46 protein-coding genes and 1 tRNA gene (1 of these 47 only partly in view) are annotated in these 51,842 nt (G+C 43.0%); 17 read left to right on the top strand and 30 right to left on the bottom strand.

Annotated features, from left to right (window positions below; genetic code table 11):
* Nucleotides 1–27 precede the first annotated feature (27 nt).
* Nucleotides 28–270: a DUF3493 domain-containing protein gene (locus PseudUWO310_RS03920; RefSeq protein WP_142599169.1), complete on the bottom strand. Its 243-nt coding sequence runs from the start codon at nt 268–270 to the stop codon at nt 28–30.
* Nucleotides 271–466: 196 nt separating this feature from the next.
* Here PseudUWO310_RS03920 and PseudUWO310_RS03915 point away from each other — a divergent pair, with 196 nt between their 5' ends.
* Nucleotides 467–2,203, top strand: coding sequence for an iron uptake porin (locus PseudUWO310_RS03915; protein ID WP_142599168.1), 1,737 nt, complete (start codon nt 467–469; stop codon nt 2,201–2,203).
* A 267-nt stretch (nt 2,204–2,470) separates the two neighbouring features.
* Here PseudUWO310_RS03915 and pgl read toward each other — a convergent pair whose 3' ends face one another.
* On the bottom strand, nt 2,471–3,175 hold the full coding sequence (gene pgl / locus PseudUWO310_RS03910; protein ID WP_142599165.1) for a 6-phosphogluconolactonase: 705 nt from the start codon (nt 3,173–3,175) through the stop codon (nt 2,471–2,473).
* Nucleotides 3,176–3,346: 171 nt separating this feature from the next.
* Between pgl and PseudUWO310_RS03905 the strand changes: the two genes are divergently transcribed.
* Both PseudUWO310_RS03905 and asnS read left to right on the top strand, forming a co-directional pair.
* On the top strand, nt 3,347–3,556 hold the full coding sequence (locus tag PseudUWO310_RS03905) for a hypothetical protein (RefSeq protein ID WP_009625862.1): 210 nt from the start codon (nt 3,347–3,349) through the stop codon (nt 3,554–3,556).
* Nucleotides 3,557–3,992: 436 nt separating this feature from the next.
* Nucleotides 3,993–5,393: an asparagine--tRNA ligase gene (gene asnS, locus PseudUWO310_RS03900; RefSeq protein ID WP_142599163.1), complete on the top strand. Its 1,401-nt coding sequence runs from the start codon at nt 3,993–3,995 to the stop codon at nt 5,391–5,393.
* On the opposite strand, the gene guaD is transcribed toward asnS, so the two are convergent.
* Entirely contained in the window at nt 5,390–6,724 is a 1,335-nt protein-coding gene (gene guaD, locus PseudUWO310_RS03895) for a guanine deaminase (RefSeq protein ID WP_142599161.1), read from the bottom strand. The genes asnS and guaD overlap by 4 nt on opposite strands.
* A 463-nt stretch (nt 6,725–7,187) precedes the next feature.
* Nucleotides 7,188–7,811: a ribonuclease H-like domain-containing protein gene (locus PseudUWO310_RS03890; protein WP_190315897.1), complete on the bottom strand. Its 624-nt coding sequence runs from the start codon at nt 7,809–7,811 to the stop codon at nt 7,188–7,190.
* A 922-nt stretch (nt 7,812–8,733) separates the two neighbouring features.
* Between PseudUWO310_RS03890 and PseudUWO310_RS03885 the strand changes: the two genes are divergently transcribed.
* Nucleotides 8,734–10,086: a hypothetical protein gene (locus PseudUWO310_RS03885; RefSeq protein WP_142599159.1), complete on the top strand. Its 1,353-nt coding sequence runs from the start codon at nt 8,734–8,736 to the stop codon at nt 10,084–10,086.
* On the opposite strand, the gene PseudUWO310_RS03880 is transcribed toward PseudUWO310_RS03885, so the two are convergent.
* The 6 genes from PseudUWO310_RS03880 to PseudUWO310_RS03855 form a co-directional block, all read right to left on the bottom strand.
* On the bottom strand, nt 10,078–11,121 hold the full coding sequence (locus tag PseudUWO310_RS03880; RefSeq protein ID WP_142599188.1) for a YheT family hydrolase: 1,044 nt from the start codon (nt 11,119–11,121) through the stop codon (nt 10,078–10,080). The genes PseudUWO310_RS03885 and PseudUWO310_RS03880 overlap by 9 nt on opposite strands.
* 329 nt (nt 11,122–11,450) lie before the next feature.
* Nucleotides 11,451–11,537 (bottom strand) — tRNA-Ser (locus tag PseudUWO310_RS03875).
* 181 nt (nt 11,538–11,718) lie between these two features.
* The gene (locus PseudUWO310_RS03870; RefSeq protein ID WP_142599157.1) at nt 11,719–12,687 is read right to left on the bottom strand and encodes a GDP-L-fucose synthase family protein; all 969 of its coding nucleotides are present in this window, start codon (nt 12,685–12,687) and stop codon (nt 11,719–11,721) included.
* Between the two features lie 59 nt (nt 12,688–12,746).
* The gene (gene gmd, locus PseudUWO310_RS03865) at nt 12,747–13,817 is read right to left on the bottom strand and encodes a GDP-mannose 4,6-dehydratase (protein WP_142599155.1); all 1,071 of its coding nucleotides are present in this window, start codon (nt 13,815–13,817) and stop codon (nt 12,747–12,749) included.
* A gap of 78 nt (nt 13,818–13,895) precedes the next feature.
* A complete protein-coding gene (locus PseudUWO310_RS03860) occupies nt 13,896–15,617 on the bottom strand; it encodes an EAL domain-containing response regulator (protein ID WP_142599152.1) in 1,722 nt (573 codons plus the stop codon).
* 20 nt (nt 15,618–15,637) lie between these two features.
* Nucleotides 15,638–18,475, bottom strand: a complete 2,838-nt coding sequence (locus tag PseudUWO310_RS03855; RefSeq protein WP_142599150.1) for a PAS domain S-box protein — start codon at nt 18,473–18,475, stop codon at nt 15,638–15,640.
* Between the two features lie 226 nt (nt 18,476–18,701).
* On the opposite strand from PseudUWO310_RS03855, the gene PseudUWO310_RS03850 reads away from it, so the two are divergent.
* Nucleotides 18,702–18,896 (top strand): heavy-metal-associated domain-containing protein, encoded by a 195-nt coding sequence (locus PseudUWO310_RS03850; RefSeq protein ID WP_142599148.1) that lies wholly within the window; start codon nt 18,702–18,704, stop codon nt 18,894–18,896.
* 109 nt (nt 18,897–19,005) lie between these two features.
* Here the strand turns inward: PseudUWO310_RS03850 and moaC are convergent, their stop codons facing one another.
* Nucleotides 19,006–19,518 (bottom strand): cyclic pyranopterin monophosphate synthase MoaC, encoded by a 513-nt coding sequence (moaC, locus tag PseudUWO310_RS03845; protein ID WP_009628446.1) that lies wholly within the window; start codon nt 19,516–19,518, stop codon nt 19,006–19,008.
* 336 nt (nt 19,519–19,854) lie between these two features.
* On the opposite strand from moaC, the gene tsaE reads away from it, so the two are divergent.
* Nucleotides 19,855–20,424 (top strand): tRNA (adenosine(37)-N6)-threonylcarbamoyltransferase complex ATPase subunit type 1 TsaE, encoded by a 570-nt coding sequence (tsaE, locus tag PseudUWO310_RS03840; protein ID WP_142599145.1) that lies wholly within the window; start codon nt 19,855–19,857, stop codon nt 20,422–20,424.
* Nucleotides 20,425–20,524: 100 nt separating this feature from the next.
* Here the strand turns inward: tsaE and tatA are convergent, their stop codons facing one another.
* Entirely contained in the window at nt 20,525–20,749 is a 225-nt protein-coding gene (tatA, locus tag PseudUWO310_RS03835; RefSeq protein WP_317845545.1) for a twin-arginine translocase TatA/TatE family subunit, read from the bottom strand.
* A gap of 53 nt (nt 20,750–20,802) precedes the next feature.
* Here tatA and PseudUWO310_RS03830 point away from each other — a divergent pair, with 53 nt between their 5' ends.
* Together PseudUWO310_RS03830 and cbiB are read left to right on the top strand one after the other, a co-directional pair.
* Complete coding sequence (locus PseudUWO310_RS03830) at nt 20,803–21,324, top strand: hypothetical protein (RefSeq protein ID WP_142599143.1); 522 nt, start codon at nt 20,803–20,805, stop codon at nt 21,322–21,324.
* A gap of 165 nt (nt 21,325–21,489) precedes the next feature.
* Nucleotides 21,490–22,560: an adenosylcobinamide-phosphate synthase CbiB gene (gene cbiB / locus PseudUWO310_RS03825; protein ID WP_142599141.1), complete on the top strand. Its 1,071-nt coding sequence runs from the start codon at nt 21,490–21,492 to the stop codon at nt 22,558–22,560.
* A 39-nt stretch (nt 22,561–22,599) separates the two neighbouring features.
* Here the strand turns inward: cbiB and PseudUWO310_RS03820 are convergent, their stop codons facing one another.
* The 5 genes from PseudUWO310_RS03820 to PseudUWO310_RS03800 all read right to left on the bottom strand — a co-directional run bounded on the left by PseudUWO310_RS03820 (nt 22,600) and on the right by PseudUWO310_RS03800 (nt 28,466).
* Nucleotides 22,600–23,733, bottom strand: a complete 1,134-nt coding sequence (locus PseudUWO310_RS03820) for a tetratricopeptide repeat protein (RefSeq protein WP_142599140.1) — start codon at nt 23,731–23,733, stop codon at nt 22,600–22,602.
* A 458-nt stretch (nt 23,734–24,191) separates the two neighbouring features.
* Nucleotides 24,192–24,959 carry a hypothetical protein gene (locus PseudUWO310_RS03815; RefSeq protein ID WP_009626203.1) on the bottom strand — a complete coding sequence of 256 codons (768 nt, stop codon included), beginning with the start codon at nt 24,957–24,959 and terminating at the stop codon, nt 24,192–24,194.
* Nucleotides 24,960–25,235: 276 nt separating this feature from the next.
* Complete coding sequence (locus PseudUWO310_RS03810; protein ID WP_142599138.1) at nt 25,236–26,468, bottom strand: HhoA/HhoB/HtrA family serine endopeptidase; 1,233 nt, start codon at nt 26,466–26,468, stop codon at nt 25,236–25,238.
* Between the two features lie 830 nt (nt 26,469–27,298).
* Entirely contained in the window at nt 27,299–27,787 is a 489-nt protein-coding gene (locus PseudUWO310_RS03805) for a zf-HC2 domain-containing protein (RefSeq protein ID WP_142599136.1), read from the bottom strand.
* Between the two features lie 19 nt (nt 27,788–27,806).
* Nucleotides 27,807–28,466: a sigma-70 family RNA polymerase sigma factor gene (locus PseudUWO310_RS03800; protein ID WP_142599133.1), complete on the bottom strand. Its 660-nt coding sequence runs from the start codon at nt 28,464–28,466 to the stop codon at nt 27,807–27,809.
* A 288-nt stretch (nt 28,467–28,754) separates the two neighbouring features.
* On the opposite strand from PseudUWO310_RS03800, the gene PseudUWO310_RS22730 reads away from it, so the two are divergent.
* Nucleotides 28,755–28,916 carry a hypothetical protein gene (locus PseudUWO310_RS22730; protein WP_190315895.1) on the top strand — a complete coding sequence of 54 codons (162 nt, stop codon included), beginning with the start codon at nt 28,755–28,757 and terminating at the stop codon, nt 28,914–28,916.
* Nucleotides 28,917–28,962: 46 nt separating this feature from the next.
* Nucleotides 28,963–29,406 carry an RrF2 family transcriptional regulator gene (locus tag PseudUWO310_RS03795; RefSeq protein WP_142599131.1) on the top strand — a complete coding sequence of 148 codons (444 nt, stop codon included), beginning with the start codon at nt 28,963–28,965 and terminating at the stop codon, nt 29,404–29,406.
* A gap of 73 nt (nt 29,407–29,479) precedes the next feature.
* Here PseudUWO310_RS03795 and ribH read toward each other — a convergent pair whose 3' ends face one another.
* The 3 genes from ribH to PseudUWO310_RS03780 form a co-directional block, all read right to left on the bottom strand.
* Nucleotides 29,480–29,962 (bottom strand): 6,7-dimethyl-8-ribityllumazine synthase, encoded by a 483-nt coding sequence (gene ribH, locus PseudUWO310_RS03790; protein WP_009626197.1) that lies wholly within the window; start codon nt 29,960–29,962, stop codon nt 29,480–29,482.
* A gap of 308 nt (nt 29,963–30,270) precedes the next feature.
* On the bottom strand, nt 30,271–30,459 hold the full coding sequence (gene psbZ, locus PseudUWO310_RS03785) for a photosystem II reaction center protein PsbZ (RefSeq protein WP_072143510.1): 189 nt from the start codon (nt 30,457–30,459) through the stop codon (nt 30,271–30,273).
* A gap of 353 nt (nt 30,460–30,812) precedes the next feature.
* Nucleotides 30,813–32,144 (bottom strand): histidine phosphatase family protein, encoded by a 1,332-nt coding sequence (locus PseudUWO310_RS03780; RefSeq protein ID WP_142599129.1) that lies wholly within the window; start codon nt 32,142–32,144, stop codon nt 30,813–30,815.
* Between the two features lie 788 nt (nt 32,145–32,932).
* Here PseudUWO310_RS03780 and PseudUWO310_RS03775 point away from each other — a divergent pair.
* A complete protein-coding gene (locus PseudUWO310_RS03775; protein WP_142599127.1) occupies nt 32,933–35,206 on the top strand; it encodes an Rne/Rng family ribonuclease in 2,274 nt (757 codons plus the stop codon).
* A 199-nt stretch (nt 35,207–35,405) separates the two neighbouring features.
* Here PseudUWO310_RS03775 and PseudUWO310_RS03770 read toward each other — a convergent pair whose 3' ends face one another.
* Nucleotides 35,406–37,160: a serine/threonine protein kinase gene (locus PseudUWO310_RS03770; protein ID WP_142599124.1), complete on the bottom strand. Its 1,755-nt coding sequence runs from the start codon at nt 37,158–37,160 to the stop codon at nt 35,406–35,408.
* Nucleotides 37,161–37,357: 197 nt separating this feature from the next.
* Between PseudUWO310_RS03770 and petC the strand changes: the two genes are divergently transcribed.
* Together petC and PseudUWO310_RS03760 are read left to right on the top strand one after the other, a co-directional pair.
* Nucleotides 37,358–37,897, top strand: a complete 540-nt coding sequence (gene petC, locus PseudUWO310_RS03765) for a cytochrome b6-f complex iron-sulfur subunit (RefSeq protein ID WP_009626191.1) — start codon at nt 37,358–37,360, stop codon at nt 37,895–37,897.
* 109 nt (nt 37,898–38,006) lie between these two features.
* Nucleotides 38,007–38,990 (top strand): apocytochrome f, encoded by a 984-nt coding sequence (locus tag PseudUWO310_RS03760; RefSeq protein WP_142599122.1) that lies wholly within the window; start codon nt 38,007–38,009, stop codon nt 38,988–38,990.
* 210 nt (nt 38,991–39,200) lie between these two features.
* Here PseudUWO310_RS03760 and frr read toward each other — a convergent pair whose 3' ends face one another.
* The 4 genes from frr to PseudUWO310_RS03740 all read right to left on the bottom strand — a co-directional run bounded on the left by frr (nt 39,201) and on the right by PseudUWO310_RS03740 (nt 42,772).
* Nucleotides 39,201–39,749: a ribosome recycling factor gene (gene frr, locus PseudUWO310_RS03755; RefSeq protein WP_040688205.1), complete on the bottom strand. Its 549-nt coding sequence runs from the start codon at nt 39,747–39,749 to the stop codon at nt 39,201–39,203.
* Entirely contained in the window at nt 39,736–40,548 is an 813-nt protein-coding gene (pyrH, locus tag PseudUWO310_RS03750; RefSeq protein ID WP_223805518.1) for a UMP kinase, read from the bottom strand. Before pyrH ends, frr begins: the two co-directional genes overlap by 14 nt.
* A gap of 122 nt (nt 40,549–40,670) precedes the next feature.
* Nucleotides 40,671–41,567, bottom strand: coding sequence for a pentapeptide repeat-containing protein (locus PseudUWO310_RS03745; RefSeq protein ID WP_142599120.1), 897 nt, complete (start codon nt 41,565–41,567; stop codon nt 40,671–40,673).
* Nucleotides 41,568–41,569: 2 nt separating this feature from the next.
* Nucleotides 41,570–42,772, bottom strand: coding sequence for a pentapeptide repeat-containing protein (locus PseudUWO310_RS03740; protein ID WP_142599118.1), 1,203 nt, complete (start codon nt 42,770–42,772; stop codon nt 41,570–41,572).
* Nucleotides 42,773–43,231: 459 nt separating this feature from the next.
* Here PseudUWO310_RS03740 and cobA point away from each other — a divergent pair, with 459 nt between their 5' ends.
* Both cobA and PseudUWO310_RS03730 read left to right on the top strand, forming a co-directional pair.
* On the top strand, nt 43,232–44,020 hold the full coding sequence (cobA, locus tag PseudUWO310_RS03735; RefSeq protein WP_223805517.1) for a uroporphyrinogen-III C-methyltransferase: 789 nt from the start codon (nt 43,232–43,234) through the stop codon (nt 44,018–44,020).
* A gap of 54 nt (nt 44,021–44,074) precedes the next feature.
* Nucleotides 44,075–44,452, top strand: a complete 378-nt coding sequence (locus tag PseudUWO310_RS03730; protein WP_055074166.1) for a DUF86 domain-containing protein — start codon at nt 44,075–44,077, stop codon at nt 44,450–44,452.
* 34 nt (nt 44,453–44,486) lie between these two features.
* Here the strand turns inward: PseudUWO310_RS03730 and PseudUWO310_RS03725 are convergent, their stop codons facing one another.
* Nucleotides 44,487–45,302 (bottom strand): DUF429 domain-containing protein, encoded by an 816-nt coding sequence (locus PseudUWO310_RS03725; RefSeq protein WP_142599116.1) that lies wholly within the window; start codon nt 45,300–45,302, stop codon nt 44,487–44,489.
* 66 nt (nt 45,303–45,368) lie between these two features.
* Nucleotides 45,369–47,135, bottom strand: coding sequence for a serine/threonine-protein kinase (locus tag PseudUWO310_RS23200; RefSeq protein WP_223805516.1), 1,767 nt, complete (start codon nt 47,133–47,135; stop codon nt 45,369–45,371).
* 249 nt (nt 47,136–47,384) lie between these two features.
* On the opposite strand from PseudUWO310_RS23200, the gene PseudUWO310_RS03715 reads away from it, so the two are divergent.
* Together PseudUWO310_RS03715 and prmA are read left to right on the top strand one after the other, a co-directional pair.
* Nucleotides 47,385–47,786 (top strand): DUF4346 domain-containing protein, encoded by a 402-nt coding sequence (locus tag PseudUWO310_RS03715; RefSeq protein WP_009627154.1) that lies wholly within the window; start codon nt 47,385–47,387, stop codon nt 47,784–47,786.
* 110 nt (nt 47,787–47,896) lie between these two features.
* Complete coding sequence (gene prmA / locus PseudUWO310_RS03710; RefSeq protein ID WP_142599114.1) at nt 47,897–48,823, top strand: 50S ribosomal protein L11 methyltransferase; 927 nt, start codon at nt 47,897–47,899, stop codon at nt 48,821–48,823.
* Between the two features lie 228 nt (nt 48,824–49,051).
* Here the strand turns inward: prmA and PseudUWO310_RS03705 are convergent, their stop codons facing one another.
* The 3 genes in view from PseudUWO310_RS03705 to PseudUWO310_RS03695 are tightly spaced (at most 25 nt apart) and all read right to left on the bottom strand, a layout consistent with a single transcriptional unit that may run on beyond the window.
* Nucleotides 49,052–50,083: a diguanylate cyclase gene (locus PseudUWO310_RS03705; protein WP_142599182.1), complete on the bottom strand. Its 1,032-nt coding sequence runs from the start codon at nt 50,081–50,083 to the stop codon at nt 49,052–49,054.
* A 25-nt stretch (nt 50,084–50,108) separates the two neighbouring features.
* A complete protein-coding gene (locus PseudUWO310_RS03700) occupies nt 50,109–51,119 on the bottom strand; it encodes a chemotaxis response regulator protein-glutamate methylesterase (RefSeq protein WP_190315894.1) in 1,011 nt (336 codons plus the stop codon).
* Between the two features lie 6 nt (nt 51,120–51,125).
* On the bottom strand, nt 51,126–51,842 hold the end of the coding sequence (locus PseudUWO310_RS03695) for a response regulator (protein WP_190315893.1). The gene runs 2,241 nt beyond the window's last position; only the last 717 of its 2,958 coding nucleotides appear in the window; the start codon falls outside the window, past its right edge — the gene reads right to left on this strand; its stop codon occupies nt 51,126–51,128.

Raw genomic sequence — 51,842 nt, 5'->3', positions numbered from 1 at the left:
CTTCTAGTTTTTTTTAATTATGCTGAACTACTTACTTCGATCGATGCGATAAAGCCATACCATCAAGGCTAGTACCCCAATTTGCAAGGCAAAGCTGCCCAAATTTGCTTCTAGTTCTCCCTTTCCTGCAATTAATCTTGCCAAAAAAACAACCGCACCAATAAACCCTGAACCAGCAAAGGCGGCATAAATAAATATACGGAGACCTCGGTAAGGAGATTTGGCTTCGCGCCGTAAACGCTCGTATTGCTGTGGATCTAGTTTTGACATAATTTTGATTGTAAAATTATTTTCAGTATTTTCTATTTTCAGTAAGTACGTGGGCTTAATTAAATATAAAACCCTAAAACCTGCGGCGCACGCGCAGCGTGCACCGCAGGTTTTAGATCTGTATTTTAATTATGCTGAGGTACTTATTTTCTATTTTCAGTATTTATCAGTTTAGGTTTAGGGACTTCAATCAAAAATGTTGCTTAATAATTTTTGGCTCAAGGTTTGCGGTGTTTCGGTATTGAGTCTAGCGATCGCAATGCCTGTTATGGCAGAGAGCAAAGATGCACAGCAGCTACTCGATACCATGCAAAATGACTCTCTCGTAAAATCTCAAGAACTCCAGAGTAATGAGCTCGCTCAAGTTAATGCGATATCGCAGTTAAGCGATGTACGTCCTACGGACTGGGCTTTCACGGCTTTACAATCCCTAGTGGAGCGCTATGGCTGTATTGCTGGCTATAGCGATCGCAGCTTTCGCGGAAAGCAAGCCCTCAGTCGCTACGAGTTTGCGGCTGGGCTCAACGCTTGCTTGGACAAAATCAATGAAATTATTGCCGCAGGATTAGCTGATAAAGTTAGCAAACAGGACTTAGCAACCCTTCAAAAGCTGCAAGAGGAATTTGCTGCCGAACTAGCTACTCTGCGGGGTCGAGTTGATAGCTTAGAGGCGAAAACCACTAAACTCGAAGCCCAACAATTTTCCACTACTACCAAGCTTTCGGGCGAGGCTATCTTGGCGGTAAGCGGCGTTTCTACGGGACGGGACTCGATCGCTAGCCCCTTCGGAGGCACTGCGCCTGCTAAGCAAAATATCGTTTTTCAAAACCGCGTCCGTTTGAACTTTTTGACAAGTTTTACAGGGAGCGATCGCTTGCGCACGAGGTTGCAGATGGGAAATGCTCAACCTTTATTAACCACTTCTAATGCCGTTGCGCCTGCAAGTCTCTTGGCTAGTAATGATGGACGCTTGGGCTTTGATGACTCGACCTTAGCTACTAATAACAATTCCATTTTCCTCGAAGCTTTAGACTACAGCTTTTCCCTAGGCGATCGCATGAGGGTCACCGTATTTGCCAATGGCGGCAATCATTTTTACTATGCGGATACGATCAATCCCTATCTCGATGCCCAAGGCGGGGGAAATGGTGCTTTGTCTCGATTTGGCGAACGCAATTCCATCTATGGCATCAATGGTAATGGCGCGGGAATTGGACTAAATTACAAAATCAGCGACGCTTTCAAACTCGATCTTGGGTATTTGGCAAATACTGCTAATTTACCCACGGGCACAACGGGGAGTGGATTAACGGGAGGCAATTATTCCGCTCTCGCACAGTTAGTATTCCAGCCATCCGAGCAATTTAAAGCGGGACTTACCTATGTGCTTGCCTACAATGGCACAAGTGCGGGTCAGTCAGGATTTCGCTATGGTGGTGCGGGTCAGGCTACAGGCAGCTTTTTAGGAAATTTAATCGCAGGGGCAAGATTGATCCCCACCGATGCGACTAGTACCATTCCTAGTACTCCCGTTTCGAGCAATTCCTACGGCGCACAGATTTCCTATCGCTTCAGTCCCAATTTTGTGGTCGGTGGCTGGGCTGGCTATACCTCAGCAAGATTATTTAGCTTAGGAGATGCCGATATTTGGAACTATGCGATTTCTTTCGCTTTCCCCAATCTTGGGAAAGAAGGGAATTTATTAGGAATTGTGGCGGGTGTGGAACCAACCCTTAGAGGTATAAGAACCTATGCGGGTAATTCCTTGCCTCTGTCTAATAGTGAAGTCTGGCATCTTGAGGCTTTTTACAAATATCAAGTCACTAACAATCTGTCCATAACCCCAGGATTTATCTGGATCCTTAACCCTAATCAAGTTTCCGATAATGGCAATCTATTTATCGGTACGATCAGAACTACTTTTTCCTTCTAATACCAAGTTAAGAAATGGCGTAGCCATTTCTTAACTTCAAAACCCTTTAGGGACACCCCAAAAGCTGAGTGGCGGCGCAGAGCGCCGCCACTCAGCTTTGGTTTATGTCCTATAGCTGCCGCCAGTTTTGTTAGGAAAAAATCAAAACCCCAAAGAGAGTTGCCGCGCTTCGCGCGGCAACTCTCTTTGGGGTTTTATGTCCTGATACAGTTGGTGGCAGCTATGATACCAATTCACAAAATGGCGTAGCCATTTTGTGAATTGGTACTATACCTTAGCGGTGCGATCGCATAGCCAAATCGTATTTCCCGTAATCAATCTGGAAGGATAGAGATTTACATCACCTTTGGGCGCTAACACCGCCGTTAAAGCCTTTGCCTTGGCTGCTCCATCAACCATAAAAACAATTTCTTTAGCTTGATTGATCAGGGGCGCAGTCATGGTAATTCTTGGCTGTCCATCTTTTTCGCCGACAGTTACAAGGCGATCGCTAACTTTAAGCGCCTTAGTGTGGGGAAATAAAGAAGCTGTATGTCCGTCATCCCCCATGCCCAATAGAATTAGATCGAACTGAGGAATTTCCCCTGATGCAACCCCAAAAAATTCTTGAATATGCTGCTCGTATTGATTAGCGGCGATCGCGGGATCGGTGGGATCGGTGGGGATCGCATGAATATTAGATGCAGGAATGGCGACCAGATCCAACCATGCCTTACGGGTCATGCCTTCATTACTCTGGGGATCGCTGACGGGTACATAGCGCTCATCTCCCCAAAAGACATGGACTTTTGACCATTCCCATTCCTTCGTCGCCAATAGCTCGTAGAGGACGCGAGGAGTACTGCCTCCAGCGGCAACAATCGTAAATCTGCCATTTTTAGCGATCGCCTCATTGTAAGCAAGTTGACATAACAACAAGGCTCTCGATGCAATCTCAGCACGATTATTCCAAATTTCTACCTGTCTAGCCATAAAAAATACCTCTGTCTGGGAATGCGATGGAGAAGAAACTAGCGATCGTTTAGCAATCAATCTTGAGGGAGGTGTCTTTTATTTCATTTTGTGTGATTCTTAACATAAATAAGTAGCAAATGTACTAACCTATAAAATGTTAGAACAATATTAAGGTTACGGAAAACAGACATGACACCTGCTATCATACGCCTCTTCTGGGACTCAGTTAGCCAAGCCCAGCCGAATTTGCTCCTAAATCTTGATGATGATGGACTAATGAGTTGGTTAGTCGATCAAGTACAGCAGCGCTCATCCCTTGATTCTCATCAACAAAACGATCTCAGTAACTATATCAGCCATCGTTTGCCTTTAATCCGTGAAATGGCCTATGAGAGTTAGAGCGTTCCTACCTTTTAGCTTTTTACACATCGTTTCAATCTTTATTTAGATTTTTGTTTTTATTTTTGTTTTTATTTTTTGTTTTTATTTCTAGTTTTATTGGGGATTTTGACGGCTCTGCATATCAATTTTGTAACGGTTAAGCCTTGTAACTGTTAAATCTTGTAACTGTTCAAATTTGTAACTGTTAAACTTACAAGCTTAATAATTGAATTGCTGAGGCGGTAAGTATCTTAGTCCAAGTATTTTGGTACAAGTATTTTGGTACAAGTATTTTAGTATAGGTATTTTGGGGATTCTTCTGAAGGGGCGCGTATAAGGTTTCTGCCGAGGTCATTCTTTAAAATGTTAGGATAGCTGCCTATGAGCAATGCGATCGCTGATTTCATCGCTCTACAGACTACTCACAGTTATTTCTAGCGATTATTTCTAGCATATGGCATCTGCAAGAATTGTTGACTTATTGCGTAAGGGTCAAGTTAACGACTCGTATCTTGTACGCGGTTGGGTAAGGACAAAGCGAGAAGGTAAGGGAATAGCCTTCTTAGAATTAAATGATGGCTCATCGCTTCAGGGTTTACAAATTGTTTTACCCCAAGAGCTCGATGGCTATGAAACCCTAGTCAAGCAAATAACTACGGGGACATCCATTGAGGTATCTGGGATTCTGGTCGAGTCGATGGGCAAGGGGCAGAGGGTGGAAATGCAGGCAACAGCGATCGCTGTTTTTGGCACGGCTGATCCCGAAACCTATCCTTTACAAAAAAAACGTCATTCGATCGAATTTCTCCGTACGATCGCCCACTTACGCCCCCGTACCAATATGTTTGGCGCAGTGTTTCGCGTCCGCAATGCCTGTGCCTTTGCTATTCATCAATTTTTCCAAGAACGGGGATTTTTGTGGGTACATACGCCCATCGTTACGGCTAGCGACTGTGAAGGGGCGGGTGAAATGTTTGGGGTGACCACCTTGGATTTAAATAAGGTGGCGGCAACGGGAAAACCCGTTGATTTTTCGCAGGACTTTTTTGGTAAGCCCGCCTTTCTGACCGTCAGCGGACAGCTAGAGGCGGAAATTATGGCGACCGCCTTTTCTAATGTCTATACCTTTGGTCCCACGTTCCGCGCAGAAAACTCCAATACCTCACGCCACCTTGCCGAATTTTGGATGATTGAACCTGAGATGGCTTTTTGCGATCTAGAGGGAGATGCGGATCTGGCGGAAGATTTTCTCAAATATATTTTTAACTATGTGTTAGCCACCTGTCCCGAAGATATGGAATTTTTCCAAGAACGGGTAAACGATCGCGTCATGGTCAATGCGCGGAAGATCGTCGATGAAAAGTTTGAGCGCATTACCTATACGGAAGCGATCGCCATTCTGGAAAATTGCAGTAAAACCTTTGAGTATCCAGTCCAATGGGGATTAGATCTGCAATCGGAACATGAACGATTTCTAGCGGAAGAGCATTTTCAGAAGCCTGTGATTGTTATGGATTATCCCCTTGGCATTAAAGCCTTCTATATGCGGGTGAACGAGGGAACGGCAAGCGATCGGCAAACGGTGCGAGCTATGGATATCCTCGCCCCTGGCGTGGGGGAAATTATCGGTGGCTCCCAGCGTGAAGAGCGTCTTGATGTATTGGAAGCAAGAATTCGCAATGTCGGGCTCAATCCTGAAGACTATTGGTGGTATCTGGATTTACGTCGTTATGGAACCGTGCCGCACGCTGGGTTTGGTCTAGGTTTCGAGCGCTTAGTCCAATTCATCACAGGTATGGGCAATATTCGCGATGTAATTCCCTTTCCCCGTTTTCCCCAGAATGCCGAATTTTAAGCTTTGTGTGCTAAGTCGCCCATGATGTAGGTGGCCGCGATCGCCCGATCGTCACCCATGACGATCGTGGCAAATAGTTGATCGGATATTTCCGCTAAGGTGGGAGGGAGAGCCGCATCGGAACGTTGGTTTCTTAGTTCCATAATCGGGGTTGAGCGCGGATTGAGTACGACAAAATCGGCTTCTTTCCCAATCTCAAAATTTCCCAATTTATCCTCCAGACATAAAGCTCTAGCTCCACCCAAGGTCGCGAGAAACAAAGCTTGAAAGGATGATAGCTTTTGCGATCGCAACTGGGCAACTTGATAGGCGGCGCAAGCAGTGCGTAAAATCGAAAAACTCGTACCAGCCCCCACATCAGTACCCAGCCCGACTTTGACGGGGTTTTCTCGCGACTTAGCCTTTTCTAATTTGAAAAGCCCACTGCCCAAAAACAAATTAGAAGTCGGACAAAAAGCGATCGCGGAATTTGCCTCGGCTAATCTGGCAAATTCCTGATCAGTCAGTTGGACACCATGGGCAAAGATCGATCTTTCGCCTACTAAACCTGCGCGATCGTACACATCTAGATAGCCTTTATGATCGGGAAATACTGCTGCCACAGCCGCCACTTCTTTCACATTTTCTGAAAGATGGGTATGTAGATACACATCGGGAAATTCGGTCAGCAATTTACCTGCATTGGTTAACTGTTCTGGGGTGGAGGTAATGGCAAATCTTGGGGTGACCGCATAGAGAAGGCGATCGCGCTTATGCCATTTCTCAATTAACTGTTTAGATTCGCGATAGGAGGAGTCGGCGGTATCGGTTAAAAAATCAGGAGCATGACGATCCATCATCACTTTCCCCGCAATCATCCGCAAATTGAGCCGTTGTGCTTCCTCAAAAAATGCCTCGGTTGACTGGGGAAATACGGACGTAAATACTAAGGCAGTGGTAGTTCCATTTCGCAATAGCTCCTTGAGAAAGAGCGCGGCAATTTCCGATGCATAGTGGCGATCGGCAAACTTTGCTTCCGTGGGAAAGGTGTAGGTACTCAGCCATTCCAATAATTGCTGACCATAGGAAGCAATCATCTCCATCTGAGGAAAATGAATATGGGTATCGATAAAACCTGAAACAATTATGTGATCGGGATAATGCGTAATGGGGAGATCCGCGTACCGCGATCGCAAATCATTATAATCCCCTAATTCCTTCACTTTACCATGCTCGACTACGAGCAAACCATCAGGAAAATATCGAATACTATCAGCTTCTGATTCATAAAAAGGATCGGCGATCGCATCTACGAAACTGGCTCGAAATCCTTGGGTGATTTGCTTTGGCATTGTAATAATGGAATCGTCCGCAAAGGTCGTTGAATTTAAAGGTCATCGCCATTTGCCGACTAGTTATCTTTTTTGACAGGACTATTCTTTACTTTTTTCATTTTCTACCGCAGTCACCAAAAGTACAATAATTACCGCCGCAATATGATGACTAACTAAACTGTAATACCAAATCACAAAATGGCTACGCCATTTTGTGATTTTATAGCTGCCGCCAGTTTTGTTAGGACAAAATCAAAACCCCAAAGAGAGTTGCCGCGCGGAGCGCGGCAACTCTCTTTGGGGTTTTATGTCCTGATACAGTTGGTGGGAGCTATAAAACCCTTACTGGATTTGGGTTTTAATTTCCAAAAGTGTGGCTACACTTTTGGGAATTGGTATAAGTACCTCAGCATATTTAAAATCCCGAAATAAAAGCTGAGGCACACGCGTAGAGTGCGCCTCAGCTTTTATTTCATAAAAATTAGTGGGCAAAAACATCCGCATAGCCCAGCAAATCTAGATATACGAGGGTAGGAATATGGGCAAAACATGCCTTCGCCAGATCGTAACGATTTTCACGGATTAACATATCGATGAGCTTGCGATAGACAGATAGTAGATAGCGCACATCATTAGCAGCATATTCTAATTGCGATTCGGACAGGGCTTGAACGTTCCCCCAATCTGAGGATTGAGATGATTTATCTAGTTCAATTTTCTCCAGTTCGCGCACCAATTCCTTTAAGCCATGCTTATCGGTATAGGTTCTAGCTAATTTGCTAGCAATCTTGGTACAGAAAATAGGGTGGGTGGCGATGCTGAGATGGGCTTCCAGCATGGCAACGTCAAATCGTGCAAAATGAAAAACCTTGGTCACATCGGCAGCTTCAAACAAATATTTTAGATTTGGTGCTTCCTTCAACCCTCTGGCAATTCTCACCAAACTCACGGTCTCCTCGTCGTTACAGATCTGGATTAGGCAAAGGCGATCGCGCCGAGGAATCAAACCCATGGTTTCCGTATCAATTGCGATCGCTTCACAGCGGAGATATTCTTGAAGGGTTTCAAAATCGATATCGTTATCAAAAACTTTAAAAGCTGGCATCTTAATTTTTGGAGTAGACTTCGTTAGGTTCGGCATAGCGCCTATACAGCTTATATAGCCTATTGCCCAAACTCAGTCTCAAAAAATGAATGTTTGTTAACTTACATTTGAGACGACTTGAATTTAGCATAAATTGTTACCAAGTCTTCTTGACATATTTTATTAAGGATAATGAGAATATAGTGAGAAACCTTTGAGGATAGGAATTCAGGGCGAGGAAAACCGCTGCAAATATATTCTTGGGATATTGATGGGATATTGATGAGGATATGTTTAAAAGCTTAAAGTAGACCCTATTTAATTCCTATGAACTATAGATTATCTTCATAAGATTTATTGGCAAACGATTTTCAAAATAAGCATTTAATCCCATAAATGTACTTCACAAAGCTTATATAATATATTTGAATGTATTTGAAGGATTAATTCAATGATTAATTCAACGATTAATTCAAGGATTAATTCAAATATAATTACCTCAGCATAATTAAAATCTAGATATAGAATCTGTAATAGAAGCTAAAAAACTATTGCTAACTTAATGATGAAGACTGTCAAGCAATTAAGTATATTGCATTAAATAGAGAAAATATACTTAAATTATTCTGGCAATTCATTTTTTAGTTATTTTCTAGCCCCAATTAAAATGACTAGTTAGCTAGGTGCAATTAAATATAACATCCCAAAACCTAAAACTTAAGTTGCATCGATGCTACAGGTTTTGAATCTAGTATTTAATTATGCCTATTTATCTATTAGCTACCTGTTTTTTATCTATTTGTTATCTATTTGTTATCTATTAGAAACAATAAGTTTCCTTTAATAGTCATTTCTAAAGCTAGTTTATCAAATAGTACGAGTAGTACAAATTTAGTTAAATCCAATCTTTAAGTTTTTTGCTGTTGCTTAGGAATGCACTGATATGGCACAGTTTTATAATCCACACCAGTCCGATCGGTTTATTGATCAGGTTTCCGATACAACTGACAGTAGTATCGATAAGGCTCAAAAGAATATTTATGATTTTTTCTTAAGAATTATCAAGCAATCTAAAACTGAAGAAATTTTAAACCAATTTAATAAATTATTTATTGAATATGAAGAAGTTGATGATATTCATGCCTATTATGCCTTAGGTGAAATTATATTTCATGATAGAGAGCGTGATTTTAAACATACTCTTATACGTTGCTGCTACATACTCAATAACAACTGGGCTATCAATGGGAATATTAGTGCTTGTCAGCAATTGGTAGATCTTTTCTCTGCGGATTCTATAGTCCTTCCCACGAAAATTTATAAGTTAAAAAAACTAAGGGAATGGCTACAGCAATTTCTTCAATCTAGTGAATATAATACCCTGCGATCGCTATCAGGTAGATCGGGCATTCACCGCAAATATCATAATTGGAGTGAGCGCTTTTCTTCCTATTTACTAATTTCAGAATATGCTGATGCTAGTAAACCTTTAGAGCAGCGTCAATATGCTGAAACGTTAGCGCGGAAAATCAAAAAGCAATTTAAATTTGATCTGGCAATGTATACGGCTCGCCTTGATTCTAAGCTAGGAGCCAATCCTCAGCGACAAAACCCAACCAACTTAGGCGATGGCGTATTAATTTTAATTAAAAGAGTTTTGAACAAACAGGGTAATGAAAGCTATCAAAATGCCGCCAAAACTTTCTACAACCAAGTCTATAATTTAAATTTTTTAGAATTTAAACAAAGCTTGCTTAGCTATCTAGGCATAATTCAAAATAACTTAGAAGTTTCCGAAGTGATTAATCAGACGGTCATTCAAAGATTAATGCATTTTCAAGAACATCGCCACGAAGAAGAGATGTCGCTTAGCTTATTACATGTTACCTGCAATCGTATTTTGCAGTATTTATTGTTAAATAAACGTCGTCATCCCTCTGAATTTTTACAGCTATCCTTAGAATGTAATAATTTACTTAATCTAGTCATCCTGCTATTAAAAACCGTACTAATTTATCCTAATATTCGCTTTTATTTAGAAAGCTATGTAGCCGAACTCATCAAGTTTTATAGCTCCTATGAAGAAACTGAATGTCGTACTTTTATTAATTTCCTCGATATTCTCAATGTTACCTTGGCAATTTTTGACGAGGATATCAACTATAGCTTGATCAAAATGAATAATGTTGAGCAGGATGAGCAAGATATAAACTTAGAAAATTATCGTGTGTTTTCGCAGTTAAAAAAATTAACCCATGATATCAATGTAAGAGATAGCGAGAACAAATCAAACTAGCGAGCCAATCCATTCAAAGACGCGATTCCATGCCCACCAGCGATCGCGATCGCCATATTGATTTTGGCATTTTTTACTACTCACATAACCGACATGACCGCCATGTTTGGTAATCATTAGTTTAATGGCGGGGTTATCTTGAGCGATTTTTACTAGTTCAGGAATAATTGCAGGATCGAACATCGGATCGTCCTCGGCATAAAGAATTAAGGTTGGCTTTTGCAGATGTGGCATGAAATGTAAGGGACAACTGGCATCGTAATAAGCCTCAACGGATGCAAAACCTAACTTGGCGATCGTCAATTCATTATCAAATCCCCAAATGCTATTAGCTCTCTCGACGGCATGGCGATCGATCGCCTCGGGATGCATTTTTGCCATACCTCGTCCGAGTTTCTTGAGTTCACGAGCGATCGCCTTCTCCAAAAATCGCCCCAGTTCATCCTTAACTAAATAGGTCAGCGATCGGTTGGAGTCAACGCTAGGACAAATTACTGCCCCACCTGCAATATCAGCAGATGTGATGGCTAAGTCACTACCCCAATCAGCGATCGTCTCTCCAGCCTTAATCCCCCACAACGCCAACTGTCCTCCCAGTGAATATCCCATGAGCCAAAAGGGGGCTGGACAACCTAATTGCTTGGCGATACTGGCAATCCGAATAAAATCTTCGCCTTCGTATAGCCCATCGGAGGTTAGCGCTGGGGATAGCTCTGCGGTTTTACCATGAGCCCGCCAATCAAACAAAACCACCGCATACCCCCGATCTAAAGCCTTACGTCCTAAGATTTTGAGAAACCATTGGTTATCCAAATCCCCCGTAATGCCATAGGTCGCCACAATCGTTCCTTTCGCATTCTGAGGAATTGCATATTTTCCAAAGATCGGCACGCCATTTGCCCCAGTAAAAATATGTTCTTGATAAATGGGTTCTGTTTCAATTGTGAAATTTTCCCATTTTCGGCTTACCCGCAAAGCCGTATAAAGGGTCATTAGCAACCCATTGCTGAGATGCCAAGGTGGTGTATAGAGCATATCAACCAGTCCATATTTACATTTCTTTACGTCTAATACCAAATCATAAAATGGCGTAGCCATTTTATGATTTGAAAATCCTTGCTGGGTTTGGTTTTTAATTCCCAAAAGTGTTGTCACACTTTCGTGAATTGGTTTGATACCAAAACACAAAATGGCTACGCCATTTTGTGTTTTTCAAAACTTTACTGGGTTTGGTTTTTAATTCCCAAAAGTGTAGCTACACTTTTGGGAATTGATATAACTATAGCAACACAGGAGATATCTAGTAGATAAAAGATTGGCGGCGCTCCGCGCCGCCAATCTTTTATCTACTAGATATTTTTTGACGGAGAGAGAGGGATTCGAACCCTCGTTAAAGTTACCCCTAAACAGCATTTCCAGTGCTGCGCCTTCAACCACTCGGCCATCTCTCCTCGCTTAGCTTCACAATAACCAGTACAAAAATAACCAATACAAAATGTTTGATTGACTTTGTAAAAGTTGTTTGTTTCGCTGTGCGGATTCTAATCATACCAAAGCTTGGTACATATGCAAGCCTTATAATCCATAAAATCAAAATTTTTTTGTTGACTTAGCGATCGCCCCACAGAATGCTCAAGCAGCCTGTTGTCGATACCAAGCGATCGTCCTATGCAATCCTTCCTGAAAATTCACAGCGGCGCTAAATCCAAAGGCTGTTTTTGCTCTTTCGACATCAAGACAGCGGCGGGGCTGACCATTGGGCTTATCAGTTTCCCAAAGGATTTCCCCTTCATATCCCATTAATTCACAAATTAGATGGATGAGATCCTTAATAGATATTTCTAAACCCGTACCAATATTGACAGGTTCTGAATCGTTATAATTTGCCGAAGCCATTACGATCGCTCGCGCCGCATCGTCAGAATAAATAAATTCCCTTGTAGGTGAGCCATCCCCCCATACTAAAATCTGGCGATCGCCTCTTTGCTGAGCTTCATAAACTTTCCGAATTAGGGCTGGGATTACATGGGAACTGCGAGGATCGAAATTATCTTCAGGTCCATAGAGATTAACGGGTAAAAGGTAAATGCCATTAAATCCATATTGCTGGCGATAGGATTGCAATTGTACCAGCAAGGCTTTTTTGGCTATGCCATAGGGCGCATTGGTATATTCAGGATAGCCATTCCAGAGATCGCTCTCTTTAAAAGGTACAGGCGTGTGGTTGGGATAGGCGCAAATTGTGCCCACACAAACAAATTTTTTCACCATTGCTTGATAAGCCGCATGAATCAACTGCACGCCCATCATGAGATTGTCATAAAAAAGTTCGGCGGGTTTTTCACGGTTTAGCCCGATACCACCGACATGGGCCGCAAGATGAATGATCAAATCCTGATCCTGCACTACTTTTTCACAGTGAGCCAGCGATCGCAAATCAAGCTCGCGCGATCGCGGTACGGTGATCAAATCTGGATTAGCTCCTGCGCCGATTAATTGGGCAATGACCCGCTTACCTAGAAAACCAGCACCACCAGTAACTAAAATCTTTTGATTTTTGAATCGATCTTGCAAATGAAAGTTTGATTGATTTTCTAGCATGAAAATTTTTTGACTAAAGTACAAATAGATTAAAAGCCCTAGGGAGTAGGGCTTTTAATTTACCAATTTGAAGGTTGTCCAGCATTCCGCAATGTCGCCACATCTTGGGAATGCGTACCTTTAGGATTAGGTAAATTCAAAACCTCAAGATCGGCATCAACCATTAACTCCACTAAGCCTTTAAAGGTGACTTTGGGCTCCCAACTGAGCTGCCGTTTCGCTTTACTGGAATCGCCCAATAACAAATCAACTTCAGCGGGACGAAAATAGCGCGGATCAATTTCTACATAATCTTCCCACTTGAGATTGACATAGGTAAAAGCTGCTTCCAGAAATTCCCGTACGGAATGGGTTTCGCCTGTGGAGATTACGTAATCATCAGGTTTTTCTTGCTGCAACATTAGCCACATCGCCTCAACATAGTCCTTGGCGTAGCCCCAATCTCGCTTAGAATCCAGATTTCCCAAATACAGTTTTTTTTGCTGACCTGCCACTATGCGAGCGATCGCCCTTGTGATCTTGCGGGTCACAAAAGTCTCACCTCGACGGGGCGACTCATGGTTAAACAAAATGCCATTGCAAGCAAATAAGCCGTAGGACTCGCGGTAATTCACGGTTTGCCAATGGGCATATACCTTGGCGCAGGCATAGGGGCTGCGCGGATAGAAGGGGGTAGCCTCATTTTGCGGTACGGCTTGAACTAACCCATACATCTCTGAAGATCCAGCTTGATAAAAACGGATCTCGCGATCGTTGCGTTGATGGTAATCGCGAAGAGCCTCCAGTAAGCGCAAGGTTCCCATACCGACGGTGTCAACGGTATATTCTGGAGAGTCAAAACTTACACGCACATGGGACTGAGCGCCCAGATTAAATACTTCATGGGGGCGAATTGATTCCAGAATCCGTCCTAAACCTGTCCCATCTGTCAGATCGCCATAGTGCAAAAATAGCTTGGTGTCTGGTAGATGGGGATCTTGATACATGTGATCTAAGCGATCGGTATTAATCGTGGAAGATCGCCGTATGATTCCATGCACCTCATACCCTTTTGCTAATAATAGCTCTGATAAATAGGAGCCATCTTGTCCCGTAATGCCAGTAATTAAAGCGCGTTTAGATTTACTCATTAAAAATGGTTAACGTAATCAATAAAAGTTTATGGCAATATGCAGGTAAAGTGATTGGGCTACGTCACTTTGCCTATACTAAAGGCATTTCCCTTCGATTAACATTTTTTCAAATTCGGCCGCAGGCAAGGGGGGACTAAAGAAATATCCTTGGATGCGATCGCAGCCATATTTCCTTAATAATTGAATCTGTTCTGCGGTTTCGACTCCTTCCGCGACTACTTGCAAAGACAAACTATGGGCTAGCTCTATAATGGCAAGGGAAATCGTCGCATCATGGCGATCGGTGGTGATATCTTGAATGAAGCAATGATCGATCTTGAGTGTATTGACGGGAAAATGCTTGAGATAGCTTAAGGATGAATAGCCCGTCCCAAAGTCATCAATCGCGACCTTGACCCCCATCGCCTGCAAATGCGATAGCACCTGAATGGTCAGCTCAGCATTCTGCATGATAATGCTTTCGGTCAGTTCGAGTTCTAAATGCTCTGGCTTCGTTCCCGTTTCCTGCAAGATTTTACTGATGGTTTCAATCAAATTGTTTTCTGGTCGAAAATGCTGCCCCGATAGATTGACAGCCACATATCCATAATTAAGCCCAGCCTCCCGCCACGATCGCATTTGTTCGCAAACAGAGCAGAGGACTACTTCACTTAACCTGAGAATCAGCCCTGTTTGTTCGGCAACAGGAATAAATTTATTGGGCATAATAATTCCTAAATCGGGATGTTGCCATCGAGCTAAAGCCTCTGCTCCGACAATTTTTCCTGATGTAAGATCGATTAGGGGCTGATAAAAGACGCGAAATTCACTCCGATCCATCGCACGATGTAGGCTATTGGCTAAAGCCATATATTCTGAGGATTGAACGTTCAGATCGGGACTATAGAGCTTATAACTATTCCTACTATGATTTTTGGCATAGTACATTGCCAATTCCGCATTTTTGATTAATCCTTCTAACTCTTGATGATCTTCAGGGAAGAGCGTAATTCCAATACTGCTGGTAATAAATACCTCATGCCCATACAAGTTGTAAGGACGACTTAGTAGATCTAATATTTTTTGCGCCTCTTGCTTAATGCTGCTTTGATCTGCGATGTCGGAAATGATCATGGCAAACTCGTCGCCTTGGATCCTTGCCACCATGTCACAGGGAGCCGTGTAGCGCCTTAAACGTTCGGCGATCGCCTTAAATAATTGATCGCCAATATCAGTCCCCAGCGTATTGTTAATGATATTGAAATTATCCATGTCCAGAAACAGGACAGCTAAGGATTTATTATTAATTTTGGCATGGAGGATGGCTTGGGATAAGGACTCATAGAATAGGATCCGATTGGGAAGTTGGGTCAAACCATCATGGTGAGATAGGTACTCAAACCTTGCACCAGCAGCTTTAATCTCATCGTAGTAATGTTCTCTCACAGAGTTGTACTTCTGTAACCGCGAAGCGATCGCCCCCAGCAAATCCGCCGATGTAAAGGGCTTAGTTAAGTAGTCATCAGCCCCCAATTGCATCGCTTGACGCATATCTGTCTTTTCCGTCATGGCGGTCAAAAAGATGAAGGGAATCATAGATGTTTTTGATTCTTGGCGCAGCGCGGTGAGTGTACCATAGCCATCTAGTTCGGGCATGGCAATATCGCAAATAATCAAATTCGGCACATAGGTCTTTGCCATTTGCACGCCCACGACTCCATTCTCGGCTCCTAACACATCAAAACCTTCGTAGGATAGAGTCTCCATGATCTCTTCCCTTAAAGCTTCTACATCCTCAATGACTAGAATCGTTGTCATAATTTCACTTATTCCTTTACTTATTCCTTTAGGGAAATAGGTAGTTTGACTTTTACAGTTGTTCCTTCATTCTCAACACTGCTAAGTTGAATTGTGCCACCAAGTATATCAACTGAATTCTTAATAATTGCCATTCCTAAGCCAGTGCCCACGATCATACCAACATTATGAGCGCGATAAAAATGTTCAAAAACCTTCGCTTGATCTGGAATAGGAATACCAATCCCTCGATCTTGAAACTCTAATACAAGTTTGGGTGGATATTCCTTGGTTTGTGAAATTGTAAAATTGATATCGCTATTATTAGGAGAATATTTAATCGCGTTTGATAATAAATTCGCGATAATTTGTCTTAAAAATTTAGGATCGATTGTTAATTTTGATGGCAAGTTAATGTTATTAAATCTAACTTGATGCCGCCCATTACCAATTAACTTAGCTTGTTCGATTATCTCCTGACAGAAATCTTCGAGATTAATTTCTTCTGGGTGTAATTCAAACTTGCCAGATTCTGTCTTGCCGATAATTAGCACCTCTTCAAGCAGATTAGTCATCCCTTTAACTTCCCGCTGAATTTTATCAATGCGTTCTAATTTTTTATCCTCAGACATTTTATGTCCATAATTTCGTAATAAATCACTGGCGGTTTGGATCGTCGCCAAGGGTGTACGAAATTCATGGGAAGCTCTGGAAATAAATTGGGATTTGAGTTCGTTTAATTCTTTTTCTTTGAGTAAAGCCCTTTCCAATTGGCTCAGACTTTGCTCTAGTTGTTGAGTGCGATCGGCTACTTGGCGCTCTAGATTTTTATTGAGATCCTGCACCCGCTCAAATAATTTGACTTGCTGGATCGCGATCGCCACATGGTTAGCGAGCTGTTTGAATAGATCGATTTCAAACTCTTCCCAATCGCGGGGAGCAAAACATTGATGGGCAATTAATAATCCCCAAAGTATCCCGCCAAAGGAAATCGCCACTACAATATTTGCCTTTACTTGAAAACATTGTAAAAGCTCTTTATAGGAGGGATTTAAATTGGCATTATCGACATTATTAATACTGGAGATAACTTGACTCTGATATTGCTGGATATATTCCTGATTAAAGTTAGAATCATTAATCGTTTGTCCGAGAATCGATAATACTGAATCATTCACCGCTTCTACGACAAATTGACCGCTTCCATTCTCTTGAAATTGATAAACAACCACGCGATCGATACGTAATAGAGCCTGAGCCTCTTTAACAGTGATAGCCAGAATTTGCTCTAAATTTAATTCACATTGAATTTTGAAGAGGATTGCATTTAATAAGCGTTCCCTTTCGCTTTGATAGCGTAGCTGTGTCTCAACTTTTTTGCGCTCGGTGATATCGTAGTAACTACTCAAATACATACGCTTACCTTTGTATGCCATGAGTCTTGTCGAAACTAAAACATCTTTGAATGTGCCATCACGGTGACGGATATGAGTTTCGACAGTCATCACCTGTCCTGTTTCTTGCAGATGCTGTAATCGTTGTAAAGCCCTGTCATGTTCTTGGCGATCGGGATATAGGAAGTTGGTAAAATCATGGCTAGCATTTGCCTCAGCAGCAGTATATCCAGTCAAATTTTCCATTCCATCATTAAAGATTGAGAAATAACCTGAATCATCGCTAAAGGTAATTCCTTCCTTAATCGATGTCAGTACAGTTCTTAAGCGTTCTTCACTTTCGAGCAATCTTTGCGTCGATTTCACCTGCTCGGTGATGTCGGTTTGAATGCCAATATAGTTGGTCAGTTCGCCGCGATCGTTAAATACTGGGGCGATGTAGAGATCGTTCCAGAATGGTGTGCCATTTTTTCGATAATTCAGCAGAACCGCATGGCATTCTCGTTGTTCTTGAATTGCTTGATGCAAATCTAAAATGCCGATCTGTTGGCGATCGCCCCCTTGCAAAAATCGACAGTTACGACCAATGACCTCCGCAGCACTATAGCCAGTAATTCTCTCAAAGCTGGGATTAACGTAAATCGTCGGGTTTTCGGGCTTTGTGGCATCGGTAATGACTATCCCATTGGAACTGGCCGCGATCGCTCGTTCGCGCAATTGTAACGAACTCTCTACCAGTTTGCGCTCCGAGACATCACGTAAGGAGGCAACCACATAAACCATGCGATCTTCATCGATGGTTTCCGACACGCGCATCTCCGCCGAGGTGGTCGTACCCCGATTGAGGATGTCGATATTGGTGCTTTCTCCCGTTACTACTGGCAAGCCAAAGACTTCACCTACAATATCTTCGGCTTGACAACCAAATAAATTTTCGGCAGCCTGATTGACATAGCACACAATACCTTGGCTATCAACAACGACAAAGGCATCGGATATGGCGTTGACGAGATGACTAAATTTTTGATGATTGGGCTGTCCAACTTGGGATTTAGATAGGGATAAATTGCTAATATCTTGGCAAGTACCTACGATTTGGGGCAATTGATTGTTACCAATTACCAAAGAAAGCGAAATTGACACCAGATGATGAGCGATCGCGTCAGTTTCTACCTCATACACCACCTTTTTCCGAGATTGTAGGCATTGATGGATATGTACATATAACTGCCGCACAAAATTTTGAGGTAGGCAATCATGGGGCTGCAAACCAATGAGATTTGAGGGCTTTTCTGGACTAAGTTCGCCCCACACAAGCTGGACAAAAGCAAGATTGGCGATCGCAAATCGAAGTATGAATTTTGAATCGTTAATTTGGTCGTTAATTTGATTATTAATTTGGTCGTTAATACTTAACCCGTAAGGGGGTGACTCTATCGTCAAGGCAAAAACACCGCATTGAATATGATCTAGGATATTCTGCATAACAACCAAATCATCTACCAAATATTTCCATTCTAAATATTGCTGTACTTAAATATTGCAATACATTGCAATACTTAAGTACGGCAGTATAAGTAAGTGGGCTTAATTAAATATAAAACCCTAAAACCTGCGGCGCAAGCTGCGCTTGCGCCGCAGGTTTTAGATCGGAATTTTAATTATGCTGAGCTACTTAATAATCTTATTTTTTCGACATATTGCTTAATCTATGACCTTAAAACTCTCAGTGCCTTCCATCGGTTGCGCTAGTTGTATCGAAACAATTACCAAAGCGATCCAATCTGTCGATACCTCAGCAATAGTTACGGGCGATCCTGCCAGTAAATCGTTAGATATCGACAGTCAATTATCTGAAGTTAAAATCCGCGAACTAATTGCGATCGCGGGGCATAAGACTGCTTAATACCAATAACCAATAATTAGACGTTGCAGCGCTTCGCGCCGCAACGTCTAATTCCTTACTGGGAAGGGAGTAGCTACTTGATGCGAGTGGCTTAAGACTTTTTTCAAGACTAAAGATCGCAATATTCCCCCTTAGGGGCATTAAAATCCCCCGATTTGCCGCCACTCTTATGTATTAACCTCGCATTTGAGATGATCATGGTCTTTTCAAGCGACTTTGCCATATCGTACAGGGTGAGAGCAGCGATCGTCGCAGCGGTCAAAGCCTCCATTTCTACGCCAGTTTCGCCCTTAGTTTTGACCTCCGCCTCAATCTGATAGCCAGGAATATTTTCGTCTAGCATAATCCTCACATCTACACTGGTGAGATTTAGAGGGTGGCACATGGGAATTAAGTTTGCCGTTTGCTTTGCTGCCATAATCCCTGCTAGTTTTGCCGTGCCTAATACATCTCCTTTTTGGACATTGCCTGCTTGGATTGCATCTAAGGTCGTTGTTTTCATAGATATCTCGCAAACTGCGATCGCTCGTCTCACTGTTTGCGTTTTGTGCGTCACATCCACCATCTGAGCATTACCACTTCGATCAAGATGCGTGAGCGGCTGAAGAATATCCGTATCCATAAAAACTTTGCTGAAATTAGCTCAATAATATAAAAACAAAACATAGGATAAATTGGCATCTACTAACTAGTTATACCAATTCCCAAAATGGCAACGCCATTTTGGGAATCTGAAAACCTTACTGGGTTTGGTTTTTAATTCAAGAAAGTGTTGTCACATTTTCGTGAATTGGTATTAAGTAGCTGGGCATAATTAAAATCTAGATCTAAAACCTGCGGCACACGCTGCGCGTGCGCCGCAGGTTTTAGGGTTTTATATTTAATTATGCCCAGCTATTTACTATCAATTAATTAGGGCTGGCAATCATCACCTACGTACAAAAGTCTACCCGAATATATGACTGAGACTTTAAAGATCGATCTTTATGCAGATAATCTTGGGAAAACCCAAGCGATCGCTGCCCAACTTGCCCAACTTGTCACGGCAGGAACAATTATGTTGCTAGATGGCAATCTGGGCAGTGGTAAAACTACCTTCATGCAAGCCTTTGGTCTAGCACTTGGTATTAGCAATACGATCGCTAGCCCCACTTTTACCCTAATTGACGAATATACAGAAGGTCGTTTACCGCTCTATCACATCGATCTTTATCGCTTAGAGTCACCTCAAATACCGAGCCTTCATCTAGAAGAATATTGGCGGGGTATAGATTTTCCCCTTGGGGTCGTGGCGATCGAATGGGCAAGTAAATTACCAAACATTCCCCACCAACATCTCAGGATCAATCTCTCAGTCCCAACACAATCTAATACCAATACCTTTAAAAATCCTGAAACCTTTAATTTAGAGCTTGATGAAGACGATCTAGACGATCTAGAGGATGATTTACCTAAAGCCCGTCACATTGAATTAACAGCAATAGGTTCAGATCATATTGAAATTCTCAGACAATTTAAACATCGGTAGTTCTAAAGTAAGGATGGGCGGCGCTTCGCGCCGCCCATCCTTACTTTAGGACTACCCAAACATCAATTCAAATATCAATTCTAAAGATCAATTACGAATATCAAACCTGATCGCCTGCCTTGTCCTTAACAGAGTCGATCTTACCAGATGCGTCTGATTCGCCATTACCCTTAACTTCATCTTGAAAACCTCTTAAAGCCTGTCCGACACTGCGACCAATTTCGGGGATGCGTTTCGCCCCAAAAATTGCGACCCCAACCAGCGAAATTACAATTACCTCAGGCCAGCCAATTCCAAACATTTCCTTAAATCTCCACAAATGCATCTGCTATTCTTTTATTCTCTACGCAAATGACAAATAAGCGCACTTAAAAACTAATGGAATCAACCATTACTTGGACACTTGGCAGCACCGATCCCGATGCTGAAGCCAACCTTGCCCTAATTGCCCAATGGTGGACAGACCTTGCGGGGCAGGAAATTATTTGGCAGCAACGCCCTTTAACCGAAAATAGCGATCGCTCAGCGATCGACTGGAGCAAACAATCACTTGACGAAACCTTTGCTATTCAGACTCCAAGCTTTCGCGGTATCACCCTCTATTGGTTTAAGCCCAATAGCCCAGACGAACGCAATATCTCCGTTGGCTATCTCCAACTCGATCGCTTTAATCAATGTCTAGATATTTTGCCTTCATCAGGTAGAAGCTATCAGATCCGTATCACGCTCCCGAAAATCGTTTACCAAAAGATCCAAGTCACCGATCCCCAATTTGGCAGCCTGATTCAACCCAATGGTGATGCGGTCTTACTTTTCCGCGACGAAAAGCAACGTTTAGAGATTCAAATTGATTTAAGTGCCATCAATGTCGATATACTCAAACAAAAACTATCATCCTAAAAATCAAAATCGAACCTTTTTTTATTCCTGATAAGATTGCTGTATTAGGAATGGCTCCAGCTATAGCTTATAGCCTATTGAGGAATCAAGTATAGGATGAGTGGCGGCGCTTCGCGCCGCCACTCATCCTATGTTCCATCTTTAACCAAAATCTTGACTTTGATAATGGCGATCGCAAGCAACTTACACCTCAATTATCTAAATGTAAATCTAAATTTAAATGTAAATGTAAATATACTAGTTTTGGTCTTAGCAGCGAGTCTCGACTATCTCCTTGGTGATCCTGTAAATTGGCTCCATCCAGTCCAAGTTATCGGATGGGCGATCGCGCAATTTACCAATGGGGTAATGATGAAAGATCCCCAGAGTAATCAACGCATCCCCCTTTTTACTCCATTGGTTATGAAGTTCTTGGGTGCGATTTTGGCGATTAGTATAATTTTGGGAAGTGGAATTGCGATCTGGTTAATGGCGATCGCTCTTTCGCAAGTACAGCCGCTATTGGCGATCGCTTTTTCTAGTATTTTGTTAGCTGCTTGTTTTGCAGGACGCAGCCTTCGCGATGCTGCCGAGTCGGTATTAGCAGTTCTGCAAACAGACAATCTGGACATGGCAAGACAGGAGCTTAGCCGCTATGTCGGACGGGATACGGATAAACTTTCGGAAGGAGAGATTTTACGGGCAATTCTAGAAACGGTGACCGAAAATGCGATCGATGCGGTTACAGCACCATTATTCTATGCTCTTCTGGGTTCAATGCTCTTTGACTATGGTGGGGTTACATTAGCGATCGCTTACAAGGCTGCTAGTACCCTTGACTCGATGGTGGGCTACCGAGAATCTCCCTATACCGATCTCGGCTGGTTTAGTGCCAAAACCGATGATGTTTTGACATGGCTTCCCTGTCGTTTAACAGTGCTCACCCTAGCCTTACTCTCCCGAAAGCCCGTTTATGTTTGGCAGATCTGTCAACGTGATGCTAACCAAGATCCCAGTCCCAATTCAGGCTGGAGCGAATGTGTATATGCCGCAATTTTACAAGTACAGCTAGGCGGCGCAAACTACTATCGGGGCATTCTCAAACAGAAACCTCTATTGGGAGAGCCCATCGAGCCGATCTCCCCATTTAAGATTGCACAGGCTCTGAAATTAACAAGGATATGTTTTTTACTGTGGGTTAGTGCCTTTATGGCGATTATGGCGATCTCGTTTTCTATAAAACCCCAGAGCCTGTAGCGCACGCTGCGCGTGCGCTACAGGCTCTCGCCTAGCCACTTACTTAATCATTTGGCGACATTCATCTCCAGAGATGGATTTAGCACTACCATCACTTGAAATTTTGACACAGGTAATATCTGTTTTCGGTGCAAAAAATGAATAGGCAATAACTATTGATAGCAATATTAATGACAAGGGAATTAACACATTAAAAGATTGCCATTTGGGACGGAGTCTTTTATTGATACTTGCCAATTTCTTTTGCACTGACAAAATAGTTGGATGTTGAGAATCAAATGATCGCTTATAAATTTTGATAGCTTTTTTATAAAGGTTTCTGACATCTTTATAGCGCTTTTGAGAATAGTAAATTGCCGCTAGATCGATTAAGTTATCCGCGATTTCGGGATTGTCAGCACCGAGTAATTTCTCCTTAATAGCCAGAGCTTCTAAGAATATCAATCCTGCTTTTACATAAAGGGCTTGAGTATTATAAATAGCGGCTAAATCGAGCATTAATGATGCCACATCAGGATGCTCGGAATTTAATATTTTCTTGCGAATATCAATCGCTTGTAAGAGTAGTTTTTCGGTTTTTTGAAACAGGTTTTGTGAATAGTTGACCACTGCTAAATCTATTAAACAATTTGCCACATAGGGATGTAATTCGCCATGTAACTGTTGATTAATAATTAAAATTTGTTCGAGATATTGTTCTGCTTCATTATATTTGCCAGACTTACGTTCTTTTTCGGCTAAATTATGCAAGCAATCTAGAAAAATATTTATTTTGCCATTAGCGTAAGGAGAAAATGGTTCAATGCGATAAACAGCACTGGTATTACTACTAAAATCAATCTCATCCCCCTGCATTAACACCCATGAATCGCGAAGTTCCCCATTAATAATTAAACCATTTGTACTTTTTCCTTTCTCTGGAGTTCCATCGGTAAGCCGAAATATTTGTAATATTGGTTCGGATACGTAGATTCCCGTTAATGTCGCATGTTCTCGCGATACGGAATGCGATCGCAGGACGATCTCATTTTCTGGCGATCTTCCCAGTACATAACTTTTGCTATCAAGTAAAATTCGCTGCTGTCCTTCGGGATCTTGCAGAATTAGGTAATGCTCGAGTTGACGGCCGTCAACTATGGTTGCATCTTGGGGATTAATGGAGCCATGAGTCATAGGAGGAGGGGAAATAGCTAGTTAGGAATAGCGTAATAGTCAAAAAAATTCAGATACTTGAAAGTTATGACATAGTTTAAAACTAACCTACCTCCATCAAACTTGCAAGAAGCAATTAAAACCTGCGGCGCAGCGTGCGCCGCAGGTTTTAGCTCTGGATTTTACTTGTGCTGAGGTACTTAAGCACAACTTGCTAGGCTAGTTATTTAAGATTATTTAAGATTATTTAATAATCTTAAATAATCTCGCAATTATTGATATTTACATCACTATTCTTGTGCTTTTTTATAATCAAAAAGACAAAAATACTACTTTGCGATATTACTAATTTTGCCCCATCAATTTATATAGATGTCGCCAATTGCACTAGGACATCAAACCCAAAAAATAATAGGCGGCGCTTTGCGCCGCCTATTATTTTTTGGGGTTTGATTTGTTTTAAGTAACTGTAGCGATAGTTATGCACTCTTAAAAAAACGAATAATTTCTCTGACATGCTCTAAAAATTGACTATCAGTGCTTAATTGCGCGATCGCTTGTCGGGATTCGCGAACTAGCCGCTCGTGGTCGCTATTATTGGTAGCACGCAGATCCTCTATGTTAGCGACTAGTTTCGATAAATCTTTACGGGTCTCATCGGCAAACTGTTCGTATTTGGACACCCATGAATAGGGATTGTCCGTATTCAGTTGTGTATTAATTTGGCGCACCAGTTCTTCTAAAGTGGCAAAACGCTGGCGTAACTCCATTATATCTTCTTGCGGATAGTCAATTTGTTGCAAAATTGCCCGCAACCTTTGCGATATGTATTCATAGGCGCTAATAGCAGGTCTTAATATTGTTAATAACAGTGCGGCGATCGCTCCGATATAACCGATCGTGCCCACTCCAGTGGCAGCTAATACATAGAGGACGATCGCCGAAATGAGATGCAGCCCCAAGGCTATCCCCAAGGATCTTTGCGCTAGCGATCGGACGTAGGGTAATTGGTTCTCATCGACATTAACCCCTCTTTCCTTCGAGATTTTTGCGCGATCGAGTACCGATCTAGACTGGAAGTAAATATTCCAAGGTACGGTAACAATAATAATCAACCAGACAAAAATACTTGCCGCAATTACCCAATCCACAAAATTACCAAAGGGTAAATTGAACCACTGTGTCAGTCCAAATCCTGCAAAAGATAGCAGCAGCAGAGTGACAAGCCAACCAAAAAATTTACTCATAGGAGTGATCTGGATAAAGTAAAGGATCTCGTCTCACATTCCTTTTATAGCAATTCACGAAAGTGTGACAACACTTTTGTGAATTGCTATAAACCCGAAAAGCGGGTTGCTGCGCGGAGCGCGGCAACCCGCTTTTCGGGTTTAATTTTGTCCTAACAAGACTGGCGGCGCACAAGCCATATCTTAGGTTGCTATGGCTAAGAACTAGGCATAATAAAAAAACAAGACAAAGACTTATGGTGTATACACAGTCAGTGCCATAAGTCTTTTACCTAGCTAGTTAGGAAACTTTTGAGGGAATTGGGCGGTTTCAACATTTAACGCTACTACCTGACCATTTCGCTTAACTTCCATCCGAATTTTGTCACCAACTCCGCGATCCTCTACTAGTTGTGTAACTTGTTCAGCCGTTAAGATTTCCTTGTCGTCAAACTTAACAATTACATCACCTCGCTTGGCTCCTGCCAAAGCTGCTGGAGAGTTATCAACGACTCTAGTAATCAACACGCCTTTATCTTCAGAGATTTTGACACCAAAATCCTTGTCTTGATTCACTTGACTCTTTACATTCGCGTCAACCGTAACCATTTGGATGCCGAGATAAGCTCGAGTCACTTTACCACTTTGGATCAGTTGCTTGGCAATGCGTTGAGCCGTTTCAATTGGAATTGCAAAGCCCAATCCCTGCGCACCTTGGATAATTGCTGTATTTACACCAATAACTTCGCCACTTTGGTTAAGCAATGGTCCGCCAGAATTACCAGGATTAATTGCGGCATCTGTTTGGATAAAACTAACGCGCTTATCGACTCCGATTTGTCCGCTATTGCGACCGATCGCACTGACGATCCCCGCAGTTACAGTATTGTCTAAACCTAGAGGATTGCCGATCGCGATCGCCCAGTCTCCAGGTTGTAAGCTTACAGAACTACCAAGACTTACAACAGGCAAATTATCTGCCTTAACTTGAACTACAGCTACATCGGTAAGCTCATCGCTACCAATTACTTTACCCTCAATCTGGCGACCATCCTTAAGGACAACAGTAACTTTATCTGCGCCACTTACAACATGGGCATTAGTGATAATGTCGCCTTCCTTATTGATTATAAAGCCAGATCCTGTGCCACGTTCTACCCGTTCTTTTGGTAAGCGTTGCAATTGGTCACCAAAGAACTGGCGAAACATGGGATCTTCTAAAAATGCTTCGGGTATTTGTTGGGTATTAGCAACGGTGCGCGATGCGTTAATTCTGACAACGGCGGGACCAGTGCGATTAACTGCATCCACAATATAATTACGGGGGACTGGGATCGCTTTATTCTTATCACTGTCCTGCGCAATTGCTGGCGATATCGACGCAACCTGTGTTACAGGAGTAACCAATGTTGTATTGGGAGATCTCACTCCTGACACAACTGCCCAAGCTCCTAAAATCACACCCAACAAAAGCATCGAAGCATAAATCAGAGGTTGCTTGTAACGAGATTTTTTGTTTGAGTCTCTCATATCTATGTTCCGCGACCAATAATATCTGTATTCTACAAAAAATTTTCTATCATGTTAATCTTTGCTGCTAGACGGTTTACCGCCACATTTCATTAGACCTAATTCTAACAAAAAATACATCACCCATCAGAATCGAATTAACCATTGATTGATAGCAGAAGTAACCAATTTGTGAAGGTGAAAAAAGTTGTAATCTTGCCCAAACTGAGAAATCCACAGGTGATTTAAGCAACGCAGCCTAATTAGACCAAATCACAAAATGGCTAAGCCATTTTGTGATTTTAAAACCCTTACTGGGTTTGGTTTTCAATTCCCAAAAGTGTAGCCACACTTTTGGGAATATATCGAACTACCTATGATTGCTATAGAGATACGCTAGTTTTACTTAAGATATAAAACTCAAAATATAGATCGCTCCAAGAAGCAGCATTATCCATCTTTTAAGGTTTTATTTGTCCTAACTAATACCAATTCACTTATCAATTTACTTGCCAATTTACTTGCCAATTTACTAAAGTGCGCTAACATTTCAATGAATTAAAAACAAACCCAGTAAGGTTATACCAATTCCTAAAATGGCAAAGCCATTTTAGGAATTGGTATAGCTGGATTATTTCTATGGAAAGTAATACCAATTCACGAAAGCGTGACAATACTTTTGTGAATTAAAACCTGCGGTGCACGCGCAGCGTGCGCCGCAGGTTTTAGGGTTTTATATTTAATTAAGCCCACTTACTTAGTCGAAGGTTGGAAAATTCTTGGCAATTAACTCAATACGTCAATCGAACTTATTCTCTTCTTCGCAAGGGTACAATTACAAACCTTTGCGTTTATTTGGAACTCTTCGACTTAGGCAAAGGAACGAGCGGATCTTCCATTGCAATAATAATGGGCTCTTCTTTTACCTGTGCAGGAGTCTTGATGCTGTTTGCCACTGGGCTAAATTGAGGATTAGAGTTGAAGGTAAACATCGATCCAAATACACCAACTATTGCCGCAACTGATATACCAATACCAGCTAACTTCCATTTGCGGCGCTGCGATCGCTTGTCAATTTCAGAAAAGACGCGATTAATCATTACATCTGTTTCTTTTTTCACAGATGAATGGGCGGCAACGGGTACAGGTAAATCAATTAGCAGTTGTCGTAGCTTTAGTTGTTGTTGATAAAGACGACGAAAATCAACATCCTCAGCCAGCCATTGTTCGACTAACTGCTCTTCCGCTTCAGTTACTTCACCATCTATATATGCACTTAGTAACTCAAAGCGCTCCTCGGGAATAATCATAGAACTATTAAAAATTTGGTTAGCACTCATAACTTCAATACACCCCTCGTTACATATTAGACAGATAGGGTTGTAATTGCGCCTGTAATTTCAATCTTGCTCTAGCAATGCGTGATTTTACTGTACCAAGCGATACACCAGTTATTTCTGAAATTTCTTCATAGGATAAACCTTGGATTTCCCTCAAAACAATAGTTTCACGGAAGCTAGAAGGTAGATCTTGAATGGCTCGACGCAGTTCTTCATAAAACTCCTGCGTAGACATATTTTCAATGGGACTGGGGGAGGCACTGGGCAAGTCCCAGCTCATTTCATCTCCATCACCAGACATAAATGGTGCATCAAGCGAAACCGAACTGCCAACCCGTTTGCGTTTGCGTAATTCGTCATAAAACAAACTAGTGGCAATTCGACTGAGCCAACCACGAAATTTTTCTGGCTCTTGCAAACGCTTGATATTTCGATAAACGCGTAACCAAACTTCTTGAGCGAGATCGGCGCGATCTTGCCAGTCGGGAGCGAGCTTATACAAAACCTGATCGACGTAGGATTGATTACGCCGCATAAGTTCTGCAAACGCAGACCGATTAGTTTGCGCTTCTGTTTGGCACATTTGCACCAATTCAACGATGGGGAGCTTATCAACGGACACGGGGTTGGAGGGTGCGTACACTCCGATGCTGTTTGACCAAGATAGGCTGTAGCTCATCAATTACTCGCTCCTACTGGACTTAAATCTGCACTAGACTGCAATAGTCTGTGTCTTCTGTATTCAAGTGTTAGGACGAAGAATGAAAAAGTTTGTTCCTATCAAAATAGAGCTTTACTCGATATATAGCTTAAGCTTGCTAAGGCAAAGTTTTTAGATTTTAACTAAATTAGCTGAATATCGATACTAAAGATATTTCAAGAGGGATAATAGCAGTTAGTTTGTGTATTTTTGCTAATTCATAGATTTCCTTAGATTTTCGATCTGTTTTTTTACTTAAAGTTACTTATGCAGCGATCGCAGTGGATATCAGTTTTTACGGGCATTGTCGCCGTAATTTTGGGCTTAGGGTACTTGATTCTGGTACAGGTACTAGATTGGCGCGGTGGCGAGATGTTGCCCGCTCCTGTCGATTTGTCTTCAGCTATTCAGGAATTTTGGCAATCATAAGCAGAGAATACTCTTTGCACCTTCTCTGTTTGCAGGTTGAGAACCGATGAAACTAACCAGAAAAGGTCATTACAGTGTGAAAGCGATGCTCGATCTGGTGGTTTGGGCAAAACGCAAGCCAGCTTCAGTTCGCGAAATTAGCGATCGCCAATCTATTCCTGCGCCATATTTAGAAAAAATCCTGATAGCCTTACGGCAAGCTGATTTAGTCGAATCTGTACGGGGCGTTCAAGGCGGTTATAGATTAAAGCGATCGCCTAAACATATTTCCCTAGGCGAAATTTTAACCGCCGTAGGCGAAGATACCTATCCCTTGCCTAGGCTAAAGCCACAGGAAAAACTTGCTTCCGATTGGGTGACCTTTGCGCTTTGGCAACGACTGGATCGCAAGCTAAAGGATGCCCTCTATAGCATTTGTTTAGAAGACTTGTATTACGATGCCCGCAGTTGGCAAGCCTCGCAAGGACAAAGTGCGGGATTTATTATTTAGAAAAATTGGCAATCCAGAAATTAAGCGAGGTGGCGCAAAGCGCCACCTCGCTTAATTTCTGGATTGCGGCAAATTACTTTGCCCGAATTTGGCGCATGAGGTTTGCCATCTCGATCGCACCCATGCCAAATTCCCAGCCTTTATTACTTTTAACCCCGGCCCTTTCCAAAGCCTGTTGCATCGTGTCAGTGGTCAATACCCCAAAAATAATTGGTACACCTGTCTGGAAAGAAGCCGCTGCGACACCCTTAGATACCTCGTTTGCCACATAGTCAAAATGGGGAGTATCACCACGGATGACCGCTCCAAGACAAATAATTGCGTCATATCGTCCTGAAGTAGCTAATTCTTTTGCCACCATTGAGATTTCGAGGCTGCCAGGTACCCATGCATAATCAACTTGGCTGCCAGTCTCAGACACATCCACACCATGACGCAGTAGCGAGTCTTGGCATCCTTGGAGGAGCTTACCGACGATCAGGTCATTAAATCGGGCGACCACGATCGCAAAGCGCAGACTATCAGTATTGGTAAAGCTACCTTCAAAAACCGCCATAAATTATTCTTAACTTTTATATTCTTAAATATATTCTTAAATTTTGTTCTTGTTTATGCCTATACCAATTCACGAAAGTGTGATCACACTTTTGTGAATTAAAAACTAAACCTAGTAAGGGTTCTCAGGTTAAGAAATGGCGTAGCCATTTCTTAACTTGGTATTAAACTTTAAAATAAGAACAAAATAATCGAGCGAACTAAATCGAGCGAACTGAAAGTTATCAAAAGCCTGATTAAAAAACCTTTGATACCTTTTGGGTATTCTTTTGGACGCGCTTAGCCATGACTAGGCGAGACTAGGCAAGATTAGGCAACAAAAGCATTCAAAATGCCGATGACAATTACGAATGCCAACCAAATAAGAGAACCAAGAAATAATAGTGGCTTGGTTTGATTCCAAGAGCTAGGAGAAGCGTAAGCGACAGGTACGCCAATCACGAGAACGAAGGAAAACAGTACAAATGCTGCCAATAAAAGTTGGAATAGAATAGTCACTTTATTTAAACTCCGAATACTAAAACAAGATACTAAGACAAATCCTTTACACCAAATTAGCAGAAAATGCGTCTCTCGACAGTTTGACAGAAACGACGCTTAAATGACGCTTATAAGTAGATAGGCATAATTAAAAAGAGATTCAAAGCCTGTAGCTCAAGCGCAGCAAGCACCACAGGCTTTGAGATTTTATATTTAAATGTGCTTAGCTAGCTACCTCTAATCGCTTAATCGCTTTCTCAAAACTTTAGCGGGTAACGATTTGCTAATACTTTAACAAATCACGAAGAACAAATCACGAAGAACAAATCACGAAGAACTCTGTTCTGCGGGCTTTGGGATTTTTGGGGATTTTAGAGAGCACCTGCGGCTGTGCGGTCTAGCACTCCCTCAGATAGGTGAGTCGTAATATTTCCAGATTGTAAAATAGGACGATTCTTTGCGCCTTTAGGATAGTCAATCACGCTGACACCGCCATTGCCCTGTTTAAATACCCAAAATTGTTCGGGTGTAAAATCAAATAATAGGCAAAGAATTGCCTTATTGACGGCATCATGGGCGACAACTAAAGCGGTTTCTCCCGCAGGGACTGATTCGACAATTTTTTGCCAGATGAGCGCGACCCTCTCCCAAACCTGTTGTAAATTTTCACCTTCAGGCATTTGGACGGTTTCGGGTTGGGACTGCCAGAGTGCTAGTTGCCCCGCAAACTCCGCTTCGATTTCATGCTCGAACTTGCCTTCCCAGAGCCCGTGGGAAATCTCCTTAAGTTCGTCAAATAGTTCAAGTTTAATGTTTGGGTGTTTGCTTAAAATCTCTAAAGCTGTGTCTTTAGGTCTCAACATGGGACTACTAAAGGCTTTATCAATTTTTGTATTTGCTAAAAATTCACTAGCTCGTCGAGCTTGGGCATGACCATTGTTGTTGAGGGGGACATCAATTTGTCCTTGAAAACGTTTTTGGCGATTCCATTCAGTTTCACCATGACGCACCAGTAATAGGCGCGGACCGTCATGGTTTTTCTTGACGGGGGGTAAGGGAGAGCCAGAAATATCCGCGAGATGGCTTGCGAGATTCAGGGACTCAAGCTGTACGCCTTCGACTAGGCTAGAGCCTTGGAAATTCAAGACCGTAATCGCGCAGTTGACCTGTTGAATATTGTGATACAGACGGACGGGAATGCCGATCGCCGAGCAGATCAATGCTCGATTGATACCACTATGCCCCACTAATAGAATCGTTTTATCTTGATGTTTGGGCAAAATCTCTGCCCATAGTCCCTTGGCTTGCTCGAATAGATCGAGAATCGGATAGCGATCGCCTAATTGAAATGTTTCTGGGGCATTTTGCCAGCGATCGTATTTCTCAGGGAACTGCTCTTTTACCTCACTAGCGATCATCGACTCCCACTCGCTGAGATCGATTTCCAGTAAACCATCGGCTGTAATTAACTCTGGAGGATTAAAATTTTCAGCCAAAATAATTTGAGCCGTATTTTGGGCGCGGACAAGGGGACTTGCATAGGCAAAATCAATATTGAGATTTGCTAGAGCCTTACCCGCTAGTTTGGCTTGCTGCTTGCCCTTATCGGTCAGAACCGACTGCAATTCTGGGCGATCGTAATTACCGCGTCCTTGAATTTTGCTTAGGATATTGAAATTACTTTCGCCGTGACGGACGATCACTACTCGCGTACTCAGAAACTTACCCTCGTTTTCTTTATGGCATTTTTAGGCATTTTTAGTAAGAGATCGGCTGGTAGCTAGGCATAATCAAATACAGATTAAATACATAATTAAATATAAAGTCCCAAAAGCTGCGCCGCAGCGTTTGAATCTGGTTTGAATCTGGTTTGAATCTGGTTGTTAATTATGCTCGGCTACTTACTTCAGAATCCCTTACACATTTAATATTAAAACACTATTAAGAAAATGTAACGCTCAACGCTGCGCTATAATACTACGATAGGCTTAAGCTGGCTGTTAGCTAAAACGCATCTAGCTGCTAGTTGAGCGCATTGAGCTTACTCACCATAATCATAAACTTGAACTATCAAGTACGCTGTTTTACCTACAGGCTGAATGCTGTAGGCAAATGGTGTAAGCACCTTTTAGATAGTCTAAATAAACGCCAGTCTAAGAAGTAACTTAATTCTTTTAACGAAACCCCACCAATTTTCCATACAAAGTAATATGCCTTGTTATCGTGATGTCAGAGCAGACACAGCGACTAGTTACTAGCTCGGTACATAGCTAAGTAGCTGGTTGACGATCTAGGTAGCTTGCGATTGAAATTTTTTTCTTGTTTTCGTTATTGGTACGTTCTGTTTTGAAGCCCCTGCGACTCCTTGAGTATGTGGATAAAGGGTTTGAAAGATATTTTTTAATATTTTTTTATACGAAGTATAGAAAAAATATTTTTCAAGTGTTCTTAGGCTGGCTCTTTTGAATCGAAGAAATTCTGAGGAAATTGAATGCCAAAGCAAATAATTATTGCCGAGCAGTATCGAATTGCTGCTGTTTTTAGCGAAGATCAAATTGAAGAAATTGTTGTTGCCGCAGGAACTCATCAAGTTGGGGATGTTTACTTGGGCGTTGTCGAAAATGTTTTAACAAGTATCGATGCGGCGTTTGTGAATATTGGCGATGGCGATCGCAATGGTTTTATCCATATCACCGACCTTGGTCCTTTAAAAATGCGGCGATCGTCTGGTTCGATCAGCGATCTGGTCGTCCCTCAACAGCGCGTACTCGTGCAGGTAATGAAGGAGCCCACGGGAAATAAAGGTCCTCGTTTAACAGGAAATATTTCGTTGCCTGGTCGTTATGTGGTGCTCTTGCCCTTTGGAAGGGGGGTAAATCTATCGAGGCGCATTCGCAGTGAAGCTGAGCGCAATCGTCTCCGCGCCCTAGCGATTTTGGTCAAGCCTGCGGGCATGGGAATTTTGGTGCGCACTGAGGCGGATGGAATGCCAGAGGAGCAGATTATTGAAGATCTCGATAATTTGCAACGTCAGTGGGAAGGCATTCAACAGGATGTGGCAACTACCCGCCAGCCCACTTTGTTAGATCGCGAACGCGACTTTGTCCAAAGGGTGTTACGCGACTTATACAGTACCGAAGTAAATCGGATTGTGACCGATACCAATGATGGCTTGCGCCGCATCAAGCAACATTTACTGGGCTGGGGTGATGGCAAAATCCCTAACGGTTTGATGTTGGATCATCATCGTGAACGCACGCCAATTTTAGAGTATTTTCGGGTAAATGCGGGTATTCGGGAAGCCCTCAAGCCGAGGGTAGATTTGCCTAGTGGTGGCTATATCATCATTGAGCCTACCGAAGCTTTAACCGTAATTGATGTTAACTCTGGCTCTTTTACCAAGTCCCAAACCTCACGGGAGACAGTGCTATGGACAAACTGTGAGGCGGCGGTGGAAATTGCCCGTCAAATCCGTCTGCGCAATATTGCTGGTGTAATTGTGGTGGATTTCATCGATATGGATACCCGTCGCGATCAATTGCAATTGCTCGAACATTTCAATAAGGCGTTGCGATCGGATAAATCCCGTCCGCAAATTGCGCAACTTACAGAGTTAGGGCTTGTCGAGCTTACCCGTAAGCGTCAAGGACAAAGTATTTATGAATTGTTTGGTCGTCCTTGCTCGACCTGTGGTGGGCTCGGACATTTGATGCATTTACCAGGGGAAGCAGCGGGACAGCCTGTTGACGCAACATCACGGACTTGGGAATCAAAGCAATCGAATCAACTCGATTTTACCTCCGAGTATGAAGATGGGGATTCGGAGTTGGGTGGCGGACTAGAGCCAAATTTGGTGAACCATCCCAGTTATCAAGAACGGGGCAATCTGCGCCGACGTGGCAAAAGAGCCATGCTTAATAAGGATTTGCGGGAATCCCGCGAGGCTGAAAAAGCTCCCCCCGTGGATGTGCGATCGCGGTTTGAGCCAAGGGTTGAGATTCAAGCTGAGCCAAGGTTTGAACCAAGGGTTGAAGCAAGAATTGAGCCAAGGATCGAGCGCGATGTTGTGGCTGAACGGGCAGTTCCGACTAAAATTTCTCTGCCCAATATTGCGGCTAACGCTTTGCAGTCTAAGGCGATCGCCGAGCCTAGCGAAGAATTGGTCGAGGTAACTGATGTAGCTCCCATCCCAGTGCCTGAGAATTTACCTGAACGTCCTAATAAGCGCGAAATTCGTACCAAGGTCGTGGAGCCACCCGAAGTGATTGTGGTGGAGATGACTGAGGAAGAGCAGGACGTTTATTCGCTAATTGGGATCTCTCCTCTCGTACTTGTTGATCGCGAAGTTAAAGACCCGCGCAATGTGATTGTGACGGTGGCTTTACCTGGGCAAGCGCCCAAGATTGCCAACAATATGAGCAATTTGCGATCCAATGCAGAATCTAATGCAAGGGCGGTATTTGACGCAAATCCAGAATCAAACCCTACGACAGAGGAGGAAACCTTATCGGAAAGCTTTGAGGTGCAAGCCACTACAGCACTGTCGGATGAAATTTCGACCGATCCAGTGGTTAGCCCCGCCAAGGTTAATGGCAGTTCTAGCGGCGTAATCTTGAGGGTGAATCGAGCTAAGCCCTCAGAGGCAACTGATGGCGATGAAGGTAATGATTTAAAGACAGAATTTGCGGAAACGAATAAGGAGTTTGTGCCGATCCAATCTCCTGAGGCTTCCCGTCGCAAACGTTCTTCTGCTGCCCAGCCATAAAAAAAACGGCGCTTAGCGCCGTTTTTTTAGCTAATACTAAAGCTCAAAATGGCGTAGCCATTTTGAGCTTTAAAAACCCTTACTAACGTGAATCTGGGATAATTTGAAACGGACTTTGAGAAAGGGTTTGCTACGCAAACCCTTTCTCAACTCCAAGAGTAAAATTCTTGCTACGCAAGGCTTTTACTCTTGGAGTTGGTTAAAAAACGAGATCGACTTCTAGTTTTTTTAAATTAATTGCATACAGCATACAGCCAGATATATTGGCAACGGCGATCGCTAATAGGTGAATATCTATGGGGGCGATCGCTGTTACTTCCCCATCAATAATCAGATTATTAATATTGTTCCCGCGTAGATCTAACAATATTAAAATCGTTTGATAATCATTGTATTTCGCCGTAATCGCATATCCCCAAGGTGTTGCTACGAGAATTAAGGCTTCATACTGCAAAGGAATCCGCATCAAGCGATAGGGTTTCAGATCCAGCAGTAACAAGTTTTTACGGTTACCTGCCTCCAATAAAAGGACACGATCGCCAGTAAATGTGGCAATCCCCGCCGCAATTGCTACGGGTAAGGCTAATCGATACATAATATTGCAACGCCGTGAGATCACGATCGCACGGCTTTCGTTAGTTTCAGTTTTATTCGCGATCGCTAACAAGTGATGCCGATCAATGGCGATGATGCAACTCAAGTCTCTCGAGGCAAACTCCAGCCGCATGGCTCTACCGTAAACCAAATTTCGTATTTCGAGCTGTTTACCCGTAGATACCGCAAACCAATCGCCATAGGGGGAAATAGCCCATTTAAAAGTTTGGTCTAAAGGCTGGGATGATTGGTATAAAGATTTGGGAATGCCCCGAACGAACTGGTAAATAGAGCGTCTAGTGATCGCAAATAATGTCTTCTTTACAAAAGCGATCGCCTCAATTGCCTGTTCAGATTTAGCAATCTGTTCCGTTTTATCTAAGGACAGACTATGACCATGCAAAAGAAATTTAGAAGCGCTATAAAAGCGAGATTTTTCTGCACCGACGATGCCAATAATGCTTTCAGGCGTATTGCTTTGATCGAAATGGGGTGCTTTTTTGGAAAAGAGAATTTGGGTAACCTTTTCTTGCTCACCGACCGTTTGAAACTGGCTCAAGTCTTCCGATTGCAATGTGTCTAATAAATCTAGCCGCATTTCACGCGCTGAGCTATATCGCCGCTGCGGTAACTTTTCGAGGGAGCGCAAGATAATTGTTTGTAGCGATCGGGGCAAGCTACTAGGGATAACTACTCTCTGGTTGAGGTGGGCATTCATCAACTCCGTCGGCATTCCTGAAAAAGGGCGACTACCCACTAACAGCTCGTACAAAATAATGCCAACCGCATAAATATCCGAACCAACGGAGAACTGACCGTAGAATCTTTCTGGAGCCATATATCCCGGAGAACCCGTATTACTAGCATCGGAAACAGTTTCTTGGCTGAGACGGGCAATCCCAAAATCAGAAAGCTTGGCTTGCCATCCCCGATCCGTAATTTTCAGGAGAACATTTTCGGGCTTAATGTCGCAATGGATAATATTTGCCCCATGGGCATGTTCTAAACCCAACAAAATATCGCTTATGAGGTCAAAACATTGTTTTACCGTAAGTGACTTTGTGTGATTGAGCAAATCTCGCAAAGTCCCCCCTTCACAATATTCCATGACTAAATAACGATAATTTTGATGGTGGACAAGGGCAGTACAGGCAACAATATTTTCATGCTGGAGAGTTAGTAAAAAACGTAGCTCCCGCAAAAGCTTACTGGTCGGAAATCGTTTATGCTCTAATTCTTTGAGGGCGACTAGTTTGCCTGTATCTCGGATCCGCGCACATAAAACCTTACCAAATTGCCCTCTACCAACTAAGCCCAGTATCCGATATTTAGAGAACTGCGTGGTAGATTTTTCATTCATAGCTAGCAAAAACAAGTCCGAAAAATATCAGTATCACTTAACCTCACCTCACATTAACTTTAGCAGTACTAATTGAAATCATGTTGCTTAACATTTCGTTGCAAAACAACTAGAGAGAAGTCCGAGGATTGTCGATATCATGGTAGGAAGTGATATATAAAACGTAATATTTCTCAGCTAAATCCTTATTCAAATTTATGAGTCAAGCTTCTACATCCGCCGATGTCCCTAGCATGGGTCGTCGCCAATTCATGAACCTCATTTTAGGAGGTTCTGCTGCCGTCACTGCTCTTGGGGCAATTTATCCTGTAGCTGCCTATTTTGTACCACCCTCCCGTGGTGGTGCAGGTGGTGGTGTTGCGGCAAAAGACGCTCTGGGTAATGATGTAATTGCTTCTAAATTTTTGGCAGATCATCAAGCAGGCGATCGTGTACTTGCGCAAGGACTCAAAGGCGATCCTACCTATATTGTTGTTAATGACAACAAAGAAATTGCTTCCTATGGACTAAACGCAGTTTGTACTCACCTTGGCTGTGTTGTCCCTTGGAATGTTGCCGAAAACAAATTTATGTGTCCCTGTCATGGATCTCAGTACAACGCTGAAGGTAAAGTTGTACGTGGTCCTGCACCACTATCCCTTGCCCTTGCCCATGCAACGGTTGCCGATGATGTTGTGCAATTTAGCACTTGGACTGAAACTGATTTCCGCACCAATGAAGCGCCTTGGTGGTCTTAAGAAAAATATTTTCTCGAAATCTCGCAATCCTAAATTCGCAATCCCAAATATTGCCAAAATACTGCCAAACATTGGCTAGCCAGTCTTTAAATCACATTTGAACTCATACATGAAAAAAGCTTTGTTCCGTGTCAACCGTTTGATTGTGGGAATCAGTCTATGTGTCCTCACAAGCTTAACGCTTCTATTTGGCGTTAATATTCAGTCAGCTCAGGCCTATCCTTATTTTGCCCAAGAAGCTTACAAAAATCCTCGTGAAGCCACTGGTCGTATCGTTTGTGCCAACTGTCACCTAGCCCAAAAAGGCATTGAGCTTGAGCTACCTCAAGCCGTTCTCCCCGACTCGGTATTTGAAGCTGTCGTTAAACTCCCCTACGACCATACCCAGCAGCAAGTTAGTGCTGATGGCAGCAAAACAGGCTTGAATGTAGGTGCAGTTTTGGTACTCCCTGAAGGTTTCAAGATTGCTCCTGAAGAGCGTTTGTCTGAAGAGCTTAAGGAAAAAACCAAGGATATCTACTACCAACCCTATAGCGACACTCAAGAAAATATTGTCCTCGTTGGTCCTGTCTCTGGTGATGAGTATTCCGAAATTGTGTTCCCAGTTCTTTCCCCCGATCCTGCTAAGGACAAGAATATTCACTTCTTGAAATATGCCGTTCATGCTGGCGGTAATCGCGGTCGCGGTCAAGTTTATCCTACGGGTGAAAAGAGCAATAACAATGAATACAACTCTACTGTTCCTGGTTTAGTTACCCAGATCAGCCCGATCGCACCAAATGAAGATGAAGGTATCTATGGTGGCTATGAAATCTCAATCCAAACCACCGATGGTAGCATTGCCGTTGAGAAGGTTCCTGCTGGTGCTGAGCTAGTTGTCGAGCCTGGTAGTGAAGTTAAGGTTGGTTCGCCTCTAACTACCAATCCTAATGTTGGTGGCTTTGGTCAACATGATGGCGAAATCGTATTGCAAGATCCTCGTCGCATTCAATGGCTACTAGCATTCTTTGCTTCTGTAATCGTTACCCAAATTTTGTTGGTACTGAAGAAGAAGCAAGTCGAAAAAGTCCAAGCTGTAGAAATGAATTTCTAAGTAAAGAAAAATCGTCAATAAAAAAGAAGAAATTAGCTTAGCTAATTTCTTCTTTTTTATTGATTTGGTATAGCTAAGTAATACCAAATCACAAAATGGTTACGCCACACTTTTGGGAACTGGTATAAGTGGGCTTAATTAAATATAAAAATCTAAAACCTGTAGCCCACGCTGCGCGTGCGCTACAGGTTTTAGATCTGGATTTTGTTTTTAAATTGTGGAAATTTCTTTTTCTTTTTCAGCAGTGACTTTATCAATATTTTTAACGAACTTTTCCGTTAATTTATCCACTTGCTCTTGTTGGCTTTTAGAATCATCTTCAGAAATTTCTTTTGCCTTTTCTAGCTTTCGCAAAGAATCGATCGCATCGCGACGAATATTACGAATAGCAACTTTACCTTCTTCGGCAAGTTTGGCAACCATTTTTACCAATTCTTTACGGCGATCGGTAGTCAATGGGGGGATATTTAGACGGATGCTAACACCGTCATTATTGGGGGTGAGCCCAATATCTGACTCTGAGATTGCCTTTTCGATCGCCCGCATTGTGGAGCGATCAAAAGGCTGGATTTGTAGAGTGGATGCATCAGGCGAAGAAATATTTGCGAGAGCCTTTAGGTGTGTTTCCGCACCATAATATTCCACGGTAATTCGATCTAACAGCGAAGCATTAGCACGCCCCGTTCGCACAGTATTGAAATTGTGCTGGGTCGCTTCTACAGCTTTCTGCATTCGCGCCTCAACATCAGTTAACTTCACAGGAACCTCCAACATAAGTACCAATCGATTCTCCCATGACGACGCGACGAATGTTACCTGTAACACCAAGATCAAACACAATAATTGGGATGCCATTTTCTTTGCATAGGGCAAAGGCCGTGGCATCCATTACCCGCAAATCATTGATTAGGGCATGGTCAAAGCTGACGGATTGATAGCGTTTGGCAGTGGGGTTCTTCTTGGGGTCGCTGTCGTAAATGCCATCGACTTTAGTCGCTTTGAGGATCACTTCGGCATTAATCTCAGCCCCACGAAGCGCCGCCGTGGTATCAGTCGTGAAATAGGGATTGCCCGAACCAGCCCCAAAAATAACCACCCGATTATTTTCAAGGTGGCGAATTGCGCGACGGCGGATATAGGGTTCGGCGATCTCTTGCATGGCGATCGCGGACATTACTCTTGTGGGGATGGGGTCATCTAGTTGCTCTAAGGCATCTTGTAAAGTAAGAGCATTCATGACCGTGGCAATCATGCCAATATAATCAGCCGTAGCGCGATCCATGCCCTTAGCGGCTCCATTAATACCGCGAAAGATATTGCCGCCACCAACTACGATCGCTACCTCAATTCCATCTTTGACAATTTCGGCAACTTGCAAGGCGATATCTTGGACAACTTCAGGATCGATACCAAAGCTACGATCACCCATGAGTGCTTCGCCACTCAGTTTTAACAAAATACGTTTATATTTAACGGGTGTAATTTTTGTTGATGCGCTTGCTGTTTCTTGTTTGGTTTCTTGTTTGGTTTCTTGTTTGGTTTCTGTAGTTGCGTTCATGTTTCATTCCTAACTGATTAGTTTCTAGCGCGATCGCTTTTTATTTTTTTCTCTCTCTAGACAAGACGTACCTACATACCGTTACAGTTTCTACGCCAAATGGCTTAACTTATATAATTGCGCTAATCGGTTACATACTCTGTATTGAGATCGACCTCACAATCAACGGGTTGCAGAGAAGCATTTGAGAAATCCGTACAATTTAAGTTTGCTCCATTTAGATTGGTTCTTAGTAAAAATGCACCTTTAAAATTAGCTTTATAGCAATTGGATTTACTAAGGTTTGCTCCATCTAGACAGGCTTGACCGAGATAGGACTCAATCAGAAATGCCCCGTTGAGGTCAGCTTCCTTAAGATTGGATGCCGAGAAATTAGCATGACTGAGATTTGCTCCACTGAGATCGGCTCTACACAATAAGGCATCGCTGAGATTGGCTGCATATAAATTCGCACGGGAAAGGTCGGATGTCGAGAGATTGGCATGGCTAAGATTAGCGTCACTAAAGCTCGCCCCACTTAGATTAGCGCCTTCAAGATTTGCTCCATTTAATTTTGCCCCGTCTAAGTTTGCTCCTTTCAGAAAGGCTTGGGCAAGATTTGCTCCCTCTAGGTTAGCTCCGACCAAAGACGCACAACTTAAATTAGCTCCAGTCAAGTCAGAATTAGCGAGACTCACAGCATTGAGATTTGCACCAGTTAAGTCAGCATCCCTTAGGCTAGCTCGTTCTAACCTAGCACCATGCAAATCAGCCTTAATCAGACTAGCACCATTTAGATCCGCCTCGCAGAGATTGGCATCACTCACACTGGCGCGGTAGAGGACACTGGCATTTAGATTTGCACCATATAAATTAGCTTCGTTTAAGGTGGTGCAGGATAGGTTAGCTTCGTTCAGATTGGCATTGGCAAGATCGATCGCCGTTAAACCTACCCCGCTTAGATTTTCACTACTAAGATCAATATCACTAAAATCTCGAAAGCCTTGATTGTAGCGATCGATGAGTTCTCTAGCTTTCATTTTTACTTATCCGTAGGCAAAATTGCACCTGTCATATTTGCGCCATCCAAATTAGTCCATAGCATGAAAGCTCCTCTCAAATTAGTCCACAGCATAAAAGCTCCCTTGAGGTTTGCACCTGTCAAGCTAGCTCTTGTCAGACTGGCCCGGTTGAGATTAGCTCGATTTAGACTAGCTCCATTTAGTACGGCTTCATCCAGATTTGCGCCCGTGAGATTGGCTTCGTTCAAAATCGCATTATGCAAATTGGTACGGATTAAGTAAGAGCCCCGCAGATCGACATTGCTTAAATCGGCTCCACTTAAATTGGCACCCATCAAATTTGCACCGCTTAAATTCGCGCCACTGAGATTGGCATTAGAGAGATTTACGCCATTAAGATTTGCCCCACTGAGGTTGGACTTCATCAAGAATGCACCCGTGAGATTTGTCCAGCTTAGATCGGCTTCAGCCAGATTAGTTTCGTTCAAATTTGCCCAACTCAGATCGGAACCCACTAAGTTCGCTTTTTCTAAGTTTGTCCCTAGCAAATTTGCCCAACTTAAGTTGGCGCGACTTAAGGAAACACCGCTCAAATTTGCATAGACAAGATCGACGGCATTCAAATTGGCAGCATTGAGAATCGCGCCACCAAGATCGACCCCCTGCAATTCTGCACCCGTGAGATTGGCTTCCGTGAGATCGACATTCATCAAACAGGCTTGACTCAAATTTGCCCCACTGAGATTTGCCTTGATCATCAGTGCGCCCGTAAAGTCTGAGTCACTGAGATCGGCTCCCAATAAATTGGACTCAATGAAGAAAGTGCCATTTAGTTTCGCTCGACTCAGGTTTGCTCCGTTAAGACAGGCTCCCGTGAGCGTAGCAAGGCTGAGATCGGCATTCACCATCGATGCACTGGTCAAATTTGCCGAATTGAGATTTGCCGCTACGAGATAGGCTTGGTTGAGACAGGCTCTTTGCAGATCGGCTCTGATCAAGAAGGCTGAGGTGAGGTTTGCCTCCGCTAAATTTGCCTCAACCAGATTGGCGCGGTTGAGATCGGCTCGATGGAGAAATGCGCCTGTTAAGTTCGCCTTGGAAAGCTTTGCATCCGCAAGTTTTGCCTCGCTAAGATTAACGCGCCTGAGATCCGCACCCTTGAGGTTGATTCCTTCTAGGATTGATTTGGTAAGATTTGCTTTAGTAAAGTCAGTAAAATTCACGCCGGCCTCGTTTTGATTCGTTGTACTCGTTACACCTAAAGAAGATTTTTAAACATATTCTTAAATAAATATTTAGAATATGTGGTTCGCGAATTCTCCTCGATCTGGCTTAACAAAATGGCTGCGTCTCAACATTTTTAAAGGTTAGGATTTAGTGTTTTTCAAACCCTTACTAGGTTTGGCTTGCAATTTACAAAGGTGTTGTCACACTTTCGTGAATTGGTATAAGTGGGCTTAATTAAATATAAAACCCTAAAACCTGCGGCGGACGCGCAGCGTGAGCCGCAGATTTTAGCTCTGGATTTTAATTATGCTGAGGTACTTACGACAAATTGGAAATCCTAATACATTGCTATAACAAATAGAATACATGAGGAAAATGGTGATGCGATCGCCTTGCAATATTTGGCTTAGATGCCGCTTAGATACGATGCTTTTCACGACGAACAATTAAGACGAATGACAAATAAAGATATAGATTTCGATACAAATTCAATTACTCAAGGATCTACCCATGCTAGTTTTGGCAAGGTTTATTTAGTGGGGGCGGGACCTGGTGATGCGGGATTAATGACCTTGAAGGGAAAGGCGCTCTTAGAAAACTGTGATGTGGTGCTTTACGATGCCCTAGTCAGTGATGAAATTCTGGAGATGATTAACCCGATCGCTGAAAAAATTCATGCGGGTAAACGTAGGGGAAATCATTCACTATTGCAAGAGGAGACTACGCAATTATTGATCGAGAAGGCGAAGGAACAGGCGATCGTCGTACGGTTGAAGGGTGGCGATCCCTTTATTTTTGGGCGTGGTGGTGAGGAGTTGGCGGATCTACGCGCAGCGGGGATTGATGTTGAAGTTGTTCCAGGGATTACATCGGGCATTGCCGCTCCTGCCTATGCAGGGATTCCCCTTACCCATCGTGATTTCAGTTCATCGGTAATTTTTGTGACAGGACATGAGTCCGCAGGCAAATATCGTCCCCAGATCGATTGGGCGGCGATCGCCAAAGCTGCCGAAACGATTGTTGTATATATGGGATTGCATAATTTAAGTGAAATTGTGCCTAGGATGATTGCGGCGGGACTGTCTGAGGCTACACCTGTAGCTTTAATTCGGCAGGGAACTCGTAGTGATCAGTCGGAATTAATCGGTTGTTTGGGTAATATTGTCGAACTTGTGCGCGAAAAGAACTTTACACCGCCAGCGATCGCAGTCATTGGCAATATTGTAAACTTTCGGCAGGTCTAACAAGGAGGCGGAGTAACAAGCCGTCTCTGGTTCTTAGTATACGGAAAAAGGCTAATGAGCGTAAATGAAGTGAGTATTCCCGTTGGAATCGAAAATATTAACCGTCTGGAAGTACAAATACAGGACATTTTGGAAGCGATCGCCGCAACAGAATCCTTTGTATCGGGAATAGATTTTTTGGAGTTTAGTCACGATCAAAAAACGATCTTTGCGGTGGAAAGGGCGATCGGCATTATTGGGGCGACGGCAAGAAGGTTGCCGATTAGTTTTATGGATCGCTATCCCCAGATTAATTGGCGGCGTTTGACCAGTGTGGGAGATAGCTTGATGTTTGGTTATTTGGAAATCGATCTCAATACCCTATGGGAGATGACTCATCAAGAAATACCTTTTATCAAGGAGTTAATGCGAAAGGCACTCGCGACTTTATAGGAGGATTAAGGGCAGCGCAGTGCGCCACCCTTACTCAAAGAGCATTACAAATCCAGCCTTCAAGGCGATCGCAGGTTGCAGGAATTCCATAATTTGGCTGTTGCCCTGCCCATGCTGCTTGAATTGCGGCGAGAACGGCATCGATGGTATCGCCTGAAGGATCGCGATCGCACTCATCGGCAAGATGTGGGCTGATGTCGATGACAAAGCCATATTTAGCCTGAAAAATAGGCGATCGCCAGAGTGCAATTATTTTTTGGCGTGCCGACTGCATGAGAGAGTCTTGTTTGGCTTTTGAGTCGGATTTATAGCTTTGTCTACCGATCAAAAATCTGGCAACGAGGGCAGGATAAACCTCAATGACAGTACGCAAGTCATCCGTAGGATGACAGGGCATAATATTAAATCCTGCTTTGAGCATTCGCGGAGCCCCTTCAAAAAACATTTTCCCCACAGGTACTCCATAAACTTTCATGGGGCTGATTGCGCCCACAAGTCGATCGGTATGGCGCAAATGCTCGCGATCGCCCTTAGAACGATTTTGCCGATATCGATCCAGTACCTCCACAAACTCCTGTTTTGTCATCTGTCCGACGCGATCGACATATTCCGCCCAAGTATTTCCCCATTGCAAGTTTTCGATTAATTTTCGGGGCTGACCCAGAGGAAAATCTACTCCTGCAAGACAAGTTGGCGATCGCTCCAAAAAGTCTATAAATGATGGCAAAGTTGTAAATCGATGGAACTTTTTAATATGTAAAATATCAGCTTCTCGCCAAGCCTCCGTGCAAACGATTGCCTTCCCTTGCCTTGGGGCGCTTGTGAAATCAACTCCATATATCAATTCCATAAATCGGTAATGCTAAATATGATCAGAATGGAGAGCACTTTGCGCTCTCCATTCTGATCGTATTGACTAATTTTTGTAATTTTTGACTTTAACTTCTATTTTGGGTGGCGGCGGTGCAGGTGTTGCTGGGGCGGTGGGCGGTGTTGTGGAAATGGGGGGGCTAGGAACCGTGGTGTTTGGGGGCGTTACTATTGGACTGGAACTGGGAATTGGGCTGGGAATTGCGCTGGGAATGGTATTGGGTAGCGGCGTAGGTGGAGCGATCGTCGTATCTTTAAGCCCTAGTTTCAGTTGATAGGGAACTTCCGCTGCTCCCAGTCCTCTCAATTGAATCGTATAGGCTCCATCGCTGGTAATTGGCAGATCGGCATTCAAAACATTGACGGCATTAGGTAAGGCGATGCCTTGAGCATTGAGTACCGTCAGGGATAGTCCATTGCCCGTAATTGCCGTACTAAGTAATTGCCCAGCCTTAGCTTGAATACTATAGCTGTGAGTAGCATTCCCTGCTATTTTATTGGGAATAACCAAGGATTCTTTATTCGCCTCTAAATTAAGAACTTGATTGATCGATTCGCTGGAAGTCGCAACGGGGACTGGGCTTGTAGGATTTGACTCAGGAGCGATCGGTCTAGGCGTGATCGGTTGATTATTGACAATCACAGATGGCTGATTGTTGCGCATCAGCGCAGGCAAAACAAAGGCGGCAATTACCGCAACTACTGCCAATAGACCACCAAACAGAAATAGAACTCCAGAGTTAGAACTAGCTGAGTTAGAAGCAGGAACCACTCGCCGAGTTTGGGTATTAGCTTGGTAAGAAGTATTATTAGAGGTAGTTAAGCCATCTGTTCCCGTTAGAATTGTGGATCGGACGATCTTGCTGGTCGTGGCTTGACGTTCCACCTCACTCATGGTCGCGAAAGTACTAATGCCTTGATTGACCTCCCGTACTGACTGATATCTTTGGGTATAGTGGTAGCGAACCATGCGTGTTAATACCATTGCCAGACCGTTACTGACCTTGGCTTTGTCACGCCACACTAGTTCCCCTGTAGCAGGATCGTTCGGCAAATCAGTGGGAGCGTAGCCCGTGAGAGCCTTAATAGCGACCATCCCTAAGGCGTAAATATCACTGCTGTAATTGGGTCGTCCCGCGCATTGCTCGCTAGGCATATATCCAGGAGTACCAATGGTTACGGTAAATCGCGATTCGCCCTTTTCGTCGGCAGCAAGTTTAGTATTAGCATCTTGCATGGCTCGAACAGCGCCAAAGTCAATGAGGACGATTTTTTGATCTTTCTTGCGACGGATTAGGTTATCTGGCTTAATATCGCGATGAATTACCCCTTCAGAATGGACGAATTCCAAAACTTCTAGGACATCCTTCAAGATTTTGAGAACTTCCACTTCGCGTAGCTGTTTGTCTCTGGTGTTGTTATCAATATTGGCTAGTTCATCAAGAATGACCTCTTGAGACTGATTATCTAAATTTGCCACATCTGGCAAATCCGCTTTTAGTTCGTCATGAAGCGATTTTCCCTCTACAAATTCTTGAACTAAAAAGAACTGTTTGTCTTCTTCAAAGTAGGCGAGGAGTTGAGGAATTTGGTCATGTCTGCCCAATTTCTCTAAGGTTTCAGCTTCTGTGTTAAATAGCCGTCTGGCTTCGCGGATAAAGTTAGGATCGTCGCTGGCAGGCTTCAGTTGTTTGACAACACAGGGCGGCGATCCCGGACGACGCATATCTCTGGCAATGAAGGTATGTCCAAATCCACCTGCTCCGATTTGTTTAATTAATTTATAACGTCCATCTAATACTTTGGCTGGCATGGCGATCGCCCCTCTAGTTATCGGCTCTGGATATTAACTATCGTCCTGTTGTATCCCATTGTATAGGAATGTATTGGAATCCGATGATTCTCTAAAACTTCATCTATAGCTATAGTTAAAGAGGAGAGGGTTGGCGCGAAGCGCCAACCCTCTCCTCTTTGGTTTGGAAACGCTATAAACCTGTATAAACGAGAATATTAAGTCGTATCATAGGATAACTATAAAAAATATGCTCTTGCCTCAAAGTTAATGAATTTGACTGCTAAACCTAATCTACTTGCTCAACAAATCCATGAAATTGATAATCAATTATCTAAGCGATCGCTAGCTCTTGATCCCAGCGGTTACTTTATTATCTATGTGGATTATCAACAAAGTTTAATTTGTGCTAAATACTATAGCAACATCATTAATGATCAAGGTTTAGCAGTCGATCCTGAAACTGGCAAACCAATTCCAGCTAGAGGCAAGGTTGACCGTCAGGCCGTGCAATTATTTACAGGCAGAAGTGCAAAGGAACTCTGTGTCGAGATCTTTGAGAAAACACACCCCTGCCCTGTTACACTATTTGACCATGCTGCCTACCTAGGTCGCGAAATACAGCGAGCGGAATTAGCGCTGTTACAACAACAGGAATATATCCAAGACTAAAGATTTTGATGGTATTTATGGCTTTGCTCTTAAGTATTTTCTCTTAAGTACTTGCTCTGAATATCAGATATCTAAAATATAATCATTCATACAATAGTCATAAGCGCCAGATGTCACCTTTGATCGGCTCCATTAACAATAGTTGGTGGGAAATTCAAGTTATAGCCAAGCAATCTCTAGAAGAGCAAATTTTTTGGCGATTGCAAAATTTTGGTTGTCAAGGAATGGCAAGCCAAAAAAAAGACGGACAGATTCAAATTAGTAGTTATTTGCCTGTCGAGAAAGGTAGTGTTTTGGATCTGGCGGCCTTGTCGCTATGGCTAAAACAGGATGCGATCGCCGTTAATTACGAAGCGCCTGTCACTCAATGGACAGTGATTAATGACGAGGACTGGTCATCGAGTTGGAAGCAACATTGGAGTCCACAGGAAATTGGTGACATGTTGGCGATCTATCCTGCTTGGATTGAAGCCCCTGCCGATCTTGGCGATCGCCAAATTCTCCGTCTCGATCCTGGTAGTGCTTTTGGTACGGGTGCTCATGCTACGACCCAGCTATGTCTGGAAGCTTTAGAAATGCGTCTTTGGGGAGTCAAGCCTGAAGATAATATTGTGGTTGCTGATGTCGGTTGTGGTTCGGGCATTCTGAGTATTGGTGCTTTATTAATTGGTGCGAGCCAAACCTATGCGATCGACAATGACATTTTGGCAATTAAAGCCACCAATCACAATCGTCAACTCAATGGCATTGCCGCAGAAAAAATTTGGGTTGCGGAAGGGAGCATCCAAGATCTGATTGCCCATATGCCCGAACCTGCCCATGGATTTACCTGTAATATCCTCGCCGATATCATTGTCGATATGGTTCCCTACTTCGATAAACTGGTGGGCGAAAATGGTTGGGGAATTTTAAGTGGAATCTTAATCGAGCAAGTACCGAAGGTCGCCGATGCCCTAGATGCCCATAAATGGGTAATTGCTACTTTTTGGAAGCGTCAAGAATGGGCATGTCTGACAATTAGGCGATCGGAATATTAAGGAGCTACTCCCTTGCCAGTGAATAATTAGACGTTGCGCCGCAACGTCTAATTATTCACTGGCAAGGGAGTAAGCATAAGTAAATTTAAAACCAGAGAGGATACCGCCCGCGTAGCGGGCGGTATCCTCTCTGGTTTTGGTTTTTATGCTGAGCTAATTAAGCATATCAATTCTTGATGGAGGAGGCAGTCGTTACTCAATATTAAATGTTTCCATTAAATGTTTCCATTAAATGTTTGCGACAACTACACGGTTTCTACCCGTTTCTTTCGACATGTATAGAGCCTTATCGGCTCTAGAGAGAATCGTCGTAATTGTATCCTTCTCTTGGTCAAAGGTTGCCACCCCAAAACTTGCGGTTACATCAACATTATTGCCATTGATCACTACTGGTGTGTCGGCAATTACGGAGCGAAGTCGCTCGGCTACAAGCATAGCTTCTTCCGAGGAGGTCTCTGTTAGCAATACCACAAACTCCTCGCCGCCAATTCTTCCGAGCAAATCGCTCTCTCGCATCAGCAGATTAACCCGTTGCGAGATATCATAGAGGGCGATATCCCCACCCCCATGTCCCCAAGTGTCGTTAATCTTTTTAAAGTGGTCGATATCTAAGGCAATTAGAGAGAGTGGGCGTTTATAGCGACGACTGCGTTCTATCTCTTGTTCGAGTCGATACATAAATTGCCGTCGATTTGCTACTCCTGTGAGCATGTCTATGCTAGCTATCCGCTCCAATTCGACATTCAGGTGAGCAAGTTCATTGGTACGTTCGACAACTTTGCGGCGTTCAATTTCTAATTTTTTTAAATAATCTTGAATGGCTTGGTAAGCCTCATCTCTTTGCAAGAGATTGATATAGGCGCGTGAGTGATAACGAATACGGGCAATCAGTTCGATCTTATCGGGTAGTTTAATTAAATAATCATTGGCTCCGATCGCAAAGGCTTCTGCTTTAAGTTCTACTTCTTCTTTACTAGACAAGACGATCATGGGAATATCACGGGTGACGACATTAGCCCGAAAGAATTTCAAGAGCATTAAGCCATCGATTTCTGGCATTACTAAATCCTGCAAAATCACTGTGGGTGCAACTTCGATCGCTTTCTGAATGGCAACCGAGGGATCGCTACAAAAATGAAAAATGATATCACTTTCCGTTAATAGCATTCGCCGCACTGCCTCACCGATAATTGCTTGATCATCGATAAGTAGCACGGTAATAAGCGGCTCATTGGGAAGGGATTTGGGTTTGCCAAACATTATTTTTGATTCTTTCTTTAAAGTATTAAGCCCGTAATAGGGATATCTGGCGATTGCAAGCAGAGGCGATCGCGTCAATGGGTAGAATTTCACAAGCAGCCCCTAGTTCAAAAGCCGCTTTGGGCATTCCGTAAACGATGCTCGTTGCCTCATCCTGTGCGATCGTATGCCAGCCAGCGGATTTTAATGCCGATAACCCTTCCGCACCATCTTTACCCATACCAGTTAATAGCAATCCTACACCTTTACTTTTCCAGTTCTTCATAATGCTATGGAAGAAGATATCGACGGAAGGTCGGAAAGGCGTTTCTATCGGTTCTTCGGTATATTGAAATGTAAGCTGGGGTGTAATAATTAAATGGTCATTGGTTCCTGCAATCATGACACAATTCCCTTCAACCTTCTCTCCCGTAATTGCTAACTTTACGGTCAGAGGAGTCTGAGTACCCAGCCAATTAACCAAGCCCGAGGCAAATTGGGCATCAACATGCTGCACAATTACAATGGCAGCAGGAAAACTGGCGGGTAGTTGGGATAAAATCATGGCTAAGGCTTTAGGTCCTCCAGTAGAAGCACCAATGGCGAGTAAAGGGGGCTTGGGAGACGCACGTCTTAGATCGGCACGAATTACGAGCTTACTCAAGGTCGCGATTTTCTGAAGTAGCTTGTTGCGTCCAAGGGAATTTTCTTCTAAGCCGATCGAAGGAGTATCAATCGCATCCAAAGCTCCATAACCCATGGCTTCAAAGACTTTATTGGCATGTTCGTTGACATCGGCGGTAATCAATAGGATCGCACAGGGATTAGTTTGCATGATTTGTTGCGTCGCCTGTACACCATTGAGAACTGGCATAATCAAATTCATGAGGACAAGATCGGGAGTATCACGGGCGCATTGGTTGACCGCAGCACCGCCATCTCTGGCGATCCAAGCAATTTCATATTCGGGGACGGAGGCAATTGTACGGCGTAACGCCTCGGCTTCAAGCATGGAATCATTGGCGATCGCAATGCGCAATTTCCTAGGGGTAGACATAATAAATTAGACTCCAATTAGATCTTGTACGGCTTGAATCAGGGTATTGTCATGAAAACTACTCTTAGTAAGGTAGTAATCAGCACCGACCTCCAGACCGCGAAGGCGGTCTTCTTCTCGATCTTTATAAGATACGATAATTACAGGTATAGATTTTAGGTTGGGATGATTCTTGATTTGACTGACTAACTCAATACCATTCATGCGCGGCATATCCACATCGGATACAACCAAATTAAAGCTACCCGTACGGATTGCATTCCATCCATCCATTCCATCCACGGCAACCTCCACTTCATAGCCTTTATTTTCCAGTAGTTTTCGTTCCATTTCTCGTACGGTAATAGAATCATCTACCACTAGTATACGTTTGCGACTCTTAATAGATTTTTTATCTTCATAGTGACTGACTTTATCAAGTTTGCCGCCTGTCAATAACTTATCGATAGTACGAACCATATCTTCCACATCAATGATTAAAATAGGTGCTCCATCTTCCATTAAGGCGGCAGCACTAATATTGGGGATTTTGCCTAAGCGTTTATCTAAAGGACGAACGACTAATTCTCTCTCCTCTAAAAACTTGTCAACTACTAACCCATAACGACTATGGCGATCGCTAATAATGATGATCGGCAGTTCTTCTAGATTGAGTTGCGATTCTCTTAATTCTAAAACCTGACAAGCCACGACGAGCCCAATATTATATTGATCAAACGTGAA

Origin of the sequence: Pseudanabaena sp. UWO310 (genome assembly GCF_006861605.1) — a bacterium.
Lineage (GTDB): Bacteria > Cyanobacteriota > Cyanobacteriia > Pseudanabaenales > Pseudanabaenaceae > Pseudanabaena.
This window is presented reverse-complemented; position numbering and strand designations above follow the sequence as displayed.

Coding starts and splice junctions, on each gene's coding strand:
- PseudUWO310_RS03920 (WP_142599169.1), bottom strand. CDS start 270: ATGTCAAAACTAGATCCACAGCAATACGAGCGTTTACGGCGCGAAGCC.
- PseudUWO310_RS03915 (WP_142599168.1), top strand. CDS start 467: ATGTTGCTTAATAATTTTTGGCTCAAGGTTTGCGGTGTTTCGGTATTG.
- pgl (WP_142599165.1), bottom strand. CDS start 3,175: ATGGCTAGACAGGTAGAAATTTGGAATAATCGTGCTGAGATTGCATCG.
- PseudUWO310_RS03905 (WP_009625862.1), top strand. CDS start 3,347: ATGACACCTGCTATCATACGCCTCTTCTGGGACTCAGTTAGCCAAGCC.
- asnS (WP_142599163.1), top strand. CDS start 3,993: ATGGCATCTGCAAGAATTGTTGACTTATTGCGTAAGGGTCAAGTTAAC.
- guaD (WP_142599161.1), bottom strand. CDS start 6,724: ATGCCAAAGCAAATCACCCAAGGATTTCGAGCCAGTTTCGTAGATGCG.
- PseudUWO310_RS03890 (WP_190315897.1), bottom strand. CDS start 7,811: ATGCCAGCTTTTAAAGTTTTTGATAACGATATCGATTTTGAAACCCTT.
- PseudUWO310_RS03885 (WP_142599159.1), top strand. CDS start 8,734: ATGGCACAGTTTTATAATCCACACCAGTCCGATCGGTTTATTGATCAG.
- PseudUWO310_RS03880 (WP_142599188.1), bottom strand. CDS start 11,121: ATGCTCTATACACCACCTTGGCATCTCAGCAATGGGTTGCTAATGACC.
- PseudUWO310_RS03870 (WP_142599157.1), bottom strand. CDS start 12,687: ATGCTAGAAAATCAATCAAACTTTCATTTGCAAGATCGATTCAAAAAT.
- gmd (WP_142599155.1), bottom strand. CDS start 13,817: ATGAGTAAATCTAAACGCGCTTTAATTACTGGCATTACGGGACAAGAT.
- PseudUWO310_RS03860 (WP_142599152.1), bottom strand. CDS start 15,617: ATGACAACGATTCTAGTCATTGAGGATGTAGAAGCTTTAAGGGAAGAG.
- PseudUWO310_RS03855 (WP_142599150.1), bottom strand. CDS start 18,475: ATGCAGAATATCCTAGATCATATTCAATGCGGTGTTTTTGCCTTGACG.
- PseudUWO310_RS03850 (WP_142599148.1), top strand. CDS start 18,702: ATGACCTTAAAACTCTCAGTGCCTTCCATCGGTTGCGCTAGTTGTATC.
- moaC (WP_009628446.1), bottom strand. CDS start 19,518: ATGGATACGGATATTCTTCAGCCGCTCACGCATCTTGATCGAAGTGGT.
- tsaE (WP_142599145.1), top strand. CDS start 19,855: ATGACTGAGACTTTAAAGATCGATCTTTATGCAGATAATCTTGGGAAA.
- tatA (WP_317845545.1), bottom strand. CDS start 20,749: ATGCATTTGTGGAGATTTAAGGAAATGTTTGGAATTGGCTGGCCTGAG.
- PseudUWO310_RS03830 (WP_142599143.1), top strand. CDS start 20,803: ATGGAATCAACCATTACTTGGACACTTGGCAGCACCGATCCCGATGCT.
- cbiB (WP_142599141.1), top strand. CDS start 21,490: ATGGCGATCGCAAGCAACTTACACCTCAATTATCTAAATGTAAATCTA.
- PseudUWO310_RS03820 (WP_142599140.1), bottom strand. CDS start 23,733: ATGACTCATGGCTCCATTAATCCCCAAGATGCAACCATAGTTGACGGC.
- PseudUWO310_RS03815 (WP_009626203.1), bottom strand. CDS start 24,959: ATGAGTAAATTTTTTGGTTGGCTTGTCACTCTGCTGCTGCTATCTTTT.
- PseudUWO310_RS03810 (WP_142599138.1), bottom strand. CDS start 26,468: ATGAGAGACTCAAACAAAAAATCTCGTTACAAGCAACCTCTGATTTAT.
- PseudUWO310_RS03805 (WP_142599136.1), bottom strand. CDS start 27,787: ATGAGTGCTAACCAAATTTTTAATAGTTCTATGATTATTCCCGAGGAG.
- PseudUWO310_RS03800 (WP_142599133.1), bottom strand. CDS start 28,466: ATGAGCTACAGCCTATCTTGGTCAAACAGCATCGGAGTGTACGCACCC.
- PseudUWO310_RS22730 (WP_190315895.1), top strand. CDS start 28,755: ATGCAGCGATCGCAGTGGATATCAGTTTTTACGGGCATTGTCGCCGTA.
- PseudUWO310_RS03795 (WP_142599131.1), top strand. CDS start 28,963: ATGAAACTAACCAGAAAAGGTCATTACAGTGTGAAAGCGATGCTCGAT.
- ribH (WP_009626197.1), bottom strand. CDS start 29,962: ATGGCGGTTTTTGAAGGTAGCTTTACCAATACTGATAGTCTGCGCTTT.
- PseudUWO310_RS03775 (WP_142599127.1), top strand. CDS start 32,933: ATGCCAAAGCAAATAATTATTGCCGAGCAGTATCGAATTGCTGCTGTT.
- PseudUWO310_RS03770 (WP_142599124.1), bottom strand. CDS start 37,160: ATGAATGAAAAATCTACCACGCAGTTCTCTAAATATCGGATACTGGGC.
- petC (WP_009626191.1), top strand. CDS start 37,358: ATGAGTCAAGCTTCTACATCCGCCGATGTCCCTAGCATGGGTCGTCGC.
- PseudUWO310_RS03760 (WP_142599122.1), top strand. CDS start 38,007: ATGAAAAAAGCTTTGTTCCGTGTCAACCGTTTGATTGTGGGAATCAGT.
- pyrH (WP_223805518.1), bottom strand. CDS start 40,548: ATGAACGCAACTACAGAAACCAAACAAGAAACCAAACAAGAAACCAAA.
- PseudUWO310_RS03745 (WP_142599120.1), bottom strand. CDS start 41,567: ATGAAAGCTAGAGAACTCATCGATCGCTACAATCAAGGCTTTCGAGAT.
- cobA (WP_223805517.1), top strand. CDS start 43,232: ATGACAAATAAAGATATAGATTTCGATACAAATTCAATTACTCAAGGA.
- PseudUWO310_RS03730 (WP_055074166.1), top strand. CDS start 44,075: ATGAGCGTAAATGAAGTGAGTATTCCCGTTGGAATCGAAAATATTAAC.
- PseudUWO310_RS03725 (WP_142599116.1), bottom strand. CDS start 45,302: ATGGAATTGATATATGGAGTTGATTTCACAAGCGCCCCAAGGCAAGGG.
- PseudUWO310_RS23200 (WP_223805516.1), bottom strand. CDS start 47,135: ATGCCAGCCAAAGTATTAGATGGACGTTATAAATTAATTAAACAAATC.
- PseudUWO310_RS03715 (WP_009627154.1), top strand. CDS start 47,385: ATGAATTTGACTGCTAAACCTAATCTACTTGCTCAACAAATCCATGAA.
- prmA (WP_142599114.1), top strand. CDS start 47,897: ATGTCACCTTTGATCGGCTCCATTAACAATAGTTGGTGGGAAATTCAA.
- PseudUWO310_RS03705 (WP_142599182.1), bottom strand. CDS start 50,083: ATGTTTGGCAAACCCAAATCCCTTCCCAATGAGCCGCTTATTACCGTG.
- PseudUWO310_RS03700 (WP_190315894.1), bottom strand. CDS start 51,119: ATGTCTACCCCTAGGAAATTGCGCATTGCGATCGCCAATGATTCCATG.